Raw genomic sequence first — 57,671 nt, 5'->3', positions numbered from 1 at the left:
CGGTCAGGCGACTGCGGGCCGGTACCGAACGTGTTGCCCGCACGGGAGACTTCGAGCCCATCGACGTCAACGGAGACGACGAACTGGCATCTCTGGCCAACAGCTTCAACGAGATGTTGGCTTCCCTGTCTCGTTCACGAGCACGGCAGGGTCAGCTGATCATCGATGCCGGCGCGGAACTGATGGAGCCGCTGACAGCGTTACGCACCAACATCGATCTACTGATGTCACTCGACCGGCCGGACACTCCGGACATGCCGGAGGACCAGCAGGACCGATTGCGCGTCGAAGTCATCGCTCAGATGGACGTCATCATCGGGCTGGTGCACGACCTGGTCGACCATGCCCGGGAGCCCTCGCCGACCCCTCGGTGACGGCCGAGAACTTTCAGGACGAGAGCCGCACGCCGGTCAGGTGTTCCGAGGCGTCCCAGAGGCGACGCGCATCGTCCATCCTGCGCATCGGCTTCCACATGCCGACCTCGGTCGGTGGCCCGCCGATGACTCGCTTGGGGCCGAAGAACTGATCCCCACCTGCGTCGCTACCAGCGGCCGCAACCAATCCCGGCTGAGCTGCGCTGTCCACAGTGCCGGCAATGCCGAGGCGGGCAAGAACGCCGATCAATCGTCGGCCGGCAGAATCCTTCGGTCGCCCCAATCCCGGTTGTGCCGCAAGCAGATTGGTCGGCGAAATCCCCGGGTGAGCGATATTGCTGGTGATTCCCCAGCCGCCTGCCCTACTACGAGCCTCGAGTTCACGTGCGAACAGAGCCACCGCGAGCTTGGATTGGCTGTAGGCCTTCATGACGTCGTAGGAACGCTCCCAATCGAGGTCGTCCCAATTGATGGTCGCCGATCGCGCCGCGATGCTCGTCTGATGGGTGACCCGCGCACTACCCTTCCGCAGCAGCGGCAGCAGACCGAGGGTGAGCGCGAAATGGCCGAGGTGATTGGTACCGAACTGCAGCTCGAACCCATCCCGGGTGACCTGACGCTCGGGCGGCTGCATGACGCCGGCGTTGTTGACGAGAATGTCGATCGACCGGCCTTCCGAGACGAGTTCGCTCGCCAACGCTGCCACCGAGTTCAGTGACGACAGATCCAACGTGCGGGTGCTGATCTGTGCGCCGGGTACTGCGGTCCGGATCGACTCGGCAGCACGCTCCCCCTTGGCGGCCGAGCGGACCGGCATGACGACCTCGGCACCGGAGCGGGCGAGTTGCGTGGCGATGACCGTTCCGATCCCGTCGCTTGCTCCCGTGACGACGGCAATCTTCCCCGTCAGATCGGGAAGTGAGGTGTGTGCTTCGCGGCCCATGACAATCTCCTGTGCTGGTGTCGATCTGCGGATTCGATCTGCAGAACCCATGTTCGACGATCACCACGAGCTCATCCAGGACTTCCCGATCCACTGATACGACCGAGACCGTGGATCACGTCAGGACAGAACCTGAGTTCCCACCACCGCGAGCAGCTCCAACTTGGCGTAGCTTTCGCTGCCGGGGACTGCCGTGTACACCAGCAGACGATGCGCTTGCTCGGGGTCCAGAAGGGTCTGACAGTTCAGCTCCAGCAGACCGACCGTCGGGTGCAGAAATCGTTTGGAATCGGGCGGGCGAACCCCCACTTCGCGTTTCGCCCACAGGGTTCGAAATTCCTCGCTGACCTCGAGTAGCTCTGTGGACAGCTGCGCAGCTGTCGATTCGGGTCCGCGAAGAGTGACGATTTCGCGCAGACCCGACGCGTACACCCGAGACAGCGCGGCACGCTCTTCGGGCGGATACGACTGCCGGGCCCCGGGGTCGGTGAACCAGCGATACCCCAGACTTCGCTCGGGGCCGGTGCGCTGCGAGGCATCGCCGGTCAGTGCCGCACCCAGCGGCGTCTGACGGAGCGTCTCTCCGAGTTCGGACACGATCTCGGCGGGCGTGTCGTTCAGTCGATCCAGAATGCGCAGTAGTCCTGGGCTGATGTGGTCGCTCGACGACCCGCGCACGGGAGGATTGTGCCCGGCGAGCCGGAACACGTGATCACGCTCGCCGAGCGACAGATGCAATCCCTGCGCGATGGAGGCGATCATCCGAGTCGACGGGGCAGGTCCGCTGGCCCGTTCGAGTCGTGCGTAGTAGTCGGTCGACATGTGGCACAGTTCTGCGACCTCCTCGCGACGGAGGCCTTGCGTGCGTCTGCGCTGCCCCCGTGGCAGACCGACGTCCTCCGGCTGCAACGACTGCCGTCGCTGCCGGAGAAACGCCGCCAATTCCGGTCGATCGATCACGTCGGTTCCTTCTTTCCCGTGCGTGCGCATCGCGTCTCCAGTGCATTGTGCCTGCTGCGCGATGGTTATTGTCGAGAGATGAATGCTCCCTTGACCGTCGTCACCGGCGGTAGTCGCGGAATCGGCGCGGCGGTGTCCAGGCGGTTGGTGGCCGACGGGCACGATGTGGTGATCGGCTATCGCTCCGACGCCATTGCCGCGGAAGCGTTGGCCGCCGAATTGTCGACCGACGGCCGAACGGTGATTGCCGTGCAAGCCGATACAACCGACGAGCAGGCGGTGATCGATCTGTTCACCGCAGCCGCTGAGATCGGCACCGTCACCGGTCTGGTGAACAACGCCGGTTCGGCGCGCGCCGTGGGGGTGTTGGTGGACAACGACATCGAGACCATCAGAGCGGATCTCGATGTGAACCTGGTCGGGGTGATCACCTGCTGCAAGTACGCGATTGCGGCGATGGCCGAATCAGGTGGCTCCATCGTCAACATCTCCTCCGCCGCCGCGACCCTGGGCAGTCCGGGCATGTACGTCCACTACGCGGCAGCCAAGGCCGCCGTTGATACACTGACGGTCGGACTGTCGAAAGAAGTTGCTGCGCAGAACATCCGCGTCAATGCCGTGGCACCCGGGATCATCGAGACCGACTTCCACCGAGATCGAGATCGGCCACGGAAGATGGCGTCGAGCATTCCCCTCGGTCGCCCCGGTGTGCCGGACGAGATCGGCGGTGCGGTGTCGTGGTTGTTGTCCGAGGATGCGCGATACGCGACCGGAACCGTCATCAGGGTGGCCGGCGGAATGTGAGTACGTCGACTCCTCTATCGAGGGGCGATACGGTGCAGCTCCACATCCGTCAGCGCACCACCTTCGGCCGTGGCCGTCATGTACGTACAGAACGGTTGCCGACGCCGATCCGTCGGTGATCCCGGGTTGAGCAGCCGTAGTCCGTTGTCCGCGAACGTGTCCCACGGTATGTGGCTGTGGCCGAACACGAGCACGTCCGTCTCCGGGTACGCCGCTGCCATTCGTCGTTCACGTCCCGTCGCGGCACCGGTCTCGTGCACCACGCTGAATCGGACTCCGCCGAGAACGACGTCGGCGCGTTCGGGCATCAGAGCCCGCAACTCTTCGCCGTCGTTGTTGCCCCAGCACGCAACCAGGCGACGCGACCGCTGTGAGAGTTGCTCGAACGCAGCCAGGTTCACCCAGTCGCCTGCATGGATCACCACATCGGCGTCGTCCACAGCCGACCACACCTCGGCGGGGAGATCACGAGCGCGCTTCGGGAGATGAGTGTCGGCAATCAGCAGTAGCTTCACCCCTCGATTGTGCACGTCGCCGATCAACGGAAGTCCCTGGATCTGGATGCGACTCGAAGATCCATCAGTTGCAGATGATCGGCCACCACGGTCACCGCACCCTCGGCGTTCTGCACCTTTCCCCGAATCAGCAACGCCGGAGCCGTGATCGCCAGCTTGCGGTACTTGGCCCACAATCCGACCGAGCACACCACGTTGACCATCCCGGTCTCGTCCTCGAGGTTGATGAACGTGACGCCTCCGGCAGTTGCCGGCCGCTGGCGATGCGTCACCGCTCCGCCGACCAGCACTCGGTCTCCGTCCGGAATCTGCAGCAGCCGGTTCGCGGGAATCACGCCGAGCGAATCGAGCCGATCTCGAAAGAACTGCGTGGGATAGGAATTCGGTGACACACCTGTTGCCCAGACGTCGGCCGAGGCCAGATCGAGATCCGACATTCCCGGTAGCGCAGGCGCTTTCGTCGACGCTCCGATGCCGGGGAGCAGTCCCGGACGCTCCCCCGCCGCTGCACCCGCAGCCCACAGTGCCTCTCGGCGAGTGATGCCGAAGCACCCGAGTGCACCTGCCGTCGCCAGCGATTCCGCCTGCGCCACCGACAGTTCGACGCGTCCCGTCAGGTCCAGGAACGAGGTGTAGAGCCCGTGTGCGTCTCGTGCGTCGACGATCTTCTGGGCCACTGCGGTCCCGATGAACTTCACATCGGCCAACCCCATGCGAATCTCGAGGCCGTCCGCCTCGAGATTCGCATGGCCGAGACTGGCGTTCACGTCTGCACCGTGGACGAGCACACCGTGCCGCCTGGCGTCGGCGACCAGGGATTGCGGTGAGTAGAAACCCATCGGTTGAGCGCGCAGCAGGCCGGCACAGAATGCCGCCGGGTGGTGCAGCTTGAACCACGAGGAGTAGAACACCAGTGAGGCGAAACTCTGCGAATGGCTTTCGGGGAAACCGAAATTGGCGAATGCGGACAGCTTTTCGTAGATTCGGTCTGCCGCCGTGCCGGTGATGCCGTGAAGATCGCGCATCCCGTCGTAGAACCGCCCACGCAGCAGTTCCATCTTCTCCGGTGATCGCTTCGACCCCATCGCACGGCGCAGTTGATCGGCGTCGGCGGCACTGAAGCCGGCGACGTCGATGGCCATCTGCATCAGCTGTTCCTGGAACAGCGGCACTCCGAGTGTTCGATCGAGTGCCTTCTTCAGCGACGGATGCTCGAAGATCACCGGCTCGAGTCCGTTGCGGCGCTTGATGTACGGGTGCACCGAACCACCCTGGATCGGACCGGGACGGATCAGCGCGACCTCGACCACCAGATCGTAGAAGTTGCGCGGCTTGAGCCGCGGCAGAGTGGCCATCTGCGCGCGAGACTCGACCTGGAACACCCCGACCGAATCGGCTCGCTGGAGCATCTCGTACACCGCAGGCTCGGACAGGTCGATCGAGGCGAGTTCGATATCGATGCCCTTGTGCTCGGCGATCAGGTCCATCATGTAGTGCAACGCCGAGAGCATGCCGAGGCCTAGCATGTCGAACTTCACCAAACCCACTGCGGCACAGTCGTCCTTGTCCCACTGCAGCACACTGCGATTCTCCATCGTCGCCCATTCCACCGGGCAGACGTCCGCGATCGGCCGATCGCAGATCACCATGCCACCGGAGTGGATGCCGAGGTGCCGCGGGAAGCCCTCGATCTGCCGCGCGAGTTCGAGAACCGATTCGGGAATATTGTCGCCCTCCTGATCACCGATTCCGGACCAGCGGGTGATCTGCTTGCTCCATGCGTCCTGCTGCCCCTGTGAGAAGCCCAGCGCACGGGCCATGTCTCGCACGGACGACTTGCCGCGGTAGGTGATGACGTTGGCCACCTGAGCGGCATGAGTGCGGCCGTACTTGGCGTAGACGTGTTGGATCGCCTCTTCTCGACGATCGGATTCGATGTCGATGTCGATGTCCGGCGGCCCGTCGCGCTCGGGTGCGAGGAACCGTTCGAACAGCAGCTTGTTCGCCACCGGGTCGACGTTGGTGATGCCGATCGCGAAGCAGACAGCCGAGTTGGCCGCCGAACCTCTTCCCTGACAGAGGATGTCGTGTGTCTTGCAGAAGTGGACGATGTCGTGGACCACCAGGAAATAGCCGGGGAATTCGAGCCTCTCGATGATGTCGAGCTCGTACTCGAGCTGCGAGTACGCCGCCGGGTTCGCCGACTGCGAGCCGTACCGACGGGCGGCCCCCTCGAACGTGAGTCGACGCAGATAGCTGATCTCGGTGTACCCGTCGGGCACCTCGAAGGGCGGGAGGCGTGGCGCGATCAGCTTCAGATCGAACGAGCACTCACGACCGAGCTCGACGGCACCGCGCACCGCGCCGGGATAGTGCTCGAACAGTTCCGCCATCTCCGATCCGGACCGTAGATGTCCGCCGCCGGTCGGTGCCAACCAACCGGCAGCCTCGTCCAAACTGCTCCGAGCGCGCACAGCGGCCATCGCCATGGCCAATCTCCTGCTGCGCGGACTGGCGTAGTGCGCGGCCGTGGTTGCGATCGTCGGAAGACCGTACTTGCGAGCCAGTGCCGCGAGCGCGTCGTTGCGCTCGTCGTCGTCGGCGATTCCGTGCCGGGTGAGTTCGACGGTGACGCGATCGGCCCCGAAGCGGTCGACGAGAGTGCGCAGCGCGGATTCGGCCGCCTCCGGGCCACCGCGCGAGAGTGCCTGCCGAACATGGCCCTTCCGGCAACCGGTGAGAATCTGCCAGTGCCCGCCCGCTGATTCGGTGAGTTCGTCGATGTCGTACTGCGGCTTTCCTTTGACCCCGCCGGCCAGGTGTGCGGCCGCGATCCGACGCGAAAGCCGGCGATACCCCTCCTGGCCGCGAGCGAGCACCAGTAGATGAGTGCCGTCGGGATCGGTCTCCCCGGCTCGGGATCGATGTGTGTCCAGTGAGAGTTCGGCACCGAACACGGTTCCGATGCCGAGAGCTCTGGCTGCCTCGGCGAAGCGCACGACCCCGTAGAAACCGTCGTGATCGGTGATGGCGATGGACTCGAGGCCCAGGCGTACCGCCTCCTCGACCATCTCCTCGGGCTGCGAGGCACCGTCGAGAAAGCTGAACGCCGAGTGCGCATGCAATTCTGCATACGGCGTCGTGGGCAGCGCGGGCTTGTCGATGGTGCGGTCGTAGACGTCCCTCTTTCGCGACCACGCCGGGCTGTCGCCGCCGTCGCCCTCGGCCGCCGGCTTGGGACGTCCGGACAGGACGCGCTCCATCTCCGACCACGTGGGTGGTCCGTCGTTCCATCCCATCGAGCCCTCCCCTCACCGCATCGCCGTTGCATCGAACACTTGTTCTAATGAGAGCACGAGGGTCCGACACGATCAACTACAGTCGAGTCGCCACTGACCCCTTCCACAGAGCCGGAGCACCGTCGTGACTCGTTGGGCCTCGTTCGTCGTATCGCACAAACGATGGGTGCTGGCTGTCGTCGTCGCCGTCGTCACGGTCGGCGGGGTGTTGGGACTGAGCGTCTTCTCGAAACTGAGCGAGGGCGGCTACGCAGACGCCGGCAGCGAATCGTCCGAGGTGGCACGGCTCGTACAGGGCATCGGCCAACCGACTCCCGACATCGTGGCGATCTACACCGCACCCGAGGGCGAGACGATCGACGACATCGGCCCCCGAGTGCAAGCGACGATCGACGAGTTCACCGGTCGATACACCCTCGGCAACGTCAACTCGTACTGGACCGCAGACCCGGTCAGCAGAGAATTTCTGATCTCGAAAGACCGAACCAAGGCCTTGGCGACGGTGTCCCTGGGGGCGAACTCGGGCGTCACGTTCAACACCTTCGGCGACCTGCCGCCCCAGCTCGAAGTACCCGGCATCGAATCGCAGTTCGCCGGCGCATCGGTGGTCGGGGTATCGCTCAGCGAGACCCTCGAACGCGACCTGGTCCGCTCCGAGATCATCGCTGTTCCCATCACGCTGCTGCTGCTGATATTCATCTTCGGCGGCGTCGTCGCCGCAGCGGTCCCGGTGTTCGTCGGCATCCTCAGCGTGCTCAGTTCCCTGGCCATCCTGCGGGTGCTCACCGAGTTCACCGAAGTCAGCTCGTTCTCCATCAATGTCGCGTCGCTACTGGGGCTCGGCCTTGCCATCGACTACGGACTGTTCATCGTCAGCAGATTCCGCGAGGAACTACGCGGCGGGTCGACGCCGTTCGACGCGACCGTCCGCACGGTGTCCACCGCAGGCAAGACCGTCGTCTTCTCCGGACTGCTGCTGATCTGCGCATTCGCGGGCATGCTCGTCTTCCCGCAGGCGGTGATCCGATCCCTCGGGTTCGGGGCCATGGCGGCGGTGGCGAGCGCGGCCGTTCTGTCCCTGACCGTGATTCCGGCGCTGCTCGCGATTCTCGGCCCCCGCATCAACTCCTGGACGTGGTCGCGTACCGCGTCCGATCGCAGCGATGCACGGGCACACAAGTTCTGGGGCGGCGTCGTCACCCGCGTGATGAAGCATCCGGGAATCGTCGCGGCCGTCATCGTCGCCGGGTTGCTGATCATCGCCACCCCGATTCTCAAGGTCTCGCTCGGCGAGGTCGATTACACGGCGCTGCCGAAGGACAATCCTGCGCGCATGGCGTTCGAGACGCTCGGCACCGACTTCGAATCCACCGGCGAGGGTGCCACCGTGGTTCTTCGCGGCCTGGACGGCGTCAAGCCTCAGGGCGCACCCATCGCAGCCCTCACCTCGGCTGTGGAATCCACACCGGGTATCGCTCGCGCCGAATTCCTGGGCTCCAAAGACGATTTCGTGACACTTCAGGCGTCCTACAGCGAGCCGACCGGCGGCCTGACCGAGGCCGAATCTCAATCCGAGGCAGTGTCTGCACTGCGCTCGATCGCCCCGCCCGACGGCACCGAGATCCTCGTCGGCGGCGGACGAGCCAACGTCGACGACGGCAATGCTGCCATCGCGAAGTGGCTACCGGTGATGATCGCCATCATGGTCGTCTCGACGCTGGTGTTGCTGTTCCTCGCGTTCGGCTCGATCGTGCTGCCCGTCAAGGCCGTACTGATGGCCGGACTGAGCCTGGGCGCAACCTTCGGCGCACTCACGTGGGTGTTCCAGGAAGGCCACGGAGCATCCCTGCTCGGCGTCACCCCAGGACCGCTCGAGTCGACGTTCGTCGTTCTCATCCTCGCGGTCATCTTCGGCTTGTCGACCGACTACGAGGTGTTCCTGATGTCGCGCATGGTCGAGGCTCGCGCGGCGGGAGCGACTACCGAGGAAGCGGTGATCTTCGGAGCCCAACGCACCGGACGCATCGTCACTGCGGCGGCGTTGATTCTGATCGTCGTCACCGGCGCCTTCACCATCTCGGGTCTGTCGATCATGAAGTTCCTCGGCGTCGGAGTCATTCTGGCCCTGATCATCGACGCGACGATCATCCGGATGTTGCTGGTTCCGTCCTTGGTCAAACTCATGGGCGAGGCCAATTGGTGGGCACCCGCCTGGATGAAGAAAGTGCACGAAAAAGCCGGTATCGGGCACTAGCACCGGAACTTACTTCGGAGTAGGGTCGGCTCGCATGGCGAACTTCATCGTAACCGGCGGTACCGGGTTTCTCGGGAAGAACGTGCTGCCGCGATTGCTCGAACGCGATGCACTCGCGGCAATCCACGTGCTGGTGCGTCCGAGTTCGGTGGCGCAGCTCGAGCGACTGGCACAGCACCTCGACGGCGGCGACCGAATTCACCCGCTGGTCGGCGACCTCACCGAGCCGGAGCTCGGACTCCGAGACGTGCCTTCCGACATCGACCACATCCTCCACCTCGGAGCCGTCTACGATCTGACCGCGGGCGACGAGCAGACCCCGACCAACGTCGCCGGAACGGCCTCGGTGATTCGTCTCGCCGAGAAGACGGGGGCTCGCCTGCACCACATCTCGTCGATCGCAGTTGCGGGCGATCACCGAGGAACGTTCTCGGAGAACGACTTCGACCTCGGTCAAGCCTTTCCGACGGCATATCACCGCACCAAATTCGAGTCCGAGAAGCTGGTGCGAGAGAGCGCTGCGGACTGGCGGGTCTACCGGCCCGCGGCGATCATCGGCCACTCGGAGACCGGTGCGATCGACAAAGTGGACGGCCCGTACTACTTCTTCCCGTTCTTCGCCGAACTTGCCAAGCTGCCTTCGGCCATACCGATCACGGTGCCGAAGATGGGTTCCACCAACCTCGTTCCGGTCGATTACGTCGCCGACGCCATCGTCGAGCTCGTGCATCGAGACACTTCTTCCGGCAGCGTGTTCCATCTGGTGAACACGAGTCCGCAATCCATGGCCGAGGTGTATTCCGCATTCTCGTCGGCAGCCGGATCGCGAGCGAAGATCGTCGCCGTACCGGGTGCACTGGTCGCTCCGGTCGTCTCCCCCAAATACCGAGCCGTACGCAAGCAACGCGACGCCGCCCTCCGTGATCTCGGCGTACCTCCGGTGATGCTCGATCACTTGACCCTGCCCACGGTGTTCGAGTCGGCAGCGACGCAGAAAGCATTGCAGGGCAGCTCGATTGCACCGCCTCCACTGCGCACGTACGCCGATCGCGTGTGGACCTACTGGCGGGAGAACTTCGATCCCAAGCGCAATCGCCGAAACGATCCGCGCGGATCACTGTTCGGTCGTCACATCATCATCACCGGCGGCTCCTCCGGCATCGGCCGGGCCAGCGCCGAGGCGGCCGCACGCAAGGGCGCAGTGGTCATTCTTCTCGCACGCGGGCAGGATCAACTCGACGACGTAGTCGAAAGAATTCGCGAATCAGGTGGCACCGCATACGGTTACCCGTGCGACGTAACCGACAGCGAGTCGGTCGAGCACACCGTGAAAACCGTTCTGAGCGAACACGGTCATGTCGACATGCTGGTCAACAACGCCGGGCGATCCATCCGCCGCTCGCTTTACCGTTCCACCGATCGGTTGCACGATTACGAGCGCACCATGGCCGTCAACTACTTCGGGGCAATTCGGTTGGTGCTGGCGCTGCTGCCACACATGCGCGAACGTCAGTTCGGGCACGTGGTCAACATCTCCAGCGCTGCCGTCCTGGGACACCCCCCTCGGTTCTCGGCCTATGTGGCCAGCAAGGCAGCGCTCGACGGGTTCACCGATGTTGCTGCGGCAGAAACACTCTCGGACGGAATTACGTACACCACGATCCACATGCCGCTGGTGGACACTCCGATGATCACCCCGACGGGCGACAAGAACGTCGGCCCGGTGTTCTCACCGGAGAAGGCCGCGGCCATGGTGATCCGCGCATTGAGCGACAAGCCCAAACGCATCGATACGCCGCTGGGAACGCTCGGACAGTTCGGAGCCATCTTCGCCCCCAAGGGCAAGGACCGCACGATGCACCAGCACTACCGCACGTTCGCCGAGTCCGCGGCTGCCAAAGGAGAAGCGCAGGTACCTCTCGAGGACGGAATGGTGCCCTACCGAGTCCGGCCCTACGATCCGAAAGCTCCGAGCGCACGCATCGGCAAAGTGATCCGTCGCGCCGGCAGATTGGTTCCCGGCACCAGTTGGTGACCGGCGGGGTCAGCGCAGCAGTGCCTTTCCCCAGACACGCAGGAATCCCTGACTCAGGTATGTCAGAGTGCCGATGGCCAGTACCCATTTGACGGTGCTGACCACGGTGGTGGCGCGGACGACGGTGTCGGTGATCTGTTCGCGGTTGTCGACCAGAATCAGTCCGACGATGTTCTCGATGTAGTCGCCGGCAGCAGAGGCCACGGGTGCGACGGCCAATGCAGTCGTCACTGCAGGGCTCAGCGGGGTCTTGTCCGCCAGGCTCCTCGCGCCGGCACGCAATGCAACGGCGTAGATCGCCGGATGGACGAAATCGGGTAGATAGTGGCTGCGGAACCGGGCGATCTCGGTCTCGTCCATGCTCGCCAGGATCTGCCGATAGCGCTCGGCTGACCACGTCGTCTGCACGGCAAGCACTTTCGAAGCTGCGGGGCCGAGCAATCGGGCGATGTTGGCCTGGGATACGACGAACAGTGCCGACCAGCCCAGCATCCTGCGATCGAGCGCACTCGGTGTCATGTCCGAAGACACTAGTGCGTCAGAAACGGGAGGACGGTGGCCTCGAACGCCGAGTAGCCGTCACGATGAATGCTGTGTCCGGTGCGGAACGCCTCGACGCGGCAGGTCGAGATCTCGGAGACCATCGCGTCCAGTCGTTCCGGATCGACCATGCCGCCGGGACCGCCGCGAAGCACCAACGTCGGAGCAGCGATGTCGGCCAACGACTCCCACCATTGCGGATTCGGCCGACGGAACTGCTCGAGAGCAGTGGCGGTCATCGAGCGATCGAAGGCGAGTACCGCGCGGGGATGTAGAACGACGCTACTCGCTGCGTGCCAGAGTTCGGTGATCGACGGCATCTTGCCGGTCAGCGTCGGCGGAGCGTCCCCCGGCCTGATCGGTATCGGGAGCTCTTCGAGCACCAGACGCCGAACGAGCTCCGGGCGACGTTGTGCGACGAGCGAAACCGCATATCCACCGAGGGAATGGCCGACGAGATCGACTTCGTTCAGCCCGAGGTGGTCGATCAGGGCCAGCAGGTCTGCCCCGAAGGAATCGAACTCGTACGTGGACGTGTGCGCACTCTTGCCATGTCCGCGCAGATCGACGGTGATCACCCGGCGGCCCTGCGCGGTGAGCGCCCGGGTGAACCGATCCCAGGTTGTGCTGTCACCGCCCATACCGTGCACCAGCATCACCGGTGCCGAATCCGAGTTCGCATGCCCCAGCGGGGTGAACGAGCGATACGCGATATCGACGCCATCGAGGTCGACCGTCTCCGACATCATCTGCATTCCTTCGACGGTAGCGGTGCCGCTATTCGTAGATTCCTTCCACCCGCCACCGACCCTCGTCGAAGACCAGCAGCAAGGCCCTTTCGTCGTCGAGCACCACCTGGGCTCGCGCCGTCGGACCCGTCGCCGCGTGGCCACTGTCCCACCACCGCTCGTCCACCGGCCACGGTCCCGCCAGACCCGTCAACTCCCATTCCTTGGTGCCCCAGCGCAACCGCGACGGGGGCGCATCGAACACCCCACGATCGGTGACGCCGATTCCGGTTCCCGCTCGATTCATCAACGTCACTGTCGGACGTGTCTCGATCACTGCCGCCGGAGCAGGCTCGGGTAGCCGTCCCGGCCAAGGAGCCGAAGGATCGGATATCGGCACCAATTCGTCGCCGAGCGGACGCAGCGTGATCCGCTCGGCCGGCCCGCGGCCGCCGCTGAGCACACCACCGAGCACCGATTCGCCACCGAGCAGACCCTGTACGCGCACCAACGCCCGACGCGCCCTCTCGTCCTCGTCGCCGACACTGCCCCACAACCCCAGTTGCAGCTCACCCGCGGCCACCACTTCGATCGGTTCGAGCCGCAGCACGGTGATCGCGGACGTCGGCTTGTTCTCGCTGCGCCCGGTGATCCAGCCGTCCAGTTGCCACCGCACACGATCGGCTGTTCCTTCCGGCGTCAACGGCTCCGCGCAGCGCCAGATCCGCGACAGGTTCTCACCGTTACCGGTACTGGCATGCACCAGCAGCCGAGTGCACGCAACGGCAGCGGCGGCAAGCTTGGTGTGCAGCTGCTCGGCCAACCCGCGCCCGGCGAAGGCAGCGGCGTCGACCCGATCGATCGGCGGGTCGCACAGGTACTCCACATCCAGGTCGGGTGGAAGAGCCCTGGCCGACGGCGGACGCTCGGGCTCGCCTCGTGCACTGCGATGCGCCAACACCGCGTCGGTACCGAACCGGGACGCCACATCCCCCGGAGACAGTGCAGCGAAGTCGCCGATGGTTCGTAGACCCAAGCGCCGCAACAGATCCACCAGCTCACCGCGATCGGCAGCAGACATGCTCGGTTCCGCCGAGAGTTCCGCCACCGGCAACGGCGCGAGAAAGCCTGCACCCCCGCCGCGCGGCACCACCTGCGCATACCGCGCGGCGACGACCGCGGTGGACAGCTCGTCGGCGATACCGATCTGACATTCAACACCGGCAGCCGACGCTTCGTCGATCAGCCGTTCCGCGGCCCGATGCTCGGTACCGAAATACCGTCCGACGCCGCGGGCAGAAAGAACAAGCAGGCCCGGTCGCAGCACTTCCACTCCCGGTGCGATGGCGGCGATCGCCGAGACCACGGGCTCGAACAGTCGCGCATCACGATCGGTATCGGCCAGAGCGACATGCACTTCCGGGCACCGTGCCTGCGCTTCCCGACGGCGCAGGCCACGCTTGATGCCCGATGCGCGTGCCGTCGCCGAGCACGCGACGACCCGATTGGCCGAGGTGACGACCACAGGATGCGTCGCAGGGAGATCGGCCTGGGCAGCTGCTGCAACGGCAGGCCAATCGGGGCACCACAGTGCCAGAACACGGTTGGCATGAACACGGCTGGAGCGGTCGATGCTCATGTCGAGACCGCGATCGACAACGGATTCTGTTCGCGCCCCTCGGCATGCCACTCGATGCGGCCGTTCTCCGAACGCAGGTCGAGTCGAACGGTGCGGGGCCGCATCGCCTTGCCGCGAGCGCACACCGACAAACGGACGCCGCGCAGTCGGCCGCGACCAAGCTCCCGGCCCGTGCCGAGGCCGTCGTATCCGTGGACCGATGCGTCCAGTCGTAACTCTGCCCCGTCCCAGTGCCCATCGGTCACCAGCAGCGTCGAGCCCTTGCTACGTGCTCTGGCCACCACGGCCCTGGCCCGAGTGGGCGATACCGACAGACCACCGAGACCGAGCACGACGAGGTCGACACCGTCGAGCAGAATTGCCGCCACTTCCACCGGATCGGGACCGGGATCGGGAATCAGGGCAAGCTTGCTCAACTGTGCACCCATCTCGACCGCGGCCAGAATCCCGAAACGGGGCTGCCCGATGACGGCGACATGCCCACCGGCACCGGTCACCGCAGCCACCAACCCGATCAGGAGCGAGCCGGCACCGGATACCGAGGCCACCGTTCCACGCACCAGGCCGCCGTGCGGTAGTACCTCGATCAGCGCGGACGGCACCGGCAGAACGGGCCGCTGACGGGTTGGACGCTGCGTCGACGGTTCCTGAATCACGGGCTCGACAGGGTCCGAATTCTCGATGCGCACCGACGCCGTTTCGCCCCGGGAAGGCACGGCAGCCATCCGGCTACGCAGCAACGCCACGCGCTCCGGCAGCGACAACCCGTCGAGCGCATCCGGCGTGACAGAAGCTCCCGATACAGTCATGTCACTCCCCTTCGCGGCGTAGAAAATCGAGCCGAAACTTCGGTGTTCGACGGACGCGGGAAGTGGCGCATTCGAACACAATTTCGATCTGCACTCAGTAAAGCCGCTCGGACGGCAACTCGTCAAGGTGATGCCGAAGCCCCTGGTAGATGCCTCCGTTCCGTGGCTGCAGGCACGTCCCGCCATCGTCAACTAACCTGTGGACGTGACGGATCAGCAGCGTGTTCGACGGGGCGTCGGGCCCGACTACCTCCTGGCAGGCAGATACCGCCTGGCCGGCAAACTCGGCGGTGGAGGCATGGGCGCGGTATGGCTCGCCACCGACACACTTCTGCACCGTCAGGTGGCCGTCAAGCAGGTCACGTCCACCACTCGACTGACCCCTCAGCAGGCCGAGGAAGTACGCAACCGGGCCATGCGCGAGGGTCGCATCGCTGCCCGACTCTCCAGCCCGCACGCCATCGCGATGCACGACGTCGCTCTCGTCGACGGTGAGCCGTGGTTGGTCATGGAATACCTGTCCTCGCGCAGTCTCGCGCAGGCCCTCGGCACCACCGATTCGCTACCACCGTTCGAGGTCGCACAGATCGGCGCACAGATCGCCGATGCACTGACCGAGGCACACGAGGCCGGAATCGTGCACCGCGACATCAAGCCGGGCAACATTCTGATCGCCGATCGCGGCAAGGATCTGGGCATCGTCAAGATCAGCGACTTCGGTATCTCCCGCGCCAAGGGAGACGTCGAAGAAGCCGACGACAGCGTGATCACCGGTACCCCGGCTTATTTCGCACCCGAGGTCGCGCGCGGACAGGACCCCACCGCGGCCAGCGACGTGTTCTCCCTCGGCGCAACGCTGTACACGGCCATCGAAGGCAAACCGCCGTTCGACATCGACCACGATTCGATCGCACTGCTGCACCGAGTTGCCAAGGGGCAGATCATCGCTCCCACCCGCAGCGGCGATCTCACGGGACCGTTGCTGCACATGCTCGAGCCCGATCCTGCCCGACGCCCCACCATGGCGCAGGCCCGCGACGAGATCATCGTCGCCGCGATCAGCAAGCGCGGCACCATAGCTCAACTGCGCGGGGCGCCGCTGACATCTGCGGACGGTGTGGTCCCGGCATGGGCCAGGCGCTCGACACCGGTCTCCGAATCTCGCCGTCCGTCGCGGGAATTCGGAAGAACCATCGCGGGCCTACCGGCCGTGCAACCCGGTGAGAGCCAAGCCAATCCGGTCCCGTCCACGTATTCGCCACCACCGTTCGACCTGCCGAAAAAGAAGAAGAACCCGATCGACGACGTTCTGATGCGCATCGAGGACGTCATCGGTGACCGAACGTCGATTCCGTCGACCGCGATCCTCGCAGGACTCGTGCTCGCCGTCGTGATCGCTCTCGTTCTGGTGATCGCCCTTATGCTGTAGCCGAGCCCTCAACGCGACTCGTGCACGATGATCGCGATCTGAACCCTGTTGCTGCACTCCAGCTTCGTGAGGATTCGCGAGACATAGGTCTTCACGGTCGCCACACTCATGTACAGCTCCGCGCTGATCTCTGCATTCGACTTCCCCGATCCGACGGCGCCCGCCACTTCACGTTCGCGATCGGTCAAAGAACCGAGCAGCCCCCGCGCTCGTTCGGTAGCAGAATCGTGCGATCGAGCATCCTGCTCGCGCCAGTAGGCAACCAAACGTCCGACGGCCGTCGGCGACAGCATCGACTCCCCGATTCCGACGCGATGTACCGCGTCGATGATGTCGCTCGGCGGGGTGTCCTTGAGCAAGAACCCGTTTGCGCCGGCCCGCAGCGCCCGCAGCAAATACTCGTCGGTGTCGAAGGTGGTCAACACCACGATCGCTGCTGTAAAACCCTCTCCGCGAAGCAATTCGGTTGCCGCCAGACCATCCATGATCGGCATCCGCACGTCCATCAGAACCACGTCGGGAGACAACGCATGCACTGCTTCGATGCCACTGCGACCGTCGGCCTCCTCACCGACCACCCTGATTCCAGGATCCGAGCTCAGAATCAGCGACAGGCCCGCGCGGACCAACGCGTCGTCGTCGACCAGCAACACGGTGAGCGCAGCGGGACCATCGGTCAGTTCGGGCACGGTAACCACGCTTCCAGACGGTAGACCACGCCGACGCTGCTACGAGCAATTCCGTACTCGATTCGTCCGCCGGCCAACTCGATTCGTTCGGTGAGGCCGATCATTCCCGAGCGAGAACCGGGTACTGTCCCGAAACTCTTTGCACCGATACCGTTTTCGAGCCACACTCGAATCTCACTGTTCACCGGCGCAATTCCACAGCGGACCGGCACCCCTGGGGCATGTTTCCTTGCGTTGGTCAAACCCTCCTGAATCACACGGTGGACGGTGCGAGACGCGGAGGCAGGCAGCGAGAAGTCCGCAGGCATCTCGTCGACGAACGTCACCTGAGTACCGGCTTTCTCCGAATCCTCGATCAGTTCGGCGATGTCGTCCACACCCGGTTGTGGACGCGCAGAGCTGCTGACATCGCCGGATCGGAGTACTCCCAGTATCTCCCGCAGATCCTCGAGAGCACCGTGCGCATTCGATCTGATGGTGGACGCGAGCGCTTCGACCTCCCGAGCACCGACGTCCGGTCGGACCTCGAGCGCACCCGCATGGAGACTGACCAACGAGATCCGATGCGCCAGTGCGTCATGCATCTCGCGCGCGATCCGCTCCCGTTCGAGTCCGCGCAAGGTCTCTGCCCGCAGGTTCGACTCCGATTCCGCCCGCTCGGCCCGCTCTCGCAACGAGTCGATCACCTCGCGGCGCGACTTGACGACGATTCCCCACGCTGCCGGAACGGTCAGGAAGGCGAGACTGAGTATCGCGATGTACAGAACCGACGGTTGGTCGTCCCACACTCTCGTCCAGATCACCGGTGCCAGCACGTGCAGAACCACCGCCGCAATGGTGACTCGCCACGACTTCCGACATGCCACGGTGAAGACGGCCACCAGCTCGGCACCGCCCACTGCATCGGTGAGAACAGCGCACACAGCCAGCGCCACGGCGACCTCCACCGGCCACCGGCGACGCCACCACAGCATTACAGAGCCGAGGACACCGACGACAATCGACACGACCGTTCGGGTGGTGCTCATTGCCTCGGTGTCTGCGGTTACCGACAACACCAGCAACAGCGCGAATGCGATGGCGGCGACATCCCATGCCCGCTCCCGATGCCGTCGCAGCAGTGTCATGATTGCACCGTCATGATCGGACCAGGGGTCGCCAGTATTGACTGGTCTTCCTGTCTCGCACCACTACGCCGAGTCTGTCCAGCTCCGAACGCAATTCGCGTGCATCGGAACCGGCCTTCTTCTTCAGCGCCATGTCCCGAGCCTTCAACACCGCATTCACCTCCGGTGCCAGGCCCGGACTCTCGGGCACCCACAGGTAATACAGATCATCGTAGGGATCACCCGGCGCGACCTGGTAGCCCCGCTGCTCGAATGCCACCTCGATCGCATCACGTTTCTCCTCGCTCGACACTCTCACCAACTGGCGCGAAGCGGCGTCGAGCAACACGAGTTCTTTGCCATCGACGAATGCCGTGGCGACCTGCGATCTGGTGACGGTGACGGTTTCACCCTTCTCGGTGATGTGTACCTGCGTCTCCGACACCGCCACCCGCGCAGTGTCGTAGAACGCAGCGGCCACGAGCACCAACCCGAGCAGGATCCCCACTCCGATACACACGTACCGCACCCACCACTGCGACCAGGACGCAATCAACTCCAGCGGACCTTGGAACGGAATCCAGGTGAGCGACGCTCCCCACGACGCCACGAACGGCACCGCGAATCCGAGCAATGCCCCCACCAGAATGCCGCCGACGATCAGCACCATTCGATCGCCACGGGAGAACCACAGCACCGTTGGTGGTGACTTCTCGAGCATCTTGTCGTCCATACGCCCACGGTATCGAGCGTAGGAGCTGGTACCCAGTCATCGAAAGTCGACGATTTGCCGCGACTTTCGACGAGAGGAAGCACACGATCAGCCTAGAACCGGCATCACCAGCGTCGTCAGAGCGCCGTCGACTGCCGACCGCACCAGCATCGGCTGATCCGGCGCGGCGATATCGAGCATCAGGTCCGGCCCGACGGCCGATGCGACGGCAGCCTGCAGGACGGCCGCATCGAAGAACACCGTCATCTCGGAACCGGTGACCCGTGCGGGGACGACAACACCCTCGACCGTCAGGCCGTCCGGGCCTGCGTCGATCCGCAGCGTGCCGCTGTCGAGGGGAACGAAATCTCGTTGCACCACAACCCGCGTCGCGGTCGGAGCCAGACCGTCGACGATCGTCCGCCAGTCGGGGAAGTCGCCGTCGACAAGATCCACGGTGTGTTGGACGCCTTCGGACTCGAGCATCATCGCGTCGTCGGTTGCCGTCAACGCACAGTTCCCCGACGCGGGTAGAGACCCGAGGGAGCCGACCGCTGCGACACGCGACCAGGATGCCCCGGGCGAGCTCTGTGCGACGAGGCTGCGGGTGGAGAGTCGATACCGATCCGTCGCGGTGAGCGTGACAGTGCCACCGTCCACCTCGACCAACACGCCCCGCAGCACCGGGAACTCCTCGCTCGTTCCGGCCGCCGACGCGACCTGTTCCACCGCCGACGCGAAGTCGGCGGCAGATACCGTTGCTGTGCAGTACTTTTCGTCGAACAATCGGCGAATGGACACCGCAGCCTCGGCCGCTGCCCGGGCGCGTGCGGCAAGCTCGTCGACGTGCCGATCCACCATCTCCACCGCTGCAGCTCCGTCGCCGTCGAGGGCGGAGGCCACCTTATCGAGTGGCATCCCGATCTCGCGGAGTTGGCGGATGATGTTCGCTCGCTTCGCTTGTGCTCGGGTGTAGTAGCGATAACCGGACCTGGCGTCGATGGATGCCGGCACGAGCAATCCACAGTCGTCGTAGAAGCGAAGGGCACTGGGGGTCAGCCCGCTCGCGCGAGCGAACACACCGATGGTCAGGAATTCTTCGGCCGAATCAGTCATGGGGAAATCCTGAGGCTTCGGGTAGGTCGAAGGTCAAGCGAGATCGGTCACCTAGTCGATTCGACGCTTGTGCGCCCATCTGGTGAGCGCATTCCTGTTGGACTGCTGAGTCTTTCGGAGAACGTTCGAGGCGTGCGTCTCGACGGTCTTGACCGAGATGAATAGATCCTCGGCGATCTCACGATAGGTGTACCCGCGCGCGAGCAACCGCAGCACCTCCAGTTCACGGGGCGTCAGCGAATCCAGTTCCGGATCCAGCGGGGGCTCCGGAGCGGCACTGCGACCGGTGAACGAATCGAGGACGAACCCGGCCAGGCGGGGGCTGAACACGGCATCTCCCCCGGCGACGCGTCGAACACCGTCGGCGAGCTCCGAGCCGGAGATCGTCTTGGTGACGTATCCCCTCGCCCCGGCGCGGATGACGGCGATGACGTCCTCGGCGGCATCGGACACACTCAGGGCGAGACACACCGGCCCCTCGGAGATGCGGTTCAACACGGCCACGCCGCCGCCGTCGGGCATGTGCACGTCGAGCAACACCACGTCCGGCTTGGTCGATTCGATTCCCGAGACCGCCTCGGCGACGCCTCCCGCTTCCCCGACGACCTCGATGTCCGCCTCGCGGCCGAGTTCGGCTCGCACACCGGAACGGAACACCGCATGGTCGTCGACCAGGAAAACGCGGAAAGGTTCGGTCACGTCGGCTGCTCCTGCTGAGTGGATTCGGATGATTCCGTGGTCACGGAGGCACCGTTGCGCGGCATGAAGATTCGCACTTCGGTTCCCTTGCCGACGGTCGACCGTACCTGCACGGTGCCGCCGCGACGCTCGATACGTCCCCGAATGGACTTCGCCAGGCCCTGTCGATCCTCGGGTACCGCGGACTCGTCGAATCCGGCACCGCGGTCGCGAACGAAAACACTGACCTGGTCCGGTTCGGTTTCGGCGTACAGGTCGATATTGGTCTCACCGGAGTGCTTGGCCGCGTTGACCAATGCTTCTCGGGTTGCACCCAGCAGAGCCGTGAAACTTTCTCTGGACAGGCCGGATTCGACGTCGTCGGGCAGTAGTTGCACGTCACCGACCGTGATCGGTCTGACGGTGACACCGTGCTGATCCTCGACCTCGCCGGAGATTGTCTCGAGCGCATCGGACAAGTTCGAGTTATCGGTGTCGCCGCCGTCGAACAGCCATTTGCGTAGTTCACGCTCCTGGCCGCGCGCCAACCGCATCACCTCCTGTGGATGATCGGACTGCTTCTGGATCAGGGCCAGTGTCTGCAGCACCGAATCATGCAGGTGCGACGCGATTTCCTCGCGTTCGTCGTTGCGGATACGCGCAGACCGCTCGGCACCGAGCGCACGCCAGGTGCGCAGCCAGATGGGAACCGTCAACAGGCCGACGCCCACGAGAGTGACCACCACCGCCAGCAGGGACGAGCGCAGCGCCGCCAGATCGACCCGGGCGAGCACGACCACGGCGAGACCGAGCACGATCAACGTCGCTCCGCCGACGACCCTCGCCCAACTCAACACGGTCGGATGCTTGGGGAGCCCCAGAGCCGTTCGCGGCCCCTCCGAGTCGAACTCGCGCCATACCAGGGCAGCACCGATCACCACGACGATGACCGGCACGATGACCGAAGCAGCTGTGCCGCTGAGCAGCCAGGCGAGCCCGACGGCGAGGCCGAGACCGATGGCAGCCAACCCGAGCGCACGCTGACGTTCGGCGGCACTCGGGTGCGCAGTGTCCTCGCCCGCGGGCGTGAACATCCAGATCAGTCCGTAGGCGGCAATTCCGGCACCGGCGGACGCCGCGAGCAGTGCGAATGCGACCCGAACCTTGAACACGTCGACGCCGAGATGGTCGGCGAGACCGCCTGCGACGCCGCCGACGATGCGTCCGCCGCCGCGTCGTTGATAGGGGGCAGGAGCGGAGCCTGCAGGAGCGACAGGAAAAAGAGGAACGGCATGGGTGACCGGCACGTCGCCGGCTTCGAAAGATGTGGTGCGGGCGGCGTCAACGGGTGGATTGTCGACAGGGTGCACGCCTTCGATCCTGGCACGGATGCGGTGGTCGTCGCATCAGGGTTCGCCCTGATGTTTCGCGGTTCCGTCGAGGTGGACCCGATCTCGGGGACGAAGATCAGGGGTATCCCTGATGTGTTTCGTGGTCGCTGCGGCCACGATGATTGGCATGAGCAACGTGACCGTCTCGGATCAACTTCAGCAGATGTGGCGCACCCGTCCGCACCGCTTGCCGCAACGCGGGCATGTGGCGGGTGTTGCGGCCGGTATCGGCTACCGCTACGACGTCGACCCCGTTCTGATTCGGATCGCGTTCGTCGTCTCCACCTTGTTCGGCGGTACCGGCATCGTGCTGTATCTGGCGGGGTGGCTGGTACTCAACCGCGCCGGTGACACGGCGTCGGGTGCGGAGTCGCTGGTCGGGCGTGGGAACAGCTCCGATTCGACGACCAAGATGGTGGTCGTGGCAGTGGCCTTGGTCATCGCGGTGTCGACCATCGGCCCGGTAGGTGTCGGGCTCGGCGGTTCGGGGCTGATCTCACTGGTGGCCATGCTCGGTGGACTGTGGCTGCTGCACCAACGGTGCCCGGAGCCACCGCCGTACATGCGGACGGCGGAGTTCTCCCGTAATCGCTACGTTCCGACGCCTTTCGGCTCGCCCAGCACGTCGGCCGAGCAGTGGACGGCCGCGCAGTATCGTCCGCCACAGTTCCAGCACGAGCGCTACACCCCGTACACGACCCTGCCGAAAAGCTACGTTCCGACGGCGAAGCCCGTCGAGCACAGTGGGATCGACGCCGACGCGCACACCGTGAACCTGAGCAAGTCGACCGCATCCGCCGAGAAGCCGGCCGACCTGCACACCGACATGCCGACCGTGACTCCCCCGTCGTGGGATCCGCTCGGTGTGGCCCCGTTCGCCTGGGATCTTCCCGAACCGACAGGCACCTTTCCGCCTGCGGCGATCGAACGCAAGCGCCGATCACGTTGGACGGCAAGCTTTCTCGGCCTGGCTCTGCTCGCTGCCGCAGTCACCGCGGCAGTCGGTTCGGCTACCGGCGGAGACTGGGCATCACCGGGCCGTGTCGGTGCCGTCGCTCTGGCAATCATCTCCGTGGGACTCGTATTGGGCGCGTTCCTACGCAAGGGCTACGGACTGCTGGTGGTCGCAGCACCATTGGCCGGCTTCGTCGTTCTGGCGTCGGCGGTCGGTCCGGTGGACCTGAACAACAGAGTGTCGGGGAATCAGACGATCGCCCCACTCACCGCCGCCGAGCTCGACCCCTCCTACGACGTCGGGGCCGGCGAGCTGAACCTCGACCTCACCGGCCTCGAACTCGCCGAAGACCACACAGTCGAGATCGATGTGGCGCTGGGCAGCGCGTCGGTCACCGTGCCCGCTTCGATGAACGTGATCGTGGAGTGCGAGGCGGCGATCGGTCAGTGCCCCACCGAGACACGCTTCGGCCCTGGCACCACCGATACTCCGGTTCTGACGATCGTCGGCGATCTGGCACTCGGCGAACTGAAGGTGGAGAACCCGTGAAGAAGAACAAGACCGACCGCATCGGACTCGACCACGGCAGCGCCGATTCCGACACCGAGGATCACACCTCTGGCCGACGCGGCCCCTCGGCACTGTTGCTCCTCGCCGGCCTCGCTGCCATGGTCGTCTCGGTCGCAGCACTCATCGGCCGAGATGCGATCGCGGCACTGGGCGACGTCCAGTTCCGCTGGGTGTTCGTCGTCGCCGCGGTGGTCGTTGGCTTCGCGCTTCTACTGGGCCCCAGCAGGAAGAACTGACGCCGTCACTCCCACTCGATGGTGCCCGGCGGCTTGCTGGTGACGTCGAGAACGACTCGGTTGACCTCCGGAACCTCGTTGGTCACCCGAGTCGAGATCGTTTCCAACACGTCGTACGGCAGCCTGGTCCAGTCCGCCGTCATCGCGTCCTCGCTCGAGACCGGCCGCAGCACGATCGGGTGCCCGTAGGTACGGCCGTCGCCCTGCACTCCCACGCTACGCACGTCGGCCAACAGCACCACCGGGCACTGCCAGATCTGCTGATCCAAGCCCGCGACCGTAAGTTCTTCTCGGACAATCGAATCGGCATGGCGGAGCGTGTTCAGACGGTCGCGGGTGATCTCACCGACGATGCGGATCGCCAGGCCGGGTCCGGGGAACGGCTGCCTGCCGACGATGTCCTCGGGCAATCCCAGTTCGCGTCCGACCGCACGCACCTCGTCCTTGAACAGTGCACGCAGCGGCTCGACCAGGGCGAACTGCAGATCGTCCGGCAGTCCGCCGACGTTGTGGTGACTCTTGATGTTCGCGGTACCGGACCCGCCCCCGGACTCGACGACATCCGGGTACAACGTGCCCTGCACCAGGAACTCGACGGCGTCGCCGTGCTCGGCGTTCTCGCCCAGCACCTCGGCCACGGCACCCTCGAAGCTCCGGATGAACTCGCGGCCGATGATCTTGCGCTTCTCCTCCGGGTCGGAGACGCCCTCGAGCGCGCCGAGGAAGGTGTCGACCGCATCGACCGTGACGAGCTTGGCTCCGGTCGCGGCCACGAAGTCCTGCTGCACCTGCTCACGCTCGCCGGCGCGCAGCAGTCCGTGGTCGACGAAGACACAGGTCAGACGGTCACCGATGGCCCGCTGCACCAGTGCCGCCGCCACGGCGGAGTCGACGCCGCCCGAGAGGCCACAGATGGCCTTGCCCGTGGGGCCCACCTGCTCCTGCACTGCGTCGACCAGAGCGTCGGCGATATTGGCCGCAGTCCAGTCCGGGGCGATGCCAGCCGTTTCGTGCAGGAATCGGCTGAGCACCTGCTGCCCGTGCGGGGAGTGCAGAACCTCGGGGTGATACTGCACGCCCGCCATGCGCTTGCCCTCGTTCTCGAAGGCAGCCACCGGCGCACCTGCGCTGGTGGCCGTGACGGTGAAGCCTTCCGGGGCCGCGGTGACCGCGTCACCGTGACTCATCCAGACCGGCTGCGTTGCGGGCAGACCGTCGTGCAGACGACCGCCGTCCACGCTGAGCTGAGTGCGACCGTACTCCCGCGTTCCGGTGTGTTCGACGGTTCCGCCGAGGGCCTGGGCCATGGCCTGGAATCCGTAGCAGATGCCGAACACGGGGATGCCGAGGTCGAGGAGAGCGGAGTCGAGCTCGGGCGCGCCCTCGGCGTAGACGCTGGAGGGTCCGCCGGAAAGCACAAGCGCGACAGGGTCCTTCGCTGCGATCTCCTCGGCCGTCGCGGTATGCGAGATCACCTCGGAGTACACGTTGGCCTCGCGCACACGGCGGGCGATCAACTGCGCGTACTGGGCGCCGAAATCGACGACGAGAACCGGGCGTGCGTGTGCGGGATCGTGTGCAGAGGAGTCGGTCACCGGGTCAGTCTAGTGGGACTGTTCCAGCACTCATGCAACACCCGAATGCTCGACGGGCATCGCCGAGGAACCCGACCGAATCTCCACGATCGGCAGTCGCAGACCACCCGGAGCATCCACCGGGACGACCGGAGAGTTCGGGGCGATCGGATCGAGACGCTGGTACGGCAGCCCCTGTGCCGGACGGAGATCCAGCTCGCCCTTGTTCGGCCACAGTGCGGCGGAACGCTCGGCCTGCGCGCTGATGGTCAACGACGGGTTCACTCCGAGGTTGGCCGATACGGCGGCCCCGTCGACCACGCTGAGCGTCGGGTAGCCGTGGACGCGGTGGTACGGATCGATGACACCGTGCTCGGCATCCGAGGCGATGGCACACCCACCGAGGAAGTGGGCCGTGAGCGGGATGTTGAACAATTCTCCCCAGGTACCGCCCGCGACGCCGCCGATCTTCTTCGCGATGCGTCGGGTGGCGTCGTTGCCCTCGGGGATCCACGTCGGGTTGGGCTGGCCGTGCCCCTGCTTGCTCGAGATCTTCCGGCCGAAGGCACCACGCTTGGTGAACGTGGTGATCGAATTGTCGAGGTTCTGCATCACCAGCGCGATGATGGTGCGCTCGCTCCAGTGCCGGACGTTGACGACGCGCAGGAACTGAATCGGGTGGGCGATCAGCGCGAACACGAACTTGAGCCACCGCGGCACTCGTCCGCCGCCGTCGGTCATCAGGGTCTGCAGCATGCCCATCGCGTTCGAGCCCTTGCCGTAGCGGCACGGTTCGATGTGGGTGTTGGGGCTGGGATGGAACGAGGACGTGATCGCGACTCCGCGGGTGAGGTCCATGTTCGGATCGACCGCCAGCTTGGCCGCTCCGACGATCGACTCGGAGTTGGTGCGTGTCAGCTCCCCGAGCGTGTCCGACAGACGGGGCAGCGCGCCGGTGTCCTTCATCTTGTGCAGCAGGTTCTGCGTGCCCCAGGTGCCGGCCGCCAGCACGACGTTGGCTGCGCTGTAGGTCTTGCGCCCCTTGCGCAGCCGAGCGCCGGTGCGTTCGGTGTCGACGTCCCAGGTGCCGTCGGATCGCGGAACGAGACCGGTGACGGTCGTCATCGGCACGATCTCGGCTCCCGCGCGCTCGGCCAGGCCGAGGTAGTTCTTCAGCAGGGTGTTCTTGGCTCCGTGGCGGCAACCGGTCATGCACTCGCCGCACTCGATACATCCGGTGCGTTCGGGACCTGCGCCGCCGAAGTACGGGTCCGGGACGGTCTTGCCGGGCTCGTCTCCGAAGAACACGCCCACCGGGGTCTGGATGAAGGTGTCGGCAACGCCCATGTCCTCGGCAACCGACTTCATCACCTCGTCGGCGGGGGTCATGTGCGGGTTGCGCACGACGCCGAGCATGCGGGTGGCCTGGTCGTAGAACGGGGAGAGTTCACTGCTCCAGTCGGTGATGTGCGCCCACTGCTTGTCCTCGAAGAACGGTGCCTGAGGCTTGTAGAGGGTGTTCGCGTAGTTCAGCGAACCGCCGCCGACTCCGGCACCGGCGAGGATGAGGCAGTCGCGCAGCAGGTGCACGCGCTGGATGCCGTAGAGGCCGAGCTTCGGTGCCCACAGGAAACGCTTGAGGTCCCAGCTGTTCTTCGCGAAGCCCTTGTCCTCGAAGCGCTGCCCGGCTTCCAGGATGCCGACGCGGTATCCCTTCTCCACCAGGCGCAGCGCGGTGACACTTCCGCCGAAGCCCGAACCGACGATCAAGACGTCGTAATCCGTGGCGCGAACAGCTGAACCCATGGTGACCTCCGCTACATCCGATGCTGTCGAACAGTATGCACACCCCCATGTGACTACCGCCACAAGCGATTCTAGCTGTTACGAGAGGTATCACCAACCCAGGGTCGACTTACGTGGACGCCATGCAGCAGAAAGGGCGCGCACCCCCCCGTGCGGGAGGAGTACGCGCCCTTTGGAACAGACGTCGTCAGGCCCTGACGTTCAGGCCCACCTTCTGGAATTCCTTGAGATCGGAGTATCCGGACTTCGCCATCGACCGACGCAGTCCGCCGACGAGGTTGATCGAGCCGTACGACTCACGCGACGGTCCGTTGAGCACCTGATCCAGGCTCGGACGGTCCCCCGCCGACATCGGCAGCAGCGCACCGCGCGGCATGGACGGATGCGCCGCGGCGGACGGCCAGTACCAACCTCCGCCGGGAGCCTCGGCAGCGACGGCCAGCGGAGCACCGAGAACCGCAGCATCGGCCCCGCAGGCGATGGCCTTGGCGAGCGCACCGGAGGTGGTGATGTCGCCGTCGGCGATGACGTGCACGTAGCGCCCGCCGGTTTCGTCCAGGTAGTCCCGACGCGCCGCGGCCGCATCGGCGATGGCGGTGGCCATCGGAACGCCGATACCGAGCACCTCACCGGTGGTCGTGCCACCTTCGACCGAGCCGTAACCGACGATGACGCCTGCCGCACCGGTACGCATCAGGTGCAGTGCGGTGCGGTGATCGCTCACGCCGCCGGCGATGACGGGAACGTCGAGTTCCGCGATGAAGGTCTTGAGGTTGAGCGGCTCGTCCTCGCCGTGTGCCACGTGCTCGGCGGAGATGATCGTGCCCTGGATGACCAGCAGATCGAGGCCCGATGCAACGAGGGCAGGGGTGAGCGAGCGAGCGTTCTGGGGGCTCACCCGAACGGCGACGGTCACCCCGGAGTCACGGACCTGACCGACCGCTGCGGCCAGCAGATCCGGCCGGAGCGGTGCGGCGTGCAGTTCCTGCAGGAAGGCGATCGGCGCGTCGGGATCGAGATCGGTCTCGGCGATGTGGATCAGCTGATCGATCTTGGCCTGCACGTCCGAGTGGCGCGCCCACAGCCCTTCACCGTTGATGACCCCCAGCCCACCCTGTCGACCCAGCTCGATCGCGAACTCGGGCGAGACCAGAGCATCGGTCGGATGCGCGAGGAGGGGAATGTCGAAGCGGTACGCGTCGAGCTGCCATGCCGTCGACACCTCCTTCGACGACCGGGTACGACGGGACGGCACGATGTCGATGTCGTCCAGCTGGTAGGTGCGGCGGGCTTCTCTGCCCATGCCGATTTCAACGAGGTCGCGCACGCGCGCACCTTTCTACTTCGGGAGCGAATCGAATCGGCCCAAACAGGCCGAAGCGACTATCGGGTGGTGTAGTTCGGGGCCTCTGCGGTCATCGTGATGTCGTGGGGGTGGCTCTCCTTGAGCCCGGCCGCCGTGATCTGTACGAACTGAGCCTTCTGCAGGTCCTCGATCGAGGTGGACCCGGTGTACCCCATCGCAGCGCGCAGACCACCGGTGAGCTGGTGGATGACCTGGTTCAACGGTCCGCGGTACGGGACGCGACCCTCGATGCCCTCGGGCACCAACTTGTCCTCGGCCAACACGTCGTCCTGGAAGTAGCGGTCCTTGGAGAACGACTTCGCTCCCCCGCGTCCCTGCATCGCGCCGAGCGAACCCATTCCGCGGTAGCTCTTGAACTGCTTGCCGCCCACCAGGATCAGCTCACCCGGAGACTCTGCGGTTCCGGCCAGCAACGATCCGAGCATGGCGGTCGAGGCACCGGCGGCGAGAGCCTTGGCGATGTCACCGGAGAACTGCATACCGCCGTCGGCGATGACCGGCACACCGTGCGGCTTGCACGCGGCCACGGCTTCGAGAATGGCGGTGATCTGCGGAGCACCGACACCTGCGACCACACGGGTGGTGCAGATCGATCCCGGTCCGACTCCCACCTTCACCGCATCCGCGCCTGCCTCGACGAGAGCGAGTGCGCCCGCACGGGTGGCAACGTTGCCGCCGACGACCTGAACGCGGTCGCCCACCTCCGCCTTGAGCTTGCTGACCATCTCGAGCACCTGCGAATTGTGGCCGTGCGCGGTGTCGACGATGACGACGTCCACTCCGGCGTCGGTCAATGCCATCGACCGAGACCAGGCATCCTGCCCGACGCCCACAGCGGCACCGACCAGCAGTCGACCGTCACGGTCCTTGGTGGCATCGGGGTGCTGCTCGGTCTTGACGAAGTCCTTCACGGTGATCAGGCCGGTCAGCGCGCCTTTGCCGTCCACGATCGGCAGCTTCTCGATCTTGTGACGGCGCAGCAGGCCGAGCGCAGCTTCCGCAGTCACGCCCTCCTGAGCGGTGATCAACGGGGCCTTGGTCATCACGTCGGCGACGCGGCGATTCTGATCGACCTCGAATCGCATGTCGCGGTTGGTGATGATACCGACCAGCGCGCCGGTCTCGTCCGTGACGGGAAGACCGGAGATACGGAAGCGCGCACACATGGCGTCGACCTCGGCCAACGAGTCGGTGGGCTTGCAGGTGACGGGGTCGGTGACCATCCCGGCCTCCGAACGCTTGACCGTCTCGACCTGGGACGCCTGATCCTGCAGTGACAGGTTGCGGTGCAACACGCCCATACCGCCTGCGCGGGCCATGGCGATGGCCATCCGGGCCTCGGTGACGGTGTCCATGGCCGAGCTGACCAGCGGCACTCGCAAGCGGATCTCGCGGGTGATCTGGCTGGACGTATCGACCGAGCTGGGAATCAGATCCGAAGCGGCCGGCAGCAGCAGGACGTCGTCGAACGTGAGGCCGAGCATTGCGACCTTGTTGGGATCGTCGCCGCCTGTGCGGACGTGGGCTCCGGGACTACTCATGCGAATCTGGCCCTCCCTAGAGCCTGGTTGCACTTCGGCGCGGCGTGCGGCCGGTGAGAGCTCGCAGGCGCACCGCAGTGCGGGATTGGAGAACGGATGGAGTTTCGGCACTTGCACTCATCTGTTCAGCGCCGTGAACCATGGTATCGGCTAGGGCACAACCAGTGCGAATGCGTCTCGCTGTCAGTGGCTTGCGAGCCCCGAAACGACGGTCCTCGGCGTTGTCGGTGGCGCATACGTCCGGCATGTCGCGTTCGAACGGCTGGCGCAGACCCACCAGTCCTGCGTACCGTGGAGGCGTGCGCGATCAACTGCCTCCCGGTCTACCCCCGGATCCGTTCGCCGGAGACCCAGCCGACCCGTCGGCCGCCCTCGACGCCATCGAGCCAGGCCAGCCCCTCGATCCTCAGGAGCGATTGGCCGTCGAAGAGGACTTGGCGGACCTGGCCGTATACGAGGCTCTCCTGGGCCACCGCGGCATCCGCGGTCTCGTCGTGTGCTGCGAGGACTGCCAGCAGGACCACTACCACGACTGGGACATGCTGCGCGCGAATCTGCTCCAGCTGCTCGTCGACGGCACCGTCCGGCCGCACGAGCCTGCCTACGACCCCGTACCGGACGCCTACGTGACCTGGGACTACTGCCGAGGCTTCGCCGACGCTTCGATGAACGACGCGCTGCACGGCGACGGATTCGACAACTGACCTCCGACACTCCGCAACGAAGAAGCCCGACACGATGATCGTGTCGGGCTTCTTCGTGTCCGGTGAAGGATCGAGAACCTGTCAGCTGCCGCCGGAGGGAACCGACATACGGTCGCGGTTCTCCGAGGAGCTGCTGCCTCCGGCGGTTGCCGTCGGCTGATCGGGCTCTTGCAGCACCGTCGGTGTGACGTCGGTGGTCGTTGTCGGACTCGGCGTCGTCGTCGTGGGCGGAACCTCGGGCGTCGTCGTTGCCGGAGCCGGAGTGCTCGGCACACCCGTGGTATCGGGCGTTACCTGATCCACCGGTGCCGGTGGCACGAAGACCTCCGGGCTGGGGAGCGGAGCCGGAACGACCGGAACCGGGGGCGGGACAGGCGCGGGCACCGTCAGTGCCTGCAACTCCTGCAGCAGACGTGCCAGCCACTGGTCGAGCTCGGCGCGCTGACCGTCGTCGAGAACAGCGGAACTGCTGTTCGACGCACCGTCGAGGAGTGCGCGAGCGGCAGTAGTGTCCCCCGAGGACAGGAGATTCTCCGCCTCTTGCAACTTCGACGTCGTATCGATCTGAGCGACAGTCGAATCCGCCTGCTCCGAGAAGACGACCGATTTGACGCTCCACAACGGATCGTCCGGCGTCGAGTTGTACGAGATGACCACCAGACCACCCATCACGACGGCGATCGCGGCTGCGGCACCGGCGATGGGACGCAGCAGACGCATGCGTCCACCGCGGTTGGCCGAGCTCGAGCGCGCCATGTCGGCGGCGAGCTTCTCGCGTTCGACGGAGGCGACGACCACGTCGAGGGAGGGTCCGGCCGGCATGGCCGGCGTGATCACGTCTGCTCGCCAATTGGCCAACAGAAGGGCGAGTTGGTACTCGTCTGCGTCATCGGTGGCAATCGGTCCGTCGCCACTGATCGCGTCGATGAACGCATCGTCACGACGTACGGCGACGAGGTCCACAGGACCACCGTCTGCGCCGATGTCGGCATAGGGATCGTTCTGCTTCGGTCCAGTGGAGTTCACGTGCTCACCGATACGCGAGATTCCGCGACGCGGCGTCTCACCGGGGCCACCGTGACCATTGTCCCTAGCCATACATTTCACCTGCTCTCACAACTTCGTTCTTAAGTTTTGCGATAGCTCGGTGCTGAGCCACGCGGATAGCGCCTGCAGTGCTGCCGACGGCGGCTGCTGTTTCCTCGGCCGACAGTCCGACGATGAGTCGGAGCACCAGAATCTCGCGGTGCTTGGCAGGCAAGGTGTCCAGCAGTGCAGTCATCTGTCGACTCGACTCGGATTCGAGAGCGCGCTGCTCCGGTCCGTGCTCCATCGACACGACATCTGGTACTTCGGCGGCCGGGTCCGATTTGTTACGCGAGGCACTGCGATGGGCGTCGGCGACCTTGTGAGCCGCGATGCCGTACACGAATGCCATGAACGGACGACCTTGATCCTGGTATCGCGGCAAGGCGGTCATGACTGCCAAACAGACCTCCTGCGCCACGTCGTCGGCCGAAAGCTGACCGCGCTCAGCCGAACCGACCCGTGCTCGGCAGTACCGAACGACGAGTGGTCGGATGAATTCCAAGACCCGGGACAGAGCCAGTCGATCGCCTTGCGCTGCGGCAACGACGAAAGAGTCCAACTCCTCACCCGCACTGTTCATCGTCGACAAATTTCCCCGCGTTACAGGTACGCACCCGCCTGGGAGCGCTTCCACGTGGTGGTGGAACGAGACCAAGGATAGCGACACCACCCGGCCACAACCGAACCGATCGGTCCGCCTTCGACCCAGGTCCTGGTCAACCGACCGTCGAACCACCCAGGCGATCGATGGCGGCGGCCAGGTCGGCGGACGAGGCCATCCCGGCGTCGACCCCGCCTGTTCCTTCGCAGAGCATCGTGGCGGCCCAGCGCAGGGGCAGCAGCCCGGCCATCTCCGCAGCGCAGGCCACCTGAACGGCCGACTCACGAGCACGACCGGTCTCACCGACACAGCTCAGCGCCGCCGCAGCCACCAGGTCGGTCTTGACGATGTGGCGTAACGAATCGGCATCGTTGGCGAGAGCCCGAGCGGTCTCGGCGTGTCGGACCGCCCCTGGGCCGTCGCCGCGCATCATCGCCAGCTCGGCCGCTACCCACGACGCCCGTAGTGCCGGACGCCACAGCCCCTGACCGGCGGGGTCCTGCCGCTGCTCGGCACTGCGGGCCACCAGGGTGTCCGCGAGGCCGAAACGTCCGATTCCCAACGCATCTGCGGCCAGGCCGGTCAGCGCATCGCTCCGGGCCTCCACCGAGTCCGTCGATCTCGGCGGTCCCCCGAGTCCGACGAGAAGGACCGCGATGCCGTCCCAGCGGCGGGCTCGCTCGTGTTCGCCCACCTGACGCAACCACGACGCCGTGGTCGACGCGTGCAGCGACCGAAGCTCCGCGCTGCGGGGTCGATACCGCCGAAGCTCGACTCCGGCTGCGCTGTACCGGCCCTGCCCTGCCAACGCGACACTGCGAAACCAGCTCTCTCGCGGATCGGTGGCTGCAGGCAGCGGGAATCGGCCGGGGTTGCCGCCGAATGCGGCGTCGAAGAGTTCGGACTGCGTCGCGGTGAACAGCGAGCTCTGCTCTGAAGGCACGGAGGCAAGGGTAGGGCCATCGCCGATGACGAACGGCGTCCGAGTCCTACCGATACGACGCGGCGCAATTGCGTGAGGCGAATTCACTGTCGGTCCGAAAAGGGACAACAACGCGTCGTTTCGCGCGCAGAGAATGCAGTTTTCAAGGAATTAACAATGTGAACACAGCCGACTCGAAGACGAGAATCTGAACGCTGTGTGGCGAATAGGTTAATCGGCGCAGTCGGTCACACGATCGGCAAGCGATGCGCCGCACGCCGTCCGTTCGCCCCTTCGGGTCCCGGACGGCGCTCCGCGCAATCGCGTCGGACACCTCGCGCGGCCTCGACCGAATGGATCGACGCCTCACCCGACGCGTGCCACGGAGCGGCCCGAAGCACCAACGAAACGCCTGTGAACAGGGAAAACATCAACTACGTCATGCCGGTCGCATCGAGCGATCACATTGACGACCGACGCCGGACGACTGAGCTCCGCGACTTCGCTTCGACAGCCGGAATGCCGATGCCCTTCCCATCGTCTCCCGTGTCGACGGATTCTTCAACAGGAAGGACACGCACGCGGGTGAGTCGAAGTAAATATCGCCCGTGTTAATTCTTTGCCCCATAACTATGCATTTGCACACGACAGAGAACTATTGACTCGATTTCGTCGATCCACATAACGTTGTCGGCATTCGGATCACGAATCCGAGAAGCCACACCACCCTAGGAGTTTCCATGCCGCAGCCGAATCACCTCCCTGGGCCGAACGCCGACATTTGGGATTGGCAGATGCACGGCCTGTGCCGTGGCGTCGATTCGTCCATGTTCTTCCACCCGGACGGCGAGCGGGGCCGGGCACGAGCACAGCGCGAGATGCGGGCGAAGGAAATGTGCCGTAGTTGCCCCGTCCTCGCCCAGTGCCGTACACACGCCCTCAACGTCAGCGAGCCCTACGGGATCTGGGGCGGAATGTCGGAGACCGAGCGAGAACTGCACGCTCGTCACAATCGCCGCCGCATTGCGGTGTAATCACCCGAACACACGAGAAAGCCCCCAACCCGAAAGGGTTGGGGGCTTTCTCGTGTCATCGAACGTCAGTGAGCGTGTCCGTGCCCGGCAGAAGGCTCGGGGGCCTCTTCCGGCTTCTCCACGATCGCGCTCTCGGTCGTCAGGATCATGCGTGCAACCGACGCGGCATTGACCACAGCGGAGCGCGTCACCTTGACCGGATCGACGACGCCATCGGCCAACAGGTCGCCGTACGTCAGGGTCGCGGCGTTGAATCCGTGTCCCTTCGGCAGTTCTGCCACCTTGCTGACGACGACGGAACCGTCGATGCCCGCGTTGGAGGCGATCCAGAACAGCGGTGCGTTGAGTGCGTTGCGCACCACGGCCACACCGGTGGCTTCGTCGCCGGTCAGGCCGAGGTCGTCGGCCAGAGCCAACGCTGCCTGAGTCAGAGCCGAACCGCCGCCGGGGACGATGCCCTCTTCGACGGCGGCCTTGGCCGCAGCCACAGCGTCGTCGACGCGGAACTTGCGCTCCTTGAGCTCGGTCTCGGTGGCAGCGCCGACCTTGATGACCGCGATGCCGCCCGAGAGCTTCGCCAGACGCTCTTCGAGCTTCTCGCGATCCCACTCGGAGTCGGTGTTCTCGATCTCACGGCGGAGCTGACCGACGCGCGCGTCGATGTCGTCCTGCGTGCCCGCACCGTCGACGATGGTCGTGTCGTCCTTGGTGACGACGACGCGACGAGCGCGACCGAGCAGCTCGAGCCCGGCTTCCTTCAGGCTCAGACCCACATCGGCGGTGATGACCTGGCCGGCCGTCACGACCGCGAGATCGTCGAGGAACGCCTTGCGACGATCACCGAAGAACGGTGCCTTGACCGCCACGGCCTTGATCGTCTTGCGGATGGAGTTGACTACCAGCGTCGAGAGAACTTCACCTTCGGTGTCCTCGGCGATGATGAGCAACGGCTTGCCGCTCTCGGCAACCTTCTCCAGCAGAGGCAGAAAGTCCGGAAGCGAGGTGATCTTCTCGCGGTACAGCAGGACGTACGCGTCCTCGAGAACTGCTTCCTGCGCGTCGACGTCGGTGACGAAGTACGGCGAGAGGTAGCCCTTGTCGAACTGCACGCCTTCGGTGACCGAGAGCTCGGTGAGCAGCGTCGAGGACTCCTCGACGGTGACGACACCGTCCGCGCCGACGCGGGTGAGCGCCTCACCGACGAGTTCGCCGATCTCGGGGTCACGCGAGGACACGGTGGCGACCTGAGCGATCGCCTGCTTGCCCTCGACCGGGGTTGCGGCGGCGAGCAGAGCCTCGGCGACCTTGTCGGCCGCCTTGGAGATGCCGGTGCCGAGCGCGATCGGGTTGGCACCTGCGGCGATGTTCTTCAGACCGCCGCGCACGAGCGCCTGCGCGAGGACCGTCGCGGTGGTGGTTCCGTCGCCTGCGACGTCGTTGGTTTTGGTGGCGACGCTCTTGACCAGCTGCGCGCCGAGGTTCTCGAACGGATCTTCCAGGTCGATCTCACGAGCGATCGAGACGCCGTCGTTCGTGACGGTCGGACCGCCGAATGCCTTGGACAGGACGACGTGGCGTCCCCGCGGCCCGAGCGTCACCTTGACGGCGTCGGCCAGCTTGTCGACGCCGCGTTCGAGTGCGCGGCGCGCTTCCTCGTTGAATTGGATTTGCTTTGCCATGTTTCGGTGTTACTCCTTCGAGTAAAGAAACTCGATCGAACGCACACCGCCCCGGGACCGACACGAAAATCGGATACCGGGGCGGGATGCGTTGTGGCCTACTTGGCGATGACAGCCAGCACGTCGCGTGCCGACAGAATCAGGTACTCCTCGCCGGCGTACTTGATCTCGGTGCCGCCGTACTTGCTGTAGATGACGGTGTCACCTTCTTTGACGTCGACCGGGATGCGGTTGCCCTTCTCGGTGACACGGCCTTCGCCTACGGCGACGACGGTGCCCTCCTGGGGCTTCTCCTTGGCTGTGTCGGGGATGACCAGACCGGAGGCGGTCGTCGTCTCGGCCTCGTTGGCCTGGACGAGGATCTTGTCCTCGAGCGGCTTGATTTTCACGCTCGCCACGTTGAGCCCTCCAAAGTTATGGGGTACGCGCCCGGGGTCGGATCCCCGGACAGCTGTGTGTAAGTACTTCTCCTGCGGTTCTGACAATCACGGCCTGAACTCGTTCCCGTCGTCGCGGGTGCCGGGACTTCGCTCGGTGCCAACTAGCACTCTATACACGAGAGTGCCAGCACTCAAGGGCTGGGTTCGCCAGGTTCGTGACGCGTGGGTCGCGCGGGTGCGCACGCGCCCTCCTGCACCACCACAAAGATCCGAAAACGGGCGAATCAGGACCCGAAACGCCGAACACCGGAGTCTTTTCCCGCTGTTTTACCGGCGTCCGCGAAGCCATCGAAGACCAGGTAGGAGGCTATGAACTCTCACCGAAGAACCTACCGAGCGGCATATTACGCTCGCGATGAGGCACGAAGTAACGTTACGATAACGGAGCTGTCCGAGCGATAACGGTCGACAGCCGTGCCGCGACATGGCACACAGAACAGTCGATTCCGGACAGGTACACAGGGGCGGGAGGTGCAGCATGCGAGTAGGCGTGGGTATATCCACCGGATCCGAGGTCGTGTGCGCAGCCCTCGTCACCGTCGACACCGACGGTAGTCGCACGGTCGAGTACCGCACCGTATCCGCCGATCGCCAAGCGAACACCGACATCGGCGATCTGGTCACCTCGGCCATCGAGCTGATGGCCTCGCTGATTCCCGGTCACCGGTCCCCCGACGCGATCGCCGTCACCTACCGCACCGAGGAGCACGCTGCAGGTATTCGTGCAGCGCTGGCCCACACCACCCGCGATGTTCGACTGGTACCCGAGTCCGCTGCCGCGTCCGCGCATCTGGCGACCACCGGCCTGATCGATCGATACGACACGATCGCGCTGGTCGATCTCGGTGCCTCGGGCATGTCGGTCACCGTCACCGATCGGACCACCGACAAGGTACTGGCGCACGGCCGATCGGACGCCGTCGGCGGCGACGCCATCAACGTGCTCGTCAGGAACCTCGTGCAGGACATGACCCGTGACAACCTTCGGGACGACATCCGCGACGACCGCGGAATCGGGTCCGCGCGGTACCGATCGGTCAAGGAACAGCTGTCCCACTCGGACGAAGTCAGCATCGCGCGTTACAGCGGAATTCCGCTGACGGTCACCCGGGACGCGTTCGACACCGCCGCGACCCCGATCTTCGGCACCGCCGCCGAGTTCGTACGAGGAGTGTTCGACGAGAGCACTCACGAACCCGAGGTCATCGTGCTGATCGGTGGAGGGGCGCACATCCCCCTGCTCGCCGCCACGCTCACCGACATGTTCCACGCCCCGGTCGTTCGAATGTCCGAGCCCGACGCGGTTCTTGCCGTCGGCGCCGCCTCCGATGCTGCGTCGGCCGACGGCGGCGGCTACCAACTCGTCTCGGCCACGCGCAACACCGCGACCCGGATGAGCCGATACTCCGGTGCGATCGCGGCCGCCGTCGTCGCGGGTGGTCTCGTTCTCGCCTACGGCGTGCAGACGATGACGCCTGCCGACGATGCCAGCGTCTCTCCGGCCGGAAGTACCGCGCGATCCGCGACCGAATCCAGCGATACCGGTACGCCGGCCACCGGGGGGTACTCCCCCGACGAGGATCAGACGACAGCAGGACGCACCCCCGGGGATCGATCCGACCCCACGGCGACCTCGGTCGACGCCACCGGATCGTCGGCGCGGTTCACCACGACCGCTCCGCCGACCAGTACCCCGACGCTGCGTCCCGCACCGGACCTCCCGCGGATCGACTGGCCGATCGACCCCACCACGAACCCGGCGTCCCCCGATGCCACCACCGGGATCCCGATCGAGCCGCCGACCTCGGTCACCACGACTCCGGTTCGACCCTCCGAACCGATCGAGTCCTCGGACCCGAGCGATACGACCGAGATCGTTCCCGGCCCGACGCCCGAGCCCACTACCGAGGTCACACCCGAGTTCACTCCGGTGCCGACCGAGTCGATCACCGTGCCGACCACCGATGTCAGCGGTTCGGAACCCACCCCGGAACTGACGGCACCACCGACGGTATGGTCGCCGCCGGTCGCAGCTCCCGCGGCGTCCGGATCCCCGACCGATCCACTGTCGGCAGCCGAGCCGTCGGCTCCGCGTTCGTCCGAGACCACAGCCGCAACGCAGGACGCTCAGCCGGGCACCTGACTGGTCGCGACCGAGAGGCCGGGGTCGGTCACAGCGGTCAACGCCGACGGCTCGGCTCCGCCCGCAACGAGGTGGGCACCCAGTGCAGCGATCATCACGCCGTTGTCGGTGCACAGTCGCGGCTTCGGAATTCTCAGCGTCAAACCCTGCTCTGCACAACGACTTTCGGTCAGCGAACGAATGCGAGAGTTGGCGGTGGCACCCCCACCCAGCACGATCGTGTCGACATCGACGTCGGTTGCCGCGCGAACGGCCTTCATCGTCAGGACATCGGCGACGGATTCCTGGAAGGACGCCGCGATGTCTGCGACAGGAATCGGATCTCCCGCACGTTGCCTGGCCTCGACGAATCGAGCGACGGCCGTCTTGACCCCGGAGAAGGAGAAATCGTAACGGGCATCGCGTGGGCCGGTCATGCCTCGGGGAAACGCGATCGCAGCCGGATCACCGTCGCGCGCAGCATCATCGAGTGCCGGGCCACCCGGATACCCCAACCCGAGGAGCCGCGCAACCTTGTCGAAGGCCTCCCCCGCTGCGTCGTCGACCGTGGTCCCGAGCTCGGCGATCGGCCGGGACAGATCGTCGACGTGCAGCAGATGAGTGTGACCTCCGGACACCAACAGCGCCACGCACGACGGCATCGGGCCGTGCTCGAGAGTATCGACCGCGACGTGGCCACCGAGATGGTTCACCGCATAGAAGGGCACGCCCCAGGCCGCGGCGTACGCCTTCGCAGCGGCAACCCCGACCAGCAACGCCCCGGCCAGCCCCGGCCCGATCGTCACCGCGACGGCGTCGGGACGCTCGATGTCCGCGGCCGCCAGAGCCCGCCGCATGGTCGGCACGATCGCTTCGAGATGTGCGCGCGACGCCACCTCGGGCACCACTCCGCCGTACCGCGCGTGTTCGTCGACGCTGGAGGCGACCTCGTCGGCCATCAGCTCGCACGTCCCTGCCCCGCCCCAGCGGACGATCCCGACTCCTGTTTCGTCGCAGGAACTTTCGATACCCATGACGATCATCGGGCTGATCCTTTCGTCTTCTGGGGCCGGCGCATGGTGAAGGCGTCGGCCCCGCTCGGCTGGTAGTACCCGGCCCTGGTGCCCACGATCTCGAACCCTTCACGTCGGTACAGCTCGATGGCGGGCTCGTTGTCGGTGCGCACCTCGAGAAAGACCGGCCCACCGTGCTCGTCGGCCACGCGCAGCAGTTCGTCCAGCAAACGCCCGCCGATTCCCCTGCGGTGATGCGACGGATCGACTCCGATGGTGTGCACCTCGGACTCACCGACGACGAACGCTCCGCGGCTCGGCTGCCCCAGCAGCGAGATGCCTGCGTAGCCGACGACCTCATCGTTCTCTCGCGCGGTGACGTAATGATTGTGTGGCGCGGCCAATTCCGCGATGAATGCATCCTCGGCCCACGGGTCGTCACCCGGGAACAGCAGGGTCTCGAGATACGCGCACCGAGCAGCATCCGCCGCCGTCATCGACTCGATCGACACGGTCACTTCAGAGCCTTCGCTGCGGCACGCTCGTCGAGCGTCTTGGCGTCGGGGCGGCGCAGATACAACGGCACGAGCGGGCCGGGGACGATCCCGCTGCCGATATCGGCGGCGGCCACCGCGACCAGTCCGGCCGGAGACGGTGCCTGCACATCACGAATCGGAAGCTCGAATGCCGCCGCATGCGGTGCCGATCCGGCGACCGAATCGACCCCGACACGGTCCAGTTCGGCCGGGGCCACAACGTCGGGTCCCGCGACTCGCACTCCCGCTTCGTAACGCGCCCAATAGATTTCGCGTCGACGCGCATCGGTCACCACCAACAGGGACCCAGGTTCGGAGACATCAGAGGCAATGGCGTCGAGACTGCAGACGCCGAACACCGGAAGACCGAGTGCGTCACCGAAGGCCGCTGCCGTCGCCATTCCCACCCGTAAGCCGGTGTAGGGCCCTGGACCGACGCCGACGACGACGGCACCGAGATCGGCGGCGGTGATCTGCGCCTCGGACAGGCACTCGAGGATGTTGGGGGTGAGAATTTCTGCATGCGATCGCGCGTCCACCCGAACCCGCGTGGCGAGCGTCGTGGCCACTGCACCGACGGCGGACTCGGTCAGACTCACCACACCTGCGGTGACGGCGGGGGTCGAGGTGTCGACGGCAAGTACAAGCACGATGTTTCAGATTACCCGCACGCTCGCATGCCGACTCACTGCCGTCGTGCACAGCCGACCGGGCTCAGTGCTGCGGCGCGACCACCGGTTCCACGCGGCGTGCCGTCGCGCGTCGAACGTCGGAGTCCGGGTCACGCGTCAGACGAACCGACACATGGCCGTCAGACAGCTTCTCGACCAATCCCTCACCCCACTCGACCACGACCACGGCGTCCGTGAGGTCGGTGTCGAGGTCGAGGGCATCGAGTTCGTCGAGCGCCGACTGCCCCGTCATCCCCAGCCGATACGCATCGACGTGGACGAGCGCAACCGGCGGCAGACCATGGGGCCGCGAACCGGCCCGGTGCTCACGGGCGATCACGAACGTCGGCGAGGTGACGCGGCCCTGCACACCGAGTCCGGCCGCAATCCCCTTCGTCATGGCTGTCTTTCCGGCCCCGAGCGGGCCGTCGAGAATCACCAGATCGCCGGCGACCAGAACGTCCGCAAGCCGTGCACCGAACTCGGCAGTGTCTGCGGCAGTGGCCAATTCGACGTCCACCGGCAAGATCAGCGGCTCGTCAGACAACGCCCCACCGCCGCTTCTTGCCCGCGGCCTCCGTTGCCCGTGCCACGAGGCGCGCGATCGCACCGTTGACCTGTTCCGGAAATTCGAGTTGAACCAGGTGCCCGCCCTGGCGCACACGCACCATCTCCGAACGCGGCAGGGCCTGAGCCAGAGCCTCCGAGCTCGCGAACGGAATGATCCAATCCTCGTCGCCACACACGACCGATACCGGAATGTTCTCGAATTCCAGCAAGGCCTCGGACTCGTCGTGCAACTCGAGCGTCTCGAGGAAATTGACGATCGTGACGACGGACGTGTCGTCGATCATCGACTGGGAGAACGCCACCAGTCGTGGGGACACCCTGGTGCCGTAGGACGCCGCGCGCAGTACCGGTGAGATGAGTGCGCGCACAGCTCCGCGACCGAACTGCACGAAGCCGGGCGACGTCCGCACCGCGAGCCGGAACGCGTCGACCGCCGGATTCTGCAGACTACGACCTACCCCGGATTGCGCGAGACCGGCAGCTGTCGTCGAGATCAGGACTGCGCCGATCACTCGCTGACGCAGCACGTCCGCTCGTTGCCGCGCCATGGACAGGATCGACATTCCGCCCATCGAGTGCCCCACCAGAACGATGCGGCCCTTGGGTACCACCGAGCGAATCACCGCATCGAGATCGAGGCCGAGTTGACCGATGGTGCAACTCTCCGGGCTCGGTACTCCCGACCGCCCGTGACCGCGCTGGTCGTAGAAGACCATGCGGACCGTCGAACCCCATTGCTGTTCGAGTGCACGCCGTTGGAAATGCCACGACGACGTGCGAAGGCAGTAACCGTGTACGAATACGACGGTCAGTTCGGCATCCGACGGACCGACTTCGCGAACCGCGAGCGGCACGCCGTCGTCCGCGGTGACGATACTGCCTCGGTCGGCATCCATCAGGTCGAGATTCTCGGTGGCCAGCGGATCCTTGTTGGACCGGAACGCCGTCTCGCGCACCACAATTGCAATACTCTGCAGCAATCCGAGCATGATCTATTTCGTCGCCTCCCCTGAGTGCGCGGCGACGAACCGTCGTCGAACACGTCCACGAATGCCGGTGACGACCTCGTAGCTGATTGTGTCGAGCGCATCCGCCAAATCCTGAGCGTGCGCTTCTCCCCTGTCCCCTGGCCCGAACAGTAGCGCCTCGTCGCCGACCGCGACACCCGAGCCGCCGCCACCGAGGTCGACGACGAATTGATCCATGCACACGCGCCCCACCGAGGGGTAGCGGCGACCTCCGATGGTCACCTCGAACCGCCCGCTGAGGCGGCGAACGACACCGTCTGCGTAACCGAGAGCGACAAGTGCGACCACGGTGTCTGCGGGAGCGGTCCAGGTGTAGCCGTAGGACACCGATTCACCTTCGCTCACCTTCTTGATGTTCGCCACCTGCGCCGACAGCGTCATGACCGGACGCAGCCCGAACGTTCCCAGCTCGGGCACCGGCGACAAGCCGTACAGAGCAATACCCGGGCGGACCATGTCGAAACCGAGATCGGGTCTGGTCAACGTGGCAGCCGAGTTGGACAGATGCACGACGGCGGGAGGTGTTCCGCGGCGGGTGGAGCGCCGCACCGCGTCTCGAAGCCGCTCCGCCTGGGCATCGTTGGCCGGATGACCCGGCTCGTCGGCGCATGCCAGGTGCGAGAACATTCCGATCAACCGAACGGTGCCCTCCGCGACGGCAACCGCCGTCGTGTCGAGGACGTCGTCGAGATCAGCTTCCGCGACCCCGTTGCGGTTGAGCCCGGTATCGATCTTGAGCGAGAGATCTGCGGTTCGGCCGACTCGACGCGCGGCGTCGACAACGGCATCGAGCTGGGCGGCCGTGGACACCGCGATCCCCACCTGCCCGGCGATTGCCGCAGCGAAGTCCGAATCCGTTCGATGCAACCACGCCAGCACCGGGACCGTGATTCCCGCTGCCCGGAGTTCGAGGGCCTCGCCGATCGTGGTGACGCCGAGCTCCTGCGCCCCCGCTGCCACTGCGGCGCGTGCGACTTCGACGGCACCGTGGTTGTATCCGTCGGCCTTCACGACCGCCATCACAGCGGCGTCCCCGGCGAACTGCTGCAACACGTGGACGTTGTGAGCCACTGCGTCGAGGTCGACGGACGCCACAGCGCCCGAACCCGTCCGAGGATCGGTCCTCTCGTCGTCGCAGCCGATAGTCACAACATTCGATAGTGCCATCCGGGCCGCCGATACGACGGATCAGGGTGCCACAACTCGTGACACACCTGGTGTCGGACGTGGGCCAAGCACGACCACGGTCACAGAGTGAGTGAGCGCACTGTTCGGATCGCGTCGGGAATGGCCTCACACAGCGGGCTCGCAGAAATGGGTGCTGCGAACTCTCCGCCCGAACCGTGAGCCGCACGTGCCGCGGCCAGGGCGTGGACCTTCGCTCCGCAGGCAGCCGCCGTGGACGGTGCCATTCCCGACGCGAGCAGGGCCCCGAGAATGCCCGACAGTACGTCGCCCGAGCCGGCCGTCGACGCGGCCGATCCTCCGGCATCGCTGACGAACGTGGTGCCGTCCGCATCGGCCACGATCGTCGCCCGTCCCTTGAGCAGAACGGTGACGCCCCAGCGCGCGGCGAGATCTCGAACCGATCCCACTCGGTCGGGTGCGGGGTCGGATCCGGTCAGGCGGGCGAATTCTCCGGCATGCGGGGTCAGCAGGGTCGGTGCGGCGCGTCCGGCAACCCAGCCTTCGTTCTGTGCGAGGACAGTGAGCGCATCCGCGTCGACGACCACCGGCAGGTCCGTGTCCAGAACTCGACGCACGATCTCCGCGGATTCCTCGTCGGTGCCGAAACCGGGACCGACCACCCACGCCTGCACCCTCCCAACCGTGTCGAGATCCGGGGCGGCAACGACCTCCGGATAGTGCGACACGACCTCTGCGCCTGCACTTCCCACGTAGCGGACCATCCCGGAGGTGGCCGCGACAGCCGCGCCCACGCAGAGCAGTGCGGCACCGGGGAACGTGGCGCTGCCGGCCAGGACACCCACCACGCCCTGCGAATACTTGTCGTCCGCGGCCGTGGGAATCGGCCACACCCGTCCTACGTCGGCCGGCTCGAGCGACGCCATCGCCGGCGCGGGCAGCTCGAGGCCGATGTCCACGAGTTCGATTCGGCCACAACGAGGTACGGCCAGTACATGCACAGGCTTGCGGGCTCCGAACGTCACCGTCACGTCGGCGGTCACGGCCGGCCCCGGTGCGGCACCGGTCTCCGCGTCGACTCCGCTGGGAATGTCCACGGCCACGATCGGTGCGGTGATCTGCTCGACCACCGCAGCCGCATCGGGCCGCAACGGACCCTTGCCGGAAATTCCCACAATGGCGTCGACCACGATGTCGGCAGGTCCGCACCGAGTCACCACTCGTCCGCCCGACGCTCGCAGGGCTGCAAGACCTTCGGCGTGCACCCGCGTCGGGTCGAGCAGAAGAGCCGACACCGAGACACCGCGGCGACGCAGATATGTCCCCGTCCACAGACCGTCGCCGCCGTTGTCGCCCGTGCCCACCAGAATCGTCACACGCCGTCCGGCGACGCCGCCCGTGCGCGCGGCCAGTTCGCCCGCCACGACGGTCGCCAAGCCGTACGCGGCGCGCCGCATGAGAACACCGTTGGGCAACGAGTTCAGCAGCGGCGCTTCCGCATTCCGGATCTGTTCGGGTGTGTAGTAACCGCGCATGCCGAGCGCTACTCGACGGTGACGGACTTGGCCAGGTTGCGCGGCTTGTCCACGTCGTAGCCGCGCGCCTGCGCGACCTCGGCGGCGAACACCTGCAGCGGAATCGTCGACAGAAGGGGTTGCAACAGCGTCGAGGCTGCCGGGATCTCGATGAGATCGTCGGCGAAAGGCCGTACGGCTTCGTCGCCTTCTTCGGCGATGACGACCGTTCGCGCACCACGAGCCTGAATCTCGCGAATGTTGCTCAGCATCTTCGAGTGCAACACCGCACGACCCTTCGGCGACGGCATCACGATGATCACCGGGACACCGTCCTCGATCAGCGCGATCGGTCCGTGCTTGAGCTCGCCCGCTGCGAATCCCTCCGCGTGCATGTACGCGAGTTCCTTGAGCTTGAGCGCGCCTTCGAGCGCAACCGGGTACCCGACGTGTCGGCCGAGGAACAGAATGGTCGTGGCCGTCGAGAGCTCTCGTGCGAGCGCCCGAACAGGTTCGACAGTCTCGAGCACCCGCTGCACCAACTCGGGCATCGCTTCGAGTTCGGCGAATTCACGCGCGACCTCGTCGGGATACTTGGTGCCGCGAGCCTGCGCCAACGCCAACCCGACCAGATAGTTCGCGGTCACCTGCGCGAGAAAGGCCTTGGTCGACGCGACGCCGATCTCCGGACCGGCACGCGTGTAGAGGACGGCGTCGGCCTCACGCGGAATCTGCGAGCCGTTGGTGTTGCACACCGCGAGAACCCGGGCCTTCTGATCCTTGGCGTGCCGAACCGCTTCGAGAGTGTCCGCAGTCTCGCCGGACTGCGAGATGGCGACGACCAGGGTCGATCGATCGAGTACCGGGTCGCGATAGCGGAATTCGCTGGCCAGTTCCACCTCGACCGGAAGCCGGGTCCAGTGCTCGATCGCGTACTTGGCGAGCAGGCCCGAGTGGTACGCGCTACCGCAGGCAACGACGAACACCTTGTCGACGTCGCGCAGTTCCTGATCGGACAGTCGCTGCTCGTCGAGCACGATTCGACCGTTGTCGAAGTGGCCGAGCAACGTGTCCGCCACTGCGGCGGGCTGCTCCTGGATCTCCTTGAGCATGAAGTAGTCGTGGCCGCCCTTCTCGGCGGCTGCCAGATCCCAATCGATTCGGAACGGACGCCCCTGCGCCTCGTTGCCCTCGAAATCGCTGATGTCGTAGCCGTCGGCGGTGATGACGACAACCTGGTCCTGGCCGAGTTCGACAGCGTTGCGAGTGTGCTCGATGAAGGCAGCGACGTCGGACCCGAGGAACATCTCGCCCTCGCCGACGCCGAGAACCAATGGCGTGGAGCGGCGCGCCGCGACGATCGTGTCCGCATGATCGGAATGGGTGAACACCAGGGTGAACGCACCTTCGAGACGACGCAGAACTGCTTTCGCGCTGGCCACGAAATCGCCCGCGGTCGGGCCATCGGCGTAGGCACGCGAGACCAGATGCACCGCGACCTCGGTGTCGGTATCGGAGAGGAACTCGATCCCGACCGCTTCCAGTTCGGCACGCAGCGGACCGAAGTTCTCGATGATGCCGTTGTGCACCACCGCGACCGTTCCGGACGCGTCCCGATGCGGATGGGCGTTGCGGTCGGTGGGACGGCCGTGTGTCGCCCACCTGGTGTGACCCATTCCGGTGGTGCCGACGAACGTATCGGTACCGATGTCGTCCAGTTCGGCTTCGAGATTCGCCAGTCGACCCGCCTTGCGCTCGACGGCTGTCGCTCCCGCACCGTCGAGAATGGCGATGCCCGCGGAGTCGTAACCCCGATATTCCATACGCCGAAGCGCCTCGACCACCACACCCAGAGCTGGGCGGTGGCCGACGTAACCCACGATTCCGCACATGGACAATCAGGGTACTCGGCGGGGCGCGCACGACCCATTCGCTCAGGTTGACGTGTCCGGTGTCCCCCTGACGCGCCGCAGTTCGGTAGCGTCATCTCTCGTGGCGAAACCGAAGAAGCTGGCATCTGCTCTCTCCAAGCGCGGCCCGCACAAGGTGCTGCGAGGCGACCTGGCCCTCGCCGGGCAACCCGGTGTCGTCTACACCCCAGCCGAGGGTTACGGCCTGCCCGGCGTCGCCTTCGCACACGGCTGGATGCTGCGTCCCAGTCATTACACCGACACCCTGAAGCATCTCGCGTCCTGGGGCATCGTGGTTGCGGCACCGGACACCGAGCACGGTCTCGTACCGTCTCATCGCGGCCTCGCCACCGATCTGGGCACTGTGCTCGACATCATGACGGGCGTGCGACTGGGCCCAGGCAACATCAGCGTGCATCCGGACAAACTCGCCACGGCGGGCCACGCGATGGGTGCAGGCACCGCAGTGCTCGCCGCTTCCCGACGATCGGACATCAAGGCCGTCGCCGCGCTGTTCCCCGCACCGACTGCGCCCTCGTCCGAGGACGCCGCAGCCGGCCTTTCCGTGCCGGGACTCGTCGTCGGAGACAACTCGAACGCCGATTCGCTCACCGACAATTCACTCGCTCTCGCCCAGGCCTGGCACGGGCCGTCCATCCTGCGACGAGTCGACGGCTCGACCGCGGACGGTTTCGTCGAGGGTCGCCGGATTCTCGGCGCACTCGGTATCAACAAGCCCGACCGCAAGACTCAGCAGCGCACCCGCGCCGTCCTGACGGCCTTCCTGCTGTTCCATCTGACCGGTGACTCCGACTACGAGGAACTGGCCGGATCGACCGGCGAGATCGACGGCACCAGAGCTGTCGATCCACACGCGCCTCTCGACGCGCAGCCCAAGCCCAAGGCGTCTGCGTCGATCAAGGCGCTGCTCGGACGGGGCTAGTCCCAGCTGTTGTCAGACCAGCCAGGACCTCGGCCGTTCGTCGGGTTCGGTCTCGACGTGCGGTGGGGGCTCTCGCTGGTCGAGATGAGCCGGTTGCAGCACCGAGCCCGACCCTGGCTCGACGTCGGAGTCCGCTCCGCTCACCTCTGCTGAACTCCGTCCGCCTCGGTCGACTGCCGGAGCCTGCGCCCGACTCAACGCCTCCGCCGCCCGCCCCATCGCGATGCGGTGCTCATCGCGTATTCGATGCAACTCCCGACGCCACCCACTGTCGGTGCTCACAGCTCCCCTGCTTCACTGAGGCCCGCGCCGCTACCCGTGTCGGCGGGTTGCGGATCGGTGACCGGTCGATCCGCAACCACCGGATGCTGCACAGCAGGCTGCTCGATGTCGGGTGACTCCGGCGTGCACTGCACCGATGCATCCGAGTCGAATTCGGACGTGGGTGCCGGTTCGGCAGCCGGCACCGGTTCCGCAGACGGCACCGGTTCCGCCGCCGCGACGGATTCTGCCGTGGGTTCCGGTTCGGACGGGGGTTCCGGTTCGGACGGGGGTTCCGGTTCGGACGGCACCGCTGCAGCCGGGGCCGGCGCGTCCACCGCGTCGACGACACCGGGGACCTCGACGATCTGGGGTAGGCCGAGCGGTCCGATTCCGAGCTCGAACGAGCGAGTTCCGAGTCCGGGAGTCTCGAGTTCGAGAGACACCGTGCCGTCGTGTTCGAGTGCGATGCGGGCGCGATGCCCGTCGAGTTCGGCCTCGAGATGGCCGCGTTCGTCGCCGGCCTCGGACCACGACTGCCCGGGCTGCGGCAACGGAACCGACTCGGGTGGCCGATCGCCGCTCACGTCCGGAGAAGTCTCCTCGGTGTTCTCGTCACCTGTCCGGCTGTCGACTGCGGTATCGCCTGAGCCCTGGAGATCTCCACTGTCGATCGTCTCGGTCAGCGCGTCGTCGACACGGTCGGCGATCTCGGCGACGACTCGATCCACGAGTCCGTCCAGAGAATCCCCCAATTGATCGACGACACGACCGTCGGCGATCAGGGATTCGGCCGGATCCACGCTGTCCGATCCGGCGAGTGCGTTGCCGCCGGGTGGCGAGACGGCCGGGCCGACAGCGGCGGGTCCGACAGCTGGTCCGGGTCCGGAACCGGCAGGCGTGGAACCGATCCCGGCAGGAGTCGGGTCTACCGAAGAGCTGTCGGGCCCCGTCCACGGCACTGCTGTACCGGGCTCGAGTGCCCAACTGCGCTCGTCGAGTCCGCCGAACGAAGGCTCGTGGACGCTGCCCAGAATGTCCACCACCAACTTCAGACAGTCTCTGACGGCGGTGTCCGTGGCGGCACATGCTGCGAGGACGGCCTCGCACGTGCCCTGCACGCGCGGAACGAACTCAGTGTCGATCCAGCGCCCGCAGCGTTCGGTCACCTCGGCAGCGAACTCGTCGGAGACATCGCCGCTGCGCACACCGTCGTTCAGATCCTCGAACGCAGACGCCAATCGTGGGAACACGGACGCTCGATCGACCGGCAGGCACTCGATTCCCGACGCCAGCAGAATCGCATCGATCTGGTCGACGTCTTTGCCGTCCACCAGGTCGGTGTCGAGGCCGCCGACGAGCTCGGCCTTGTCGGTCACTGCGTCACGGAGAACGTCGACGGCCGCACACATCGTCTGGTGAGAATCTTCGATCGACGCGAGGAACTGGGAAGCCTTTTCCTGTTCGGCCGAAAGATAGGTCTGCACGGCATCCCCCGCCTCACCGTGCCAACGCAACTGCAGGACCCGGCGAAGCTGAATCTGCTCCTCGAGCTGATCGGCAAGTACTGCGGACACCGTCCCCACGGCGTCTGCATCGTGTCCGAGCGCACCGAGGTTCAGCCCACGCTGCTCGTCGTACCTGGCGCACATGTCCTGATACTGCGGAACCTCGACGCCCGGGACACGGCCGACCAGTGGCAGAAAGCGCTCGAAGAACAGCAATCCTTCGGCGTTCGCATCGAGAATCTCGTCTATCGACGCCCTGTCACCGGACGAGGCCGAAGGAGGTGTCACCGGGGTGACTCGATCGCGTACGCGGTGGCGTCGTCCTGTTGCTCGTACTCGTTCATCGCAGTGGTGAGGGCATCGGCAATGTCGTCGACCGCGAACCGCCATGCCCCGACGGCACGCCCGAGCCCGAGGTACGCCTGGGAGTACGCAGCGCCCAGGTCACCGTAGTTCCGTCCGGCCCCGGCTGCGCCGAAGCCTGCGTCGGCGACGGAATCGGCGGCGTCACCGAGCACTTCCGCCGACGACACCAATGCATCTGCCACCCCGCGAACCCGGTCCGCGTCCACCCGAACTCCGTCGCTCATACGTTCCCGTTCCCCCTCCGAGTACCCCTTTCTCACTATGACGTGCGCCGACTCACATCGGTTCCCCAGGGAGCGGTAACGTCCCGATGTGAAATGTCCGTAACAGGTACCTGAAGTGGCTGCACCAGCTACTCACCGAACGAGGAGTCCCATGCACATCGGAACGATGCTGAACTACAGCGGTGGTTTCAACGAGACCGTTGCCGAGGTCGCCGAGCTCGAGAAGGCAGGTCTCGACATCATTTTCGTGCCCGAGGCCTACTCGTTCGACGCCGTCAGCCAACTCGGATTCCTCGCGGCCAAGACGAGCACGATCAAGATCGCGTCCGGCATCTTCCAGATCTACACCAGGACACCGTCACTGACCGCCATGACCGCCGCCGGTCTCGACTACGTCTCCGAGGGCCGATTCGTGCTCGGGCTCGGCGCATCGGGACCGCAGGTCGTCGAGGGCTTCCACGGCGTCAAGTACGACGCACCGATCGCCAGAACCCGCGAGGTCATCGAGATCTGCCGCCAGGTCTGGCGTCGCGAGAAGGTGCAGTATCAGGGCAAGCACTATCAGATCCCGCTGCCGGCTGACCAGGGAACCGGTCTGGGCAAGCCGCTCAAGTTGATCAATCACCCTGTGCGCGATCGCATTCCGGTCGTCATTGCCGCGCTGGGCCCCAAGAACGTCGAACTCACCGCCGAAATCGCCGAAGGCTGGCAGCCCATCTTCTACTTCCCGGAGAAGGCCGCCGACGTGTGGGGCGATTCCCTCGCAGCAGGCAAGGCCAAGCGTGACCCGTCACTCGGCGAGCTCCAGGTCTTCGCAAGTCCGACGCTGGCGATCGGCGAGGACGCAGAGAAGTACCTCCCCTGGGTCAAGCCACATCTGGCGCTGTACATCGGAGGCATGGGAGCCAAGGGCAAGAACTTCTACAACTCCCTGGCTCAGCGATACGGATACGAGGCCGAGGCCGAGAAGATCCAGGACCTCTACCTGGCCGGCAAGAAGGAGGAGGCCGCCGCGGCAGTTCCCGACGAGCTCGCGCGCGCGGTCAACCTCATCGGCCCGGAAAGCTTCGTCAAGGAGCGGGTCGCAGCCTTCGCCGAAGCGGGTGTCACCACCCTCAATGTCGCGCCGCTCGCCGAGAACACCGCAGGTCGCGTCGCGCAGCTGACCGCACTGCGCGAACTGACGGCCTGAGAAACGTCAGACAGACGCGACCCGGCCCGCCAGCTCTTCGGCGAGCCGGGTCGCGACGTCGAGTTCGGACGCTTCCACCATCACCCGCACCAACTGTTCGGTACCGCTGGGGCGCAACAGAACTCGACCCGATTCCCCCAGTTCGCGCTCGGCCGACGCGACGGCGTCCGATACCGACGGTGCCGACGCCACCGCTGCTTTGTCCGACACGCGGACGTTGATCAGCACCTGCGGCAGTGTCCGCATCGCCGACGCCAGGTCCGCGAGGGACCGCCCGGTCTGCGCCATCCGCTCCATCAGTCGCAGGGCAGTGGCAATTCCGTCTCCGGTCGTTCCGACTGCGGGCAGCACGACGTGTCCACTCTGCTCACCCCCGAGCGCGAACCCGCCGCGGCGTAGTTCCTCGAGCACGTATCGATCTCCGACCGCGGTGGTACGCAACGTGATTCCGGCCTCGCGCATCGCAATGTGCAGACCGAGGTTGCTCATCACCGTTGCGACCAACGTGTCGTCGGTCAGGTGGCCGGCGTCGTGCATCGCGATGGCCAACACCGTCATGATCGCGTCGCCGTCCACCACGGAACCCGACGCATCGACGGCGAGACAACGGTCTGCGTCTCCGTCGTGCGCGATACCGAGGTCGGCACCGTGCTCCACGACGGCCTTCTGCAATCCCTCCAGGTGCGTCGACCCGCACCCGTCGTTGATGTTGATGCCGTCGGGTTCTGCGTTGATCGCCACGACCGTCGCACCGGCCCGTCGGTAGATCTCGGGCCCGACGACAGAGGCGGCACCGTGCGAGCAATCCACCACGACGGTCACGCCGTCGAGTCGATGCGACACCGACGAAGCGAGATGCTCGGTGTAGCGGGCTGCCGCGTCGTGCGCGACGTCGATTCGGCCGATCGCGGCACCGGTGGCGTCGTAGGGCTGTGCGTTGTTCCGGGAGCGCCCCTCGGGATCGAGGGCAGCTTCTATCCGGTCTTCGACGTCGTCGTCCAGCTTGTGTCCGCCTGCGGCGAAGATCTTGATTCCGTTGTCGGGCATCGCATTGTGAGACGCCGAGATCATCACGCCGAGCGCCGCGTCGTATTCGGCGGTGAGGTAGGCAACCGCAGGCGTGGGGAGAACTCCGACGTCGATCACGTCGACACCCGACGCGGTCAGTCCCGCGGACACGGCTGCGCTCAGCATTGCCCCACTGATGCGCGGATCACGACCGACCACTGCCACCCGCCTGACGCCGTCGACGTTCGGTGCCAACACGGCGGCTGCGGCTCGCGCGATCGTCAACGCCAGTTCTGCGGTCAGAACCCCGCCTGCCAGTCCGCGAACTCCGTCGGTGCCGAACAATCGCGCCATGAACCAAGAACCCTTCGAGCGGAGAGAATGTGGTGGGAAACGCCTCGAGGGCAGGCGTCCGATGCTGCTGGATGCCTGCCCTCGAGGATGAAACGAGTAAGACGCGTCAGCGCTTGGAGTACTGCGACGCCTTACGGGCCTTCTTCAGGCCGTACTTCTTGCGCTCGACTGCACGCGCGTCACGCGTGAGGTAGCCCGCGGCCTTGAGCGGCGGGCGATCGTCGGGTGCGAGTTCGATCAGTGCGCGCGAGATGGCCAGACGCAGTGCGCCTGCCTGTCCCGACGGTCCGCCACCGTGCAGCAGTGCGACGATGTCGAAGGACTCCGCGCGGTCCACCAGAACGAGAGGAGCCTTGATCAGCTGCTGGTGCACCTTGTTCGGGAAGTAATCCTCGAGGGTGCGGCCGTTGAGCTTGAATCCGCCGGTGCCCGAGGACAACCGAACACGAGCGACGGCTTCCTTACGGCGACCGACGGTCTGGATCGGGCGATCGAACACGATCGGGGCCGGAGCGGCTGCGGCTTCGATGTCCGAGACGACCTCGGGATCTTCGACTGCCACGAACTCGTCGGCGGCGATCTCTTCGATGTTCTCCTGCGACGTCACGTCATTTCCCTCCGGCGCCGTCACTGGGACACCTGCTTGATCTCGAACGGAACGGGCTGCTGAGCGGCGTGCGGGTGGTTCGGTCCCGCGTAGACCTTCAGCTTGCTCGCGATGGCACTACCGAGCTTGTTCTTGGGGATCATGCCGACGACGGCCTTCTCCACGAGACGATCGGGGTTGCTCTCGAGGACCTGACGGGTCGAGCGCGACTTCAGACCGCCCGGATGGCCGGAGTGGTGGTGGTGGAACTTGCCGTCGAGCTTGTTGCCGCTGATGGCAACCTTCTCGGCGTTGATGATGACGACGAAGTCGCCGCCATCGACGTTGGGTGCGTAGGTGGGCTTGTGCTTACCGCGGAGCAGTGTCGCGGCCTGGACGGCGAGGCGTCCGAGCACGACGTCCGTGGCGTCGATCACATGCCACGTCCGGGTGGTGTCCCCGGCCTTCGGGGCGTAAGTAGACACAGAAAATTCCTGTCTTCATGATGTCGCTGCTGGCCAAGACGTGTGGATGCCCTCGGCGGCCAGTTGAGACCCGAGGACAAGAGCTCGATACGCACGTTAATACGCGGCGAGCCCATACACGCCAACGGGGAACGATACCGGGAGCGGACGCCCAGGTCAAAACGCCTCCGCTCGTCAGCGCAGGCGCACACACTGCACGCACCGACGGGCAGCGGGTAGCGCCTCGAGCCGGATCGCCGGAATCTCACCACCGCACCGCTCGCAGAAGCCGTACGTGCCGGCCGAGAGCCGTGAAACCGCCGCGTCGATCTCGCGTATCTCGGATTCGGTGTCGGTGATCAGCGCCGCAATCTTCGCCCGCTCGAACGCGATCGTCGATCCCTCGGGATCGTGCTCGTCGTCGTCGGTGGTGAGCCGCGATCCCTCGATCACCGACGCGAGTTCGCCACGAAGCGACTCGAGACGATGCAGGGAGCGCGACCGCTCCGTCCCGAGTGCTGCTGCGAAGTCCGTCACCACTCCAGTAGACACCGCGACGGACCGGCGTGCGACGAAACGACGTCTGCCCCGACCGATGTTCTCGGTCGGGGCAGATGCGTGGTGTCGAGACCGGTCAGCGAGCCATCCGCGCCTTGTTGGCCATCTCGACGCCGTGCATCGTCTCGCCACCGGTACGGGCGGCTGCGACGAGGCTCGACAGAATGAGGTTGAGCTCGTCGGATGCAGAATTCCACTGACGCTGCAGCTCGTAGTAGGACGTCATCGCGTCGCCCTCCCACGACTGGTAGAGCCGCTTCGCGGTGCTGTCCACGTCCCCGAGGAGGTCCTTGGTCACGTTCGCCTGCTTGTTCATCGCCTCTGTCAGCGCCGCGATCTGCGCGAAGTCGTATTTCATATCGGATCGGTCTCCTTGGTCGAGCGTGGTCGTGTGAGTTGTCGTGTGGTCACCGGATGCGGCGTCACTTGAACGAGGACAGTCCCGAGTTCAGGGATCCGGCCACCTGGTTCACGGCCGACACGTTGTCGTCGTCGGCGTCCGAGTAGCCGTGGCCATTGGTCTTGATGTCCGCGGAGATCTGTTCGAGCGCACTGCGCATCTTCTGCGCACTGGTGTCCCACTGGGCCATCACGTCCTGAAACGATTTGCCCGCCTTGCCGACCCACGCCTCGGCGGTCTGCTCGACGATCGAGCGAACGGCCGAATTGGACGCGTTGATCGACACGCTCAGGCCTTCGATCGTGGCTCCGGCAGCCATGAGCTCCTGCGGCGTGACCGTGACGCCGTTCGACGAACCCGTAGATTCCGGTCCCCCTGGATATCCCACTTCGACTCCTTGTCTTCGATACTCGATTCACCTGCACCCGCGGCGCACGTGCTGCTCGACCGAGAGGCCACTGTCGGCCCGCTCACTCCCCTACATCTCCTTAGACGCAACGAACCCTCGATTCGGTTCCGGCCGCGCACGAAAAAATGTGGGCCGCTCTCACGAGGCCGGAACGATGTCCAACGTCTGCGTCGCCTGCCCGCATTCGGCGTCGATCACCGTCGCGTCGTCTCCCTCGAACTGACAACCGATGCTGACCTGCAGGTCGGATTCGACGAACACGCGCCACAGCACCGTCGAATCGTCGATCGGCCTCTCGGTGTAGGCGATTCCGACGCGGCCGCCGAAATCTCGTGTGGATTCGAGAGATCCGATGGTCGAATCCGGCCCACGGGCATCGATGGCCGACCGGAGCTCGGCAGCGACCTGCTCCTGCGTCGATCCCGGCAACAGGTCCGCCACGGTGACGACGATCCGACGCTCGGGCGGGGTCGGTGGAATCAGCACCATGCGGTCGGGGTCGTCCAGCTTCGTCCAGGTGCTCGGCAACTGCATCGACACCCGCCCGGACACGAAGGTGACCGTCTCGACCGGCGGTGGCGCGTCGGCCGTCGTGGTCGGTAGCGGTGCGGCTACGGACGAGGATGTAGCGCTCGGGGCCACGACCGGTGAGAACGGTTGTGCTGCAATCCCATCCGACTCCATTGGAGACTGTCCGGCGAAATACACAGCTGCGCAGACGAATACGAGGATCGCCGCCACGGCACCCACGGCTGCGAACAAAGGGCGACGTCTTTTCTCCCGGGACCGCGGCGGCGCGGCGACGTCGTCGAGCCATGCCGCCGATCGCGTCGTCGCGGCACGTACCGACGGTGCCGGGACGAGATCCGCCCCGGCTCGCCGGTACAGCGATCCGGCGACATCGAGACCGGTCAGCCATTGCGTGGGGTGATCGACGACGGGATCCGCTCCGATGGGCGCCCCCACCACGTACACCTCATCGGGGCAGCGCGTGATCGACGACCGAACGTAGTCCCCGACCGCTCGTCGCCACGCATCGTCGTCACCGATGCCGAACGGAAGGATCGCGCCGGTGTCTCCGCCGTGCGCCCCCGACTCGTCGAGCACGACGACGGACGTATCGAGAGCTCCGACTTCGACGACCACCGCGGCCGACGGTGCCCGTTCACCCGACGACGCAACGGCGGCCTCGGCCGTCTCCACGAGCACCACCTCGTTTGCCGAGGTCGCGAACATCGCGCGAACGATGCCCACACGTTCCTCGCCCCAGGTCGACGGATACGCGATCTCGAGCACGTCGAGTCGGTCGTGTACGCCGGCACCGTGCAGGGCCGACCACACGATTCCGTGGAACACCACCTCTCGATCCCACACCGTGGTCCCGACCGGGATCGACGCATCGTCGATACAGAGCAGCGGCGGTATCTCGTCTCCGGCTGCGCCCCGGCCGAACACCAATCGGCCACCCTCCTCGATGGCGAACGCCGATCCGACGCTCTCTCTCGGCCCCTCGAAGGCTGCGCCCGTGGCAACGACGGAAATTTCCGTGTAGCCCAGATGCACTGCGGCATACCGCCACGAGTGGCCCGTCAACTCGAATGTCCGAGCTGGACGAGCGACTGGCCGGAGCGGTCGACGAAGACCCCGCGTCCGGGTGGCATGGCACTGGGACGGACCGTCCCGAGCAGGTTCCCCTCGTCGCGGCTTCCGCTCATGACCAGTCCCGGCGTCACCAGATCGCGCAACCGTCCGATCACCGGGTCGAACAGCGCCCGGCCTGCCCCGCCCGAACGACGCGCCACGATGACGTGCAGCCCGATGTCCCGCGCATGAGGAAGGTGTTCCACCAACGGGACCAACGGATTTCCCGACGACGTGGCAACCAGATCGTAATCGTCGACGACGACGAACACCTCGGGGCCGTTCCACCACGACCGCTCGCGAAGCTGCTGTTGGGTCACGTCTGCTCCTGGCATGCGATCGGCCATGCGGCCGGCGAGGTCGACGAGCATGGCGGTCAGCGTCGCCTGCGAGGCCGCGTACCCGGCCAGATGCTCGGAATCGACGGTGCCGAGCAGAGTTCGGCGGTAGTCGGCGACGATGAGTTTGACGCTGTCGGGCGAGTTCGCCTCGACGAGCGATCGACAGATTCCGCGCAACAAGGAAGTCTTACCGCACTCGCTGTCACCGAACACTACGAAATGTGGATTCTCCGCGAAATCGACCACCACCGGTGCCAATTCGGCCTCGTCGATGCCGATGGGAACTGCGAGCTCAGGAATGCCGCCACGGGTTCGTGGCCACGCATCACCGAGCTGATCGAGCACCGCTGATCGTTCGAGCAACTCCG

At 65.6% G+C, this 57,671-nt stretch carries 54 protein-coding genes (2 of these 54 only partly in view); 12 read left to right on the top strand and 42 right to left on the bottom strand.

Annotation, left to right across the window (positions count from 1 at the left end; genetic code table 11):
- Positions 1 to 374, top strand: the 3' portion of a protein-coding gene (locus R3P93_RS01390; protein WP_149405376.1) for a methyl-accepting chemotaxis protein. 580 nt of this gene lie to the left of the window's left edge; 374 of the gene's 954 nt are visible here — the last part of the coding sequence; the start codon falls outside the window, past its left edge; it ends in the stop codon at positions 372 to 374.
- A 13-nt stretch (positions 375 to 387) separates the two neighbouring features.
- On the opposite strand, the gene R3P93_RS01385 is transcribed toward R3P93_RS01390, so the two are convergent.
- Together R3P93_RS01385 and R3P93_RS01380 are read right to left on the bottom strand one after the other, a co-directional pair.
- Positions 388 to 1,317, bottom strand: a complete 930-nt coding sequence (locus tag R3P93_RS01385; RefSeq protein ID WP_317532266.1) for an SDR family oxidoreductase — start codon at positions 1,315 to 1,317, stop codon at positions 388 to 390.
- Between the two features lie 120 nt (positions 1,318 to 1,437).
- Positions 1,438 to 2,277, bottom strand: coding sequence for a helix-turn-helix transcriptional regulator (locus R3P93_RS01380; protein WP_317532265.1), 840 nt, complete (start codon positions 2,275 to 2,277; stop codon positions 1,438 to 1,440).
- A 78-nt stretch (positions 2,278 to 2,355) separates the two neighbouring features.
- On the opposite strand from R3P93_RS01380, the gene R3P93_RS01375 reads away from it, so the two are divergent.
- A complete protein-coding gene (locus R3P93_RS01375) occupies positions 2,356 to 3,081 on the top strand; it encodes an SDR family NAD(P)-dependent oxidoreductase (RefSeq protein WP_317532264.1) in 726 nt (241 codons plus the stop codon).
- A gap of 14 nt (positions 3,082 to 3,095) precedes the next feature.
- On the opposite strand, the gene R3P93_RS01370 is transcribed toward R3P93_RS01375, so the two are convergent.
- Complete coding sequence (locus tag R3P93_RS01370) at positions 3,096 to 3,596, bottom strand: metallophosphoesterase family protein (RefSeq protein ID WP_094639167.1); 501 nt, start codon at positions 3,594 to 3,596, stop codon at positions 3,096 to 3,098.
- A 23-nt stretch (positions 3,597 to 3,619) separates the two neighbouring features.
- On the bottom strand, positions 3,620 to 6,895 hold the full coding sequence (locus tag R3P93_RS01365; protein WP_317532263.1) for an error-prone DNA polymerase: 3,276 nt from the start codon (positions 6,893 to 6,895) through the stop codon (positions 3,620 to 3,622).
- A gap of 124 nt (positions 6,896 to 7,019) precedes the next feature.
- Here R3P93_RS01365 and R3P93_RS01360 point away from each other — a divergent pair, with 124 nt between their 5' ends.
- Both R3P93_RS01360 and R3P93_RS01355 read left to right on the top strand, forming a co-directional pair.
- Positions 7,020 to 9,149, top strand: a complete 2,130-nt coding sequence (locus tag R3P93_RS01360; protein ID WP_317532262.1) for an MMPL family transporter — start codon at positions 7,020 to 7,022, stop codon at positions 9,147 to 9,149.
- A gap of 34 nt (positions 9,150 to 9,183) precedes the next feature.
- Complete coding sequence (locus R3P93_RS01355) at positions 9,184 to 11,184, top strand: SDR family oxidoreductase (protein ID WP_317532261.1); 2,001 nt, start codon at positions 9,184 to 9,186, stop codon at positions 11,182 to 11,184.
- 9 nt (positions 11,185 to 11,193) lie between these two features.
- Here R3P93_RS01355 and R3P93_RS01350 read toward each other — a convergent pair whose 3' ends face one another.
- From R3P93_RS01350 to R3P93_RS01335, 4 genes are read right to left on the bottom strand one after another with little or no spacing between them, the layout of a single operon-like run.
- The gene (locus R3P93_RS01350; protein ID WP_317532260.1) at positions 11,194 to 11,703 is read right to left on the bottom strand and encodes a hypothetical protein; all 510 of its coding nucleotides are present in this window, start codon (positions 11,701 to 11,703) and stop codon (positions 11,194 to 11,196) included.
- A gap of 11 nt (positions 11,704 to 11,714) precedes the next feature.
- Positions 11,715 to 12,479, bottom strand: a complete 765-nt coding sequence (locus R3P93_RS01345) for an alpha/beta fold hydrolase (RefSeq protein WP_394855237.1) — start codon at positions 12,477 to 12,479, stop codon at positions 11,715 to 11,717.
- A 22-nt stretch (positions 12,480 to 12,501) separates the two neighbouring features.
- On the bottom strand, positions 12,502 to 14,091 hold the full coding sequence (locus R3P93_RS01340) for a DNA polymerase Y family protein (RefSeq protein ID WP_317532259.1): 1,590 nt from the start codon (positions 14,089 to 14,091) through the stop codon (positions 12,502 to 12,504).
- Positions 14,088 to 14,900, bottom strand: a complete 813-nt coding sequence (locus R3P93_RS01335) for a hypothetical protein (protein ID WP_176460342.1) — start codon at positions 14,898 to 14,900, stop codon at positions 14,088 to 14,090. Before R3P93_RS01335 ends, R3P93_RS01340 begins: the two co-directional genes overlap by 4 nt.
- Positions 14,901 to 15,099: 199 nt before the next feature.
- Here R3P93_RS01335 and R3P93_RS01330 point away from each other — a divergent pair, with 199 nt between their 5' ends.
- Entirely contained in the window at positions 15,100 to 16,329 is a 1,230-nt protein-coding gene (locus R3P93_RS01330; RefSeq protein WP_394855236.1) for a serine/threonine-protein kinase, read from the top strand.
- Positions 16,330 to 16,337: 8 nt separating this feature from the next.
- Here the strand turns inward: R3P93_RS01330 and R3P93_RS01325 are convergent, their stop codons facing one another.
- The 6 genes from R3P93_RS01325 to R3P93_RS01300 form a co-directional block, all read right to left on the bottom strand.
- Positions 16,338 to 17,018: a response regulator transcription factor gene (locus R3P93_RS01325; RefSeq protein WP_317532257.1), complete on the bottom strand. Its 681-nt coding sequence runs from the start codon at positions 17,016 to 17,018 to the stop codon at positions 16,338 to 16,340.
- On the bottom strand, positions 17,006 to 18,145 hold the full coding sequence (locus R3P93_RS01320) for a sensor histidine kinase (RefSeq protein WP_317532256.1): 1,140 nt from the start codon (positions 18,143 to 18,145) through the stop codon (positions 17,006 to 17,008). The genes R3P93_RS01325 and R3P93_RS01320 overlap by 13 nt, the downstream gene beginning before the upstream one ends.
- Positions 18,146 to 18,155: 10 nt before the next feature.
- A complete protein-coding gene (locus tag R3P93_RS01315) occupies positions 18,156 to 18,857 on the bottom strand; it encodes a YqeB family protein (protein ID WP_317532255.1) in 702 nt (233 codons plus the stop codon).
- An 87-nt stretch (positions 18,858 to 18,944) separates the two neighbouring features.
- Positions 18,945 to 19,952: a DNA polymerase III subunit beta family protein gene (locus R3P93_RS01310; protein WP_317532254.1), complete on the bottom strand. Its 1,008-nt coding sequence runs from the start codon at positions 19,950 to 19,952 to the stop codon at positions 18,945 to 18,947.
- Positions 19,953 to 20,003: 51 nt separating this feature from the next.
- Positions 20,004 to 20,651 carry a response regulator gene (locus tag R3P93_RS01305; protein ID WP_068051262.1) on the bottom strand — a complete coding sequence of 216 codons (648 nt, stop codon included), beginning with the start codon at positions 20,649 to 20,651 and terminating at the stop codon, positions 20,004 to 20,006.
- On the bottom strand, positions 20,648 to 21,937 hold the full coding sequence (locus R3P93_RS01300; protein WP_094686498.1) for a sensor histidine kinase: 1,290 nt from the start codon (positions 21,935 to 21,937) through the stop codon (positions 20,648 to 20,650). The genes R3P93_RS01305 and R3P93_RS01300 overlap by 4 nt, the downstream gene beginning before the upstream one ends.
- A gap of 211 nt (positions 21,938 to 22,148) precedes the next feature.
- On the opposite strand from R3P93_RS01300, the gene R3P93_RS01295 reads away from it, so the two are divergent.
- Both R3P93_RS01295 and R3P93_RS01290 read left to right on the top strand, forming a co-directional pair.
- Positions 22,149 to 23,525 (top strand): PspC domain-containing protein, encoded by a 1,377-nt coding sequence (locus R3P93_RS01295; protein ID WP_317532253.1) that lies wholly within the window; start codon positions 22,149 to 22,151, stop codon positions 23,523 to 23,525.
- Positions 23,522 to 23,782 carry a hypothetical protein gene (locus R3P93_RS01290; RefSeq protein WP_373454814.1) on the top strand — a complete coding sequence of 87 codons (261 nt, stop codon included), beginning with the start codon at positions 23,522 to 23,524 and terminating at the stop codon, positions 23,780 to 23,782. Before R3P93_RS01295 ends, R3P93_RS01290 begins: the two co-directional genes overlap by 4 nt.
- A gap of 5 nt (positions 23,783 to 23,787) precedes the next feature.
- Here R3P93_RS01290 and guaA read toward each other — a convergent pair whose 3' ends face one another.
- The 4 genes from guaA to guaB form a co-directional block, all read right to left on the bottom strand.
- On the bottom strand, positions 23,788 to 25,377 hold the full coding sequence (gene guaA, locus R3P93_RS01285) for a glutamine-hydrolyzing GMP synthase (RefSeq protein ID WP_032397497.1): 1,590 nt from the start codon (positions 25,375 to 25,377) through the stop codon (positions 23,788 to 23,790).
- Positions 25,378 to 25,407: 30 nt separating this feature from the next.
- Positions 25,408 to 27,162, bottom strand: a complete 1,755-nt coding sequence (locus R3P93_RS01280) for a GMC family oxidoreductase (protein WP_317532252.1) — start codon at positions 27,160 to 27,162, stop codon at positions 25,408 to 25,410.
- 187 nt (positions 27,163 to 27,349) lie between these two features.
- Entirely contained in the window at positions 27,350 to 28,489 is a 1,140-nt protein-coding gene (locus R3P93_RS01275; protein ID WP_037188243.1) for a GuaB3 family IMP dehydrogenase-related protein, read from the bottom strand.
- Positions 28,490 to 28,545: 56 nt separating this feature from the next.
- Positions 28,546 to 30,069: an IMP dehydrogenase gene (gene guaB, locus R3P93_RS01270; protein WP_317532251.1), complete on the bottom strand. Its 1,524-nt coding sequence runs from the start codon at positions 30,067 to 30,069 to the stop codon at positions 28,546 to 28,548.
- A gap of 299 nt (positions 30,070 to 30,368) precedes the next feature.
- Between guaB and R3P93_RS01265 the strand changes: the two genes are divergently transcribed.
- Positions 30,369 to 30,773 (top strand): DUF5319 domain-containing protein, encoded by a 405-nt coding sequence (locus tag R3P93_RS01265; protein ID WP_317532250.1) that lies wholly within the window; start codon positions 30,369 to 30,371, stop codon positions 30,771 to 30,773.
- 81 nt (positions 30,774 to 30,854) lie between these two features.
- Here R3P93_RS01265 and R3P93_RS01260 read toward each other — a convergent pair whose 3' ends face one another.
- From R3P93_RS01260 to R3P93_RS01250, 3 genes are all read right to left on the bottom strand, one after another.
- On the bottom strand, positions 30,855 to 31,871 hold the full coding sequence (locus R3P93_RS01260; RefSeq protein ID WP_317532249.1) for an anti-sigma-D factor RsdA: 1,017 nt from the start codon (positions 31,869 to 31,871) through the stop codon (positions 30,855 to 30,857).
- The gene (locus tag R3P93_RS01255) at positions 31,864 to 32,442 is read right to left on the bottom strand and encodes a sigma-70 family RNA polymerase sigma factor (protein WP_032397500.1); all 579 of its coding nucleotides are present in this window, start codon (positions 32,440 to 32,442) and stop codon (positions 31,864 to 31,866) included. Before R3P93_RS01255 ends, R3P93_RS01260 begins: the two co-directional genes overlap by 8 nt.
- Positions 32,443 to 32,578: 136 nt before the next feature.
- Entirely contained in the window at positions 32,579 to 33,406 is an 828-nt protein-coding gene (locus tag R3P93_RS01250) for a hypothetical protein (RefSeq protein WP_317532248.1), read from the bottom strand.
- Between the two features lie 719 nt (positions 33,407 to 34,125).
- Here R3P93_RS01250 and R3P93_RS01245 point away from each other — a divergent pair.
- Positions 34,126 to 34,419: a WhiB family transcriptional regulator gene (locus R3P93_RS01245; protein WP_027496361.1), complete on the top strand. Its 294-nt coding sequence runs from the start codon at positions 34,126 to 34,128 to the stop codon at positions 34,417 to 34,419.
- Between the two features lie 65 nt (positions 34,420 to 34,484).
- Here the strand turns inward: R3P93_RS01245 and groL are convergent, their stop codons facing one another.
- Together groL and groES are read right to left on the bottom strand one after the other, a co-directional pair.
- On the bottom strand, positions 34,485 to 36,098 hold the full coding sequence (gene groL / locus R3P93_RS01240) for a chaperonin GroEL (RefSeq protein WP_094639155.1): 1,614 nt from the start codon (positions 36,096 to 36,098) through the stop codon (positions 34,485 to 34,487).
- 98 nt (positions 36,099 to 36,196) lie between these two features.
- Positions 36,197 to 36,496, bottom strand: a complete 300-nt coding sequence (gene groES / locus R3P93_RS01235) for a co-chaperone GroES (protein WP_008718149.1) — start codon at positions 36,494 to 36,496, stop codon at positions 36,197 to 36,199.
- 520 nt (positions 36,497 to 37,016) lie between these two features.
- Between groES and R3P93_RS01230 the strand changes: the two genes are divergently transcribed.
- Complete coding sequence (locus R3P93_RS01230; protein WP_317532247.1) at positions 37,017 to 38,681, top strand: Hsp70 family protein; 1,665 nt, start codon at positions 37,017 to 37,019, stop codon at positions 38,679 to 38,681.
- On the opposite strand, the gene tsaD is transcribed toward R3P93_RS01230, so the two are convergent.
- The 8 genes from tsaD to glmS all read right to left on the bottom strand — a co-directional run bounded on the left by tsaD (position 38,666) and on the right by glmS (position 47,030).
- Entirely contained in the window at positions 38,666 to 39,703 is a 1,038-nt protein-coding gene (gene tsaD, locus R3P93_RS01225) for a tRNA (adenosine(37)-N6)-threonylcarbamoyltransferase complex transferase subunit TsaD (RefSeq protein WP_317532246.1), read from the bottom strand. The two genes, R3P93_RS01230 and tsaD, sit on opposite strands and share 16 nt — an antisense overlap.
- Positions 39,700 to 40,191, bottom strand: coding sequence for a ribosomal protein S18-alanine N-acetyltransferase (rimI, locus tag R3P93_RS01220; RefSeq protein ID WP_317532245.1), 492 nt, complete (start codon positions 40,189 to 40,191; stop codon positions 39,700 to 39,702). The genes tsaD and rimI overlap by 4 nt, the downstream gene beginning before the upstream one ends.
- Positions 40,188 to 40,859, bottom strand: a complete 672-nt coding sequence (gene tsaB / locus R3P93_RS01215) for a tRNA (adenosine(37)-N6)-threonylcarbamoyltransferase complex dimerization subunit type 1 TsaB (RefSeq protein WP_269594419.1) — start codon at positions 40,857 to 40,859, stop codon at positions 40,188 to 40,190. The genes rimI and tsaB overlap by 4 nt, the downstream gene beginning before the upstream one ends.
- 64 nt (positions 40,860 to 40,923) lie before the next feature.
- Positions 40,924 to 41,427: a tRNA (adenosine(37)-N6)-threonylcarbamoyltransferase complex ATPase subunit type 1 TsaE gene (gene tsaE / locus R3P93_RS01210; protein WP_317532244.1), complete on the bottom strand. Its 504-nt coding sequence runs from the start codon at positions 41,425 to 41,427 to the stop codon at positions 40,924 to 40,926.
- Positions 41,420 to 42,439 carry an alpha/beta fold hydrolase gene (locus R3P93_RS01205; RefSeq protein WP_068051296.1) on the bottom strand — a complete coding sequence of 340 codons (1,020 nt, stop codon included), beginning with the start codon at positions 42,437 to 42,439 and terminating at the stop codon, positions 41,420 to 41,422. The genes tsaE and R3P93_RS01205 overlap by 8 nt, the downstream gene beginning before the upstream one ends.
- A 3-nt stretch (positions 42,440 to 42,442) precedes the next feature.
- Entirely contained in the window at positions 42,443 to 43,645 is a 1,203-nt protein-coding gene (gene alr / locus R3P93_RS01200) for an alanine racemase (protein ID WP_394855235.1), read from the bottom strand.
- An 80-nt stretch (positions 43,646 to 43,725) separates the two neighbouring features.
- Positions 43,726 to 45,159 (bottom strand): NAD(P)H-hydrate dehydratase, encoded by a 1,434-nt coding sequence (locus tag R3P93_RS01195; protein WP_149405356.1) that lies wholly within the window; start codon positions 45,157 to 45,159, stop codon positions 43,726 to 43,728.
- A gap of 8 nt (positions 45,160 to 45,167) precedes the next feature.
- Complete coding sequence (gene glmS / locus R3P93_RS01190; protein ID WP_068051303.1) at positions 45,168 to 47,030, bottom strand: glutamine--fructose-6-phosphate transaminase (isomerizing); 1,863 nt, start codon at positions 47,028 to 47,030, stop codon at positions 45,168 to 45,170.
- A 100-nt stretch (positions 47,031 to 47,130) separates the two neighbouring features.
- On the opposite strand from glmS, the gene R3P93_RS01185 reads away from it, so the two are divergent.
- Entirely contained in the window at positions 47,131 to 47,991 is an 861-nt protein-coding gene (locus tag R3P93_RS01185; RefSeq protein ID WP_068051305.1) for a dienelactone hydrolase family protein, read from the top strand.
- A 12-nt stretch (positions 47,992 to 48,003) separates the two neighbouring features.
- Here the strand turns inward: R3P93_RS01185 and R3P93_RS01180 are convergent, their stop codons facing one another.
- Genes R3P93_RS01180 through R3P93_RS01170 form a run of 3 tightly spaced genes read right to left on the bottom strand, consistent with a single transcriptional unit; the run spans position 48,004 to position 50,350 of the window.
- A complete protein-coding gene (locus R3P93_RS01180) occupies positions 48,004 to 48,273 on the bottom strand; it encodes a hypothetical protein (protein ID WP_317532243.1) in 270 nt (89 codons plus the stop codon).
- The gene (locus tag R3P93_RS01175) at positions 48,270 to 50,048 is read right to left on the bottom strand and encodes a hypothetical protein (protein ID WP_317532242.1); all 1,779 of its coding nucleotides are present in this window, start codon (positions 50,046 to 50,048) and stop codon (positions 48,270 to 48,272) included. The genes R3P93_RS01180 and R3P93_RS01175 overlap by 4 nt, the downstream gene beginning before the upstream one ends.
- On the bottom strand, positions 50,045 to 50,350 hold the full coding sequence (locus tag R3P93_RS01170; protein ID WP_068051310.1) for a type VII secretion target: 306 nt from the start codon (positions 50,348 to 50,350) through the stop codon (positions 50,045 to 50,047). The genes R3P93_RS01175 and R3P93_RS01170 overlap by 4 nt, the downstream gene beginning before the upstream one ends.
- 151 nt (positions 50,351 to 50,501) lie before the next feature.
- Here R3P93_RS01170 and R3P93_RS01165 point away from each other — a divergent pair, with 151 nt between their 5' ends.
- Complete coding sequence (locus tag R3P93_RS01165) at positions 50,502 to 51,542, top strand: LLM class F420-dependent oxidoreductase (protein WP_037188278.1); 1,041 nt, start codon at positions 50,502 to 50,504, stop codon at positions 51,540 to 51,542.
- Positions 51,543 to 51,548: 6 nt separating this feature from the next.
- Here the strand turns inward: R3P93_RS01165 and glmM are convergent, their stop codons facing one another.
- The 8 genes from glmM to eccCa form a co-directional block, all read right to left on the bottom strand.
- Positions 51,549 to 52,904 (bottom strand): phosphoglucosamine mutase, encoded by a 1,356-nt coding sequence (gene glmM / locus R3P93_RS01160; RefSeq protein WP_317532241.1) that lies wholly within the window; start codon positions 52,902 to 52,904, stop codon positions 51,549 to 51,551.
- Positions 52,905 to 53,010: 106 nt separating this feature from the next.
- Positions 53,011 to 53,535, bottom strand: a complete 525-nt coding sequence (gene rpsI, locus R3P93_RS01155) for a 30S ribosomal protein S9 (RefSeq protein ID WP_032397516.1) — start codon at positions 53,533 to 53,535, stop codon at positions 53,011 to 53,013.
- A complete protein-coding gene (rplM, locus tag R3P93_RS01150; RefSeq protein ID WP_037188282.1) occupies positions 53,532 to 53,975 on the bottom strand; it encodes a 50S ribosomal protein L13 in 444 nt (147 codons plus the stop codon). Before rplM ends, rpsI begins: the two co-directional genes overlap by 4 nt.
- Positions 53,976 to 54,149: 174 nt before the next feature.
- Positions 54,150 to 54,491 (bottom strand): TraR/DksA family transcriptional regulator, encoded by a 342-nt coding sequence (locus R3P93_RS01145; protein WP_317532240.1) that lies wholly within the window; start codon positions 54,489 to 54,491, stop codon positions 54,150 to 54,152.
- Positions 54,492 to 54,588: 97 nt separating this feature from the next.
- Entirely contained in the window at positions 54,589 to 54,870 is a 282-nt protein-coding gene (locus tag R3P93_RS01140) for a WXG100 family type VII secretion target (protein ID WP_068051312.1), read from the bottom strand.
- A 64-nt stretch (positions 54,871 to 54,934) separates the two neighbouring features.
- Complete coding sequence (locus R3P93_RS01135; RefSeq protein WP_269594400.1) at positions 54,935 to 55,300, bottom strand: WXG100 family type VII secretion target; 366 nt, start codon at positions 55,298 to 55,300, stop codon at positions 54,935 to 54,937.
- 159 nt (positions 55,301 to 55,459) lie between these two features.
- Positions 55,460 to 56,914, bottom strand: a complete 1,455-nt coding sequence (locus tag R3P93_RS01130) for a type VII secretion-associated protein (protein ID WP_317532239.1) — start codon at positions 56,912 to 56,914, stop codon at positions 55,460 to 55,462.
- On the bottom strand, positions 56,911 to 57,671 hold the 3' portion of the coding sequence (gene eccCa, locus R3P93_RS01125) for a type VII secretion protein EccCa (RefSeq protein ID WP_317532238.1). Its footprint extends 3,238 nt past the window's final position; only the last 761 of its 3,999 coding nucleotides appear in the window; the start codon falls outside the window, past its right edge — the gene reads right to left on this strand; the stop codon is at positions 56,911 to 56,913. The genes R3P93_RS01130 and eccCa overlap by 4 nt, the downstream gene beginning before the upstream one ends.

It is taken from the genome of Rhodococcus cerastii, from assembly GCF_033042195.1.
Lineage (GTDB): Bacteria > Actinomycetota > Actinomycetes > Mycobacteriales > Mycobacteriaceae > Rhodococcoides.
Note: the sequence above shows the minus strand (reverse complement) of the source record. Positions and strands in the feature narration are given on the sequence as shown.

Bases quoted from the DNA above. Each gene is read 5' to 3' on its own strand.
- R3P93_RS01385 (WP_317532266.1), bottom strand. From the start codon at position 1,317: ATGGGCCGCGAAGCACACACCTCACTTCCCGATCTGACGGGGAAGATT.
- R3P93_RS01375 (WP_317532264.1), top strand. From the start codon at position 2,356: ATGAATGCTCCCTTGACCGTCGTCACCGGCGGTAGTCGCGGAATCGGC.
- R3P93_RS01365 (WP_317532263.1), bottom strand. From the start codon at position 6,895: ATGGGATGGAACGACGGACCACCCACGTGGTCGGAGATGGAGCGCGTC.
- R3P93_RS01355 (WP_317532261.1), top strand. From the start codon at position 9,184: ATGGCGAACTTCATCGTAACCGGCGGTACCGGGTTTCTCGGGAAGAAC.
- R3P93_RS01350 (WP_317532260.1), bottom strand. From the start codon at position 11,703: ATGACACCGAGTGCGCTCGATCGCAGGATGCTGGGCTGGTCGGCACTG.
- R3P93_RS01345 (WP_394855237.1), bottom strand. From the start codon at position 12,479: ATGCAGATGATGTCGGAGACGGTCGACCTCGATGGCGTCGATATCGCG.
- R3P93_RS01340 (WP_317532259.1), bottom strand. From the start codon at position 14,091: ATGAGCATCGACCGCTCCAGCCGTGTTCATGCCAACCGTGTTCTGGCA.
- R3P93_RS01335 (WP_176460342.1), bottom strand. From the start codon at position 14,900: ATGACTGTATCGGGAGCTTCTGTCACGCCGGATGCGCTCGACGGGTTG.
- R3P93_RS01320 (WP_317532256.1), bottom strand. From the start codon at position 18,145: ATGACACTGCTGCGACGGCATCGGGAGCGGGCATGGGATGTCGCCGCC.
- R3P93_RS01315 (WP_317532255.1), bottom strand. From the start codon at position 18,857: ATGGACGACAAGATGCTCGAGAAGTCACCACCAACGGTGCTGTGGTTC.
- R3P93_RS01310 (WP_317532254.1), bottom strand. From the start codon at position 19,952: ATGACTGATTCGGCCGAAGAATTCCTGACCATCGGTGTGTTCGCTCGC.
- R3P93_RS01295 (WP_317532253.1), top strand. From the start codon at position 22,149: ATGAGCAACGTGACCGTCTCGGATCAACTTCAGCAGATGTGGCGCACC.
- R3P93_RS01280 (WP_317532252.1), bottom strand. From the start codon at position 27,162: ATGGGTTCAGCTGTTCGCGCCACGGATTACGACGTCTTGATCGTCGGT.
- guaB (WP_317532251.1), bottom strand. From the start codon at position 30,069: ATGAGTAGTCCCGGAGCCCACGTCCGCACAGGCGGCGACGATCCCAAC.
- R3P93_RS01260 (WP_317532249.1), bottom strand. From the start codon at position 31,871: ATGGCTAGGGACAATGGTCACGGTGGCCCCGGTGAGACGCCGCGTCGC.
- R3P93_RS01255 (WP_032397500.1), bottom strand. From the start codon at position 32,442: ATGAACAGTGCGGGTGAGGAGTTGGACTCTTTCGTCGTTGCCGCAGCG.
- R3P93_RS01245 (WP_027496361.1), top strand. From the start codon at position 34,126: ATGCCGCAGCCGAATCACCTCCCTGGGCCGAACGCCGACATTTGGGAT.
- groL (WP_094639155.1), bottom strand. From the start codon at position 36,098: ATGGCAAAGCAAATCCAATTCAACGAGGAAGCGCGCCGCGCACTCGAA.
- R3P93_RS01230 (WP_317532247.1), top strand. From the start codon at position 37,017: ATGCGAGTAGGCGTGGGTATATCCACCGGATCCGAGGTCGTGTGCGCA.
- tsaD (WP_317532246.1), bottom strand. From the start codon at position 39,703: ATGATCGTCATGGGTATCGAAAGTTCCTGCGACGAAACAGGAGTCGGG.
- R3P93_RS01205 (WP_068051296.1), bottom strand. From the start codon at position 42,439: ATGCTCGGATTGCTGCAGAGTATTGCAATTGTGGTGCGCGAGACGGCG.
- alr (WP_394855235.1), bottom strand. From the start codon at position 43,645: ATGGCACTATCGAATGTTGTGACTATCGGCTGCGACGACGAGAGGACC.
- R3P93_RS01195 (WP_149405356.1), bottom strand. From the start codon at position 45,159: ATGCGCGGTTACTACACACCCGAACAGATCCGGAATGCGGAAGCGCCG.
- glmS (WP_068051303.1), bottom strand. From the start codon at position 47,030: ATGTGCGGAATCGTGGGTTACGTCGGCCACCGCCCAGCTCTGGGTGTG.
- R3P93_RS01170 (WP_068051310.1), bottom strand. From the start codon at position 50,350: ATGAGCGACGGAGTTCGGGTGGACGCGGACCGGGTTCGCGGGGTGGCA.
- R3P93_RS01165 (WP_037188278.1), top strand. From the start codon at position 50,502: ATGCACATCGGAACGATGCTGAACTACAGCGGTGGTTTCAACGAGACC.
- glmM (WP_317532241.1), bottom strand. From the start codon at position 52,904: ATGGCGCGATTGTTCGGCACCGACGGAGTTCGCGGACTGGCAGGCGGG.
- R3P93_RS01140 (WP_068051312.1), bottom strand. From the start codon at position 54,870: ATGAAATACGACTTCGCGCAGATCGCGGCGCTGACAGAGGCGATGAAC.